Annotated in this window: 57 protein-coding genes and 1 pseudogene (2 of these 58 cut by a window edge); 27 read left to right on the top strand and 31 right to left on the bottom strand. The window is 71.0% G+C overall.

Annotated elements, in window-relative coordinates; genetic code table 11:
• On the top strand, positions 1–349 hold the final stretch of the coding sequence (locus ACFC1J_RS17190) for a LysR substrate-binding domain-containing protein (protein WP_375908824.1). It extends 425 nt beyond the left edge of the window; only the last 349 of its 774 coding nucleotides appear in the window; its start codon lies off the left edge, out of view; it ends in the stop codon at positions 347–349.
• Positions 350–567: 218 nt separating this feature from the next.
• Here the strand turns inward: ACFC1J_RS17190 and ACFC1J_RS17185 are convergent, their stop codons facing one another.
• Positions 568–3,123, bottom strand: a complete 2,556-nt coding sequence (locus ACFC1J_RS17185; protein ID WP_375908821.1) for an ATP-dependent Clp protease ATP-binding subunit — start codon at positions 3,121–3,123, stop codon at positions 568–570.
• A gap of 119 nt (positions 3,124–3,242) precedes the next feature.
• Here ACFC1J_RS17185 and ACFC1J_RS17180 point away from each other — a divergent pair, with 119 nt between their 5' ends.
• The gene (locus tag ACFC1J_RS17180) at positions 3,243–3,971 is read left to right on the top strand and encodes a GMP synthase (protein WP_375908818.1); all 729 of its coding nucleotides are present in this window, start codon (positions 3,243–3,245) and stop codon (positions 3,969–3,971) included.
• A 144-nt stretch (positions 3,972–4,115) separates the two neighbouring features.
• Here the strand turns inward: ACFC1J_RS17180 and ACFC1J_RS17175 are convergent, their stop codons facing one another.
• On the bottom strand, positions 4,116–4,601 hold the full coding sequence (locus tag ACFC1J_RS17175) for a glutaminase (RefSeq protein WP_375908815.1): 486 nt from the start codon (positions 4,599–4,601) through the stop codon (positions 4,116–4,118).
• Positions 4,602–4,691: 90 nt separating this feature from the next.
• Positions 4,692–5,168, bottom strand: coding sequence for a DoxX family protein (locus ACFC1J_RS17170; RefSeq protein ID WP_375908812.1), 477 nt, complete (start codon positions 5,166–5,168; stop codon positions 4,692–4,694).
• Positions 5,169–5,475: 307 nt separating this feature from the next.
• Between ACFC1J_RS17170 and purU the strand changes: the two genes are divergently transcribed.
• Entirely contained in the window at positions 5,476–6,327 is an 852-nt protein-coding gene (gene purU, locus ACFC1J_RS17165) for a formyltetrahydrofolate deformylase (protein ID WP_375908809.1), read from the top strand.
• A 57-nt stretch (positions 6,328–6,384) separates the two neighbouring features.
• On the opposite strand, the gene ACFC1J_RS17160 is transcribed toward purU, so the two are convergent.
• The 8 genes from ACFC1J_RS17160 to ACFC1J_RS17125 form a co-directional block, all read right to left on the bottom strand.
• The gene (locus ACFC1J_RS17160) at positions 6,385–7,425 is read right to left on the bottom strand and encodes an NAD(P)H-dependent flavin oxidoreductase (RefSeq protein ID WP_375908806.1); all 1,041 of its coding nucleotides are present in this window, start codon (positions 7,423–7,425) and stop codon (positions 6,385–6,387) included.
• Positions 7,426–7,466: 41 nt separating this feature from the next.
• Positions 7,467–8,399: a DMT family transporter gene (locus ACFC1J_RS17155; RefSeq protein ID WP_375908803.1), complete on the bottom strand. Its 933-nt coding sequence runs from the start codon at positions 8,397–8,399 to the stop codon at positions 7,467–7,469.
• Between the two features lie 154 nt (positions 8,400–8,553).
• Entirely contained in the window at positions 8,554–9,711 is a 1,158-nt protein-coding gene (locus ACFC1J_RS17150) for an alcohol dehydrogenase catalytic domain-containing protein (protein ID WP_375908800.1), read from the bottom strand.
• 1 nt (position 9,712) lies between these two features.
• Positions 9,713–10,435 (bottom strand): phosphonatase-like hydrolase, encoded by a 723-nt coding sequence (locus tag ACFC1J_RS17145; protein WP_375908797.1) that lies wholly within the window; start codon positions 10,433–10,435, stop codon positions 9,713–9,715.
• Positions 10,432–11,685, bottom strand: coding sequence for a TIGR03364 family FAD-dependent oxidoreductase (locus ACFC1J_RS17140; RefSeq protein WP_375908794.1), 1,254 nt, complete (start codon positions 11,683–11,685; stop codon positions 10,432–10,434). The genes ACFC1J_RS17145 and ACFC1J_RS17140 overlap by 4 nt, the downstream gene beginning before the upstream one ends.
• Positions 11,682–13,430 carry a phosphonate ABC transporter, permease protein PhnE gene (phnE, locus tag ACFC1J_RS17135; protein WP_375908791.1) on the bottom strand — a complete coding sequence of 583 codons (1,749 nt, stop codon included), beginning with the start codon at positions 13,428–13,430 and terminating at the stop codon, positions 11,682–11,684. Before phnE ends, ACFC1J_RS17140 begins: the two co-directional genes overlap by 4 nt.
• Positions 13,427–14,287 carry a phosphonate ABC transporter ATP-binding protein gene (gene phnC, locus ACFC1J_RS17130; RefSeq protein WP_375908788.1) on the bottom strand — a complete coding sequence of 287 codons (861 nt, stop codon included), beginning with the start codon at positions 14,285–14,287 and terminating at the stop codon, positions 13,427–13,429. The genes phnE and phnC overlap by 4 nt, the downstream gene beginning before the upstream one ends.
• Before the next feature lie 176 nt (positions 14,288–14,463).
• Positions 14,464–15,390 (bottom strand): phosphate/phosphite/phosphonate ABC transporter substrate-binding protein, encoded by a 927-nt coding sequence (locus ACFC1J_RS17125; protein ID WP_375908785.1) that lies wholly within the window; start codon positions 15,388–15,390, stop codon positions 14,464–14,466.
• 174 nt (positions 15,391–15,564) lie between these two features.
• On the opposite strand from ACFC1J_RS17125, the gene ACFC1J_RS17120 reads away from it, so the two are divergent.
• Positions 15,565–16,311 carry a GntR family transcriptional regulator gene (locus ACFC1J_RS17120; RefSeq protein WP_375908782.1) on the top strand — a complete coding sequence of 249 codons (747 nt, stop codon included), beginning with the start codon at positions 15,565–15,567 and terminating at the stop codon, positions 16,309–16,311.
• A gap of 21 nt (positions 16,312–16,332) precedes the next feature.
• On the opposite strand, the gene ACFC1J_RS17115 is transcribed toward ACFC1J_RS17120, so the two are convergent.
• Positions 16,333–17,217 carry an EamA family transporter gene (locus ACFC1J_RS17115; RefSeq protein WP_375908779.1) on the bottom strand — a complete coding sequence of 295 codons (885 nt, stop codon included), beginning with the start codon at positions 17,215–17,217 and terminating at the stop codon, positions 16,333–16,335.
• Between the two features lie 348 nt (positions 17,218–17,565).
• On the opposite strand from ACFC1J_RS17115, the gene ACFC1J_RS17110 reads away from it, so the two are divergent.
• The 5 genes from ACFC1J_RS17110 to ACFC1J_RS17090 all read left to right on the top strand — a co-directional run bounded on the left by ACFC1J_RS17110 (position 17,566) and on the right by ACFC1J_RS17090 (position 22,530).
• A complete protein-coding gene (locus ACFC1J_RS17110) occupies positions 17,566–18,384 on the top strand; it encodes a carbon-nitrogen hydrolase family protein (protein WP_375908776.1) in 819 nt (272 codons plus the stop codon).
• Complete coding sequence (locus ACFC1J_RS17105; protein ID WP_375908773.1) at positions 18,381–19,844, top strand: APC family permease; 1,464 nt, start codon at positions 18,381–18,383, stop codon at positions 19,842–19,844. The genes ACFC1J_RS17110 and ACFC1J_RS17105 overlap by 4 nt, the downstream gene beginning before the upstream one ends.
• A 67-nt stretch (positions 19,845–19,911) precedes the next feature.
• Positions 19,912–20,727 (top strand): FadR/GntR family transcriptional regulator, encoded by an 816-nt coding sequence (locus tag ACFC1J_RS17100; RefSeq protein ID WP_375908770.1) that lies wholly within the window; start codon positions 19,912–19,914, stop codon positions 20,725–20,727.
• Positions 20,728–20,828: 101 nt separating this feature from the next.
• Positions 20,829–21,689 (top strand): tryptophan 2,3-dioxygenase, encoded by an 861-nt coding sequence (gene kynA, locus ACFC1J_RS17095; RefSeq protein WP_375908767.1) that lies wholly within the window; start codon positions 20,829–20,831, stop codon positions 21,687–21,689.
• Positions 21,690–21,693: 4 nt separating this feature from the next.
• Positions 21,694–22,530, top strand: a complete 837-nt coding sequence (locus ACFC1J_RS17090; protein WP_375908764.1) for a hydrolase — start codon at positions 21,694–21,696, stop codon at positions 22,528–22,530.
• 9 nt (positions 22,531–22,539) lie between these two features.
• Here ACFC1J_RS17090 and ACFC1J_RS17085 read toward each other — a convergent pair whose 3' ends face one another.
• Together ACFC1J_RS17085 and ACFC1J_RS17080 are read right to left on the bottom strand one after the other, a co-directional pair.
• The gene (locus tag ACFC1J_RS17085; protein WP_375908762.1) at positions 22,540–23,163 is read right to left on the bottom strand and encodes a histidine phosphatase family protein; all 624 of its coding nucleotides are present in this window, start codon (positions 23,161–23,163) and stop codon (positions 22,540–22,542) included.
• Between the two features lie 4 nt (positions 23,164–23,167).
• A complete protein-coding gene (locus tag ACFC1J_RS17080; RefSeq protein ID WP_375908759.1) occupies positions 23,168–23,563 on the bottom strand; it encodes a DUF5684 domain-containing protein in 396 nt (131 codons plus the stop codon).
• Between the two features lie 137 nt (positions 23,564–23,700).
• Here ACFC1J_RS17080 and aspS point away from each other — a divergent pair, with 137 nt between their 5' ends.
• Together aspS and ACFC1J_RS17070 are read left to right on the top strand one after the other, a co-directional pair.
• Positions 23,701–25,500, top strand: a complete 1,800-nt coding sequence (gene aspS, locus ACFC1J_RS17075; RefSeq protein WP_375908756.1) for an aspartate--tRNA ligase — start codon at positions 23,701–23,703, stop codon at positions 25,498–25,500.
• Between the two features lie 111 nt (positions 25,501–25,611).
• Positions 25,612–26,142, top strand: a complete 531-nt coding sequence (locus ACFC1J_RS17070) for a GNAT family N-acetyltransferase (RefSeq protein WP_375908753.1) — start codon at positions 25,612–25,614, stop codon at positions 26,140–26,142.
• 51 nt (positions 26,143–26,193) lie between these two features.
• On the opposite strand, the gene ACFC1J_RS17065 is transcribed toward ACFC1J_RS17070, so the two are convergent.
• The gene (locus ACFC1J_RS17065) at positions 26,194–26,655 is read right to left on the bottom strand and encodes a hypothetical protein (RefSeq protein ID WP_375908750.1); all 462 of its coding nucleotides are present in this window, start codon (positions 26,653–26,655) and stop codon (positions 26,194–26,196) included.
• Positions 26,656–26,831: 176 nt separating this feature from the next.
• Between ACFC1J_RS17065 and ACFC1J_RS17060 the strand changes: the two genes are divergently transcribed.
• From ACFC1J_RS17060 to ACFC1J_RS17040, 5 genes are read left to right on the top strand one after another with little or no spacing between them, the layout of a single operon-like run.
• The gene (locus ACFC1J_RS17060; protein WP_375908748.1) at positions 26,832–27,977 is read left to right on the top strand and encodes an ABC transporter substrate-binding protein; all 1,146 of its coding nucleotides are present in this window, start codon (positions 26,832–26,834) and stop codon (positions 27,975–27,977) included.
• The gene (locus ACFC1J_RS17055; protein WP_375908745.1) at positions 27,974–28,921 is read left to right on the top strand and encodes an ABC transporter permease; all 948 of its coding nucleotides are present in this window, start codon (positions 27,974–27,976) and stop codon (positions 28,919–28,921) included. The genes ACFC1J_RS17060 and ACFC1J_RS17055 overlap by 4 nt, the downstream gene beginning before the upstream one ends.
• The gene (locus ACFC1J_RS17050; protein ID WP_375908743.1) at positions 28,918–29,715 is read left to right on the top strand and encodes an ABC transporter permease; all 798 of its coding nucleotides are present in this window, start codon (positions 28,918–28,920) and stop codon (positions 29,713–29,715) included. Before ACFC1J_RS17055 ends, ACFC1J_RS17050 begins: the two co-directional genes overlap by 4 nt.
• Complete coding sequence (locus ACFC1J_RS17045) at positions 29,712–30,815, top strand: ABC transporter ATP-binding protein (RefSeq protein WP_375908739.1); 1,104 nt, start codon at positions 29,712–29,714, stop codon at positions 30,813–30,815. Before ACFC1J_RS17050 ends, ACFC1J_RS17045 begins: the two co-directional genes overlap by 4 nt.
• Positions 30,816–30,850: 35 nt before the next feature.
• The gene (locus ACFC1J_RS17040) at positions 30,851–32,380 is read left to right on the top strand and encodes a LuxR C-terminal-related transcriptional regulator (RefSeq protein ID WP_375908737.1); all 1,530 of its coding nucleotides are present in this window, start codon (positions 30,851–30,853) and stop codon (positions 32,378–32,380) included.
• 34 nt (positions 32,381–32,414) lie between these two features.
• Here the strand turns inward: ACFC1J_RS17040 and ACFC1J_RS17035 are convergent, their stop codons facing one another.
• The 11 genes and pseudogenes from ACFC1J_RS17035 to ACFC1J_RS16985 form a co-directional block, all read right to left on the bottom strand.
• Positions 32,415–34,883, bottom strand: a complete 2,469-nt coding sequence (locus ACFC1J_RS17035; protein ID WP_375908734.1) for a bifunctional lysylphosphatidylglycerol flippase/synthetase MprF — start codon at positions 34,881–34,883, stop codon at positions 32,415–32,417.
• On the bottom strand, positions 34,880–36,181 hold the full coding sequence (locus ACFC1J_RS17030) for an alpha/beta hydrolase (RefSeq protein WP_375908731.1): 1,302 nt from the start codon (positions 36,179–36,181) through the stop codon (positions 34,880–34,882). Before ACFC1J_RS17030 ends, ACFC1J_RS17035 begins: the two co-directional genes overlap by 4 nt.
• Positions 36,182–36,391: 210 nt before the next feature.
• Complete coding sequence (locus ACFC1J_RS17025; protein WP_375908728.1) at positions 36,392–37,147, bottom strand: amino acid ABC transporter ATP-binding protein; 756 nt, start codon at positions 37,145–37,147, stop codon at positions 36,392–36,394.
• On the bottom strand, positions 37,144–37,941 hold the full coding sequence (locus ACFC1J_RS17020; RefSeq protein WP_375908725.1) for an amino acid ABC transporter permease: 798 nt from the start codon (positions 37,939–37,941) through the stop codon (positions 37,144–37,146). The genes ACFC1J_RS17025 and ACFC1J_RS17020 overlap by 4 nt, the downstream gene beginning before the upstream one ends.
• Before the next feature lie 34 nt (positions 37,942–37,975).
• On the bottom strand, positions 37,976–38,794 hold the full coding sequence (locus ACFC1J_RS17015) for a basic amino acid ABC transporter substrate-binding protein (protein ID WP_375908722.1): 819 nt from the start codon (positions 38,792–38,794) through the stop codon (positions 37,976–37,978).
• A 264-nt stretch (positions 38,795–39,058) separates the two neighbouring features.
• Positions 39,059–39,361 (bottom strand): Dabb family protein, encoded by a 303-nt coding sequence (locus ACFC1J_RS17010; protein WP_375908719.1) that lies wholly within the window; start codon positions 39,359–39,361, stop codon positions 39,059–39,061.
• 140 nt (positions 39,362–39,501) lie between these two features.
• Positions 39,502–39,753 (bottom strand): annotated as a pseudogene (locus ACFC1J_RS17005) (glutaredoxin family protein); the annotation flags it as partial.
• Positions 39,750–40,052, bottom strand: a complete 303-nt coding sequence (locus ACFC1J_RS17000; RefSeq protein WP_375908716.1) for a rhodanese-like domain-containing protein — start codon at positions 40,050–40,052, stop codon at positions 39,750–39,752. The gene ACFC1J_RS17000 and the pseudogene ACFC1J_RS17005, both read right to left, overlap by 4 nt.
• 156 nt (positions 40,053–40,208) lie before the next feature.
• Positions 40,209–40,307 (bottom strand): 30S ribosomal protein bS22, encoded by a 99-nt coding sequence (locus ACFC1J_RS16995; RefSeq protein ID WP_003792170.1) that lies wholly within the window; start codon positions 40,305–40,307, stop codon positions 40,209–40,211.
• A 150-nt stretch (positions 40,308–40,457) separates the two neighbouring features.
• A complete protein-coding gene (locus tag ACFC1J_RS16990; protein WP_045272966.1) occupies positions 40,458–40,652 on the bottom strand; it encodes a helix-turn-helix domain-containing protein in 195 nt (64 codons plus the stop codon).
• Between the two features lie 107 nt (positions 40,653–40,759).
• Entirely contained in the window at positions 40,760–41,710 is a 951-nt protein-coding gene (locus ACFC1J_RS16985; RefSeq protein WP_375908714.1) for a TetR/AcrR family transcriptional regulator, read from the bottom strand.
• Positions 41,711–41,792: 82 nt separating this feature from the next.
• On the opposite strand from ACFC1J_RS16985, the gene ACFC1J_RS16980 reads away from it, so the two are divergent.
• Complete coding sequence (locus tag ACFC1J_RS16980) at positions 41,793–42,689, top strand: ATP-binding cassette domain-containing protein (protein WP_375908711.1); 897 nt, start codon at positions 41,793–41,795, stop codon at positions 42,687–42,689.
• The gene (locus tag ACFC1J_RS16975) at positions 42,686–43,513 is read left to right on the top strand and encodes an ABC transporter permease (RefSeq protein ID WP_375908708.1); all 828 of its coding nucleotides are present in this window, start codon (positions 42,686–42,688) and stop codon (positions 43,511–43,513) included. Before ACFC1J_RS16980 ends, ACFC1J_RS16975 begins: the two co-directional genes overlap by 4 nt.
• 57 nt (positions 43,514–43,570) lie before the next feature.
• Here the strand turns inward: ACFC1J_RS16975 and ACFC1J_RS16970 are convergent, their stop codons facing one another.
• A complete protein-coding gene (locus ACFC1J_RS16970) occupies positions 43,571–43,993 on the bottom strand; it encodes an ArsR/SmtB family transcription factor (protein WP_375908706.1) in 423 nt (140 codons plus the stop codon).
• Positions 43,994–44,069: 76 nt separating this feature from the next.
• On the opposite strand from ACFC1J_RS16970, the gene ACFC1J_RS16965 reads away from it, so the two are divergent.
• The 4 genes from ACFC1J_RS16965 (at position 44,070) to ACFC1J_RS16950 (ending at position 48,804) form a co-directional block, all read left to right on the top strand.
• Complete coding sequence (locus ACFC1J_RS16965) at positions 44,070–45,500, top strand: TrkH family potassium uptake protein (protein ID WP_375908703.1); 1,431 nt, start codon at positions 44,070–44,072, stop codon at positions 45,498–45,500.
• Between the two features lie 97 nt (positions 45,501–45,597).
• Positions 45,598–46,269, top strand: coding sequence for a TrkA family potassium uptake protein (locus ACFC1J_RS16960; protein WP_045272962.1), 672 nt, complete (start codon positions 45,598–45,600; stop codon positions 46,267–46,269).
• A 172-nt stretch (positions 46,270–46,441) separates the two neighbouring features.
• Entirely contained in the window at positions 46,442–47,230 is a 789-nt protein-coding gene (locus ACFC1J_RS16955; RefSeq protein WP_375908700.1) for an ABC transporter ATP-binding protein, read from the top strand.
• The gene (locus ACFC1J_RS16950; protein WP_375908697.1) at positions 47,212–48,804 is read left to right on the top strand and encodes a hypothetical protein; all 1,593 of its coding nucleotides are present in this window, start codon (positions 47,212–47,214) and stop codon (positions 48,802–48,804) included. Before ACFC1J_RS16955 ends, ACFC1J_RS16950 begins: the two co-directional genes overlap by 19 nt.
• Positions 48,805–48,848: 44 nt before the next feature.
• Here the strand turns inward: ACFC1J_RS16950 and proC are convergent, their stop codons facing one another.
• Positions 48,849–49,685, bottom strand: a complete 837-nt coding sequence (gene proC / locus ACFC1J_RS16945) for a pyrroline-5-carboxylate reductase (RefSeq protein WP_375908694.1) — start codon at positions 49,683–49,685, stop codon at positions 48,849–48,851.
• A 197-nt stretch (positions 49,686–49,882) separates the two neighbouring features.
• Here proC and ACFC1J_RS16940 point away from each other — a divergent pair, with 197 nt between their 5' ends.
• Positions 49,883–50,854: a cation diffusion facilitator family transporter gene (locus tag ACFC1J_RS16940; protein WP_375908691.1), complete on the top strand. Its 972-nt coding sequence runs from the start codon at positions 49,883–49,885 to the stop codon at positions 50,852–50,854.
• Positions 50,855–50,870: 16 nt separating this feature from the next.
• A complete protein-coding gene (locus ACFC1J_RS16935) occupies positions 50,871–51,761 on the top strand; it encodes an alpha/beta hydrolase (RefSeq protein ID WP_375908688.1) in 891 nt (296 codons plus the stop codon).
• A gap of 30 nt (positions 51,762–51,791) precedes the next feature.
• Here the strand turns inward: ACFC1J_RS16935 and ACFC1J_RS16930 are convergent, their stop codons facing one another.
• Positions 51,792–52,259 (bottom strand): nucleoside deaminase, encoded by a 468-nt coding sequence (locus tag ACFC1J_RS16930; RefSeq protein ID WP_375908685.1) that lies wholly within the window; start codon positions 52,257–52,259, stop codon positions 51,792–51,794.
• A gap of 113 nt (positions 52,260–52,372) precedes the next feature.
• On the opposite strand from ACFC1J_RS16930, the gene ACFC1J_RS16925 reads away from it, so the two are divergent.
• From ACFC1J_RS16925 to upp, 3 genes are all read left to right on the top strand, one after another.
• Positions 52,373–52,966 (top strand): hypothetical protein, encoded by a 594-nt coding sequence (locus ACFC1J_RS16925; RefSeq protein WP_375908682.1) that lies wholly within the window; start codon positions 52,373–52,375, stop codon positions 52,964–52,966.
• The gene (locus ACFC1J_RS16920; protein WP_375908679.1) at positions 52,963–53,163 is read left to right on the top strand and encodes a DUF6186 family protein; all 201 of its coding nucleotides are present in this window, start codon (positions 52,963–52,965) and stop codon (positions 53,161–53,163) included. Before ACFC1J_RS16925 ends, ACFC1J_RS16920 begins: the two co-directional genes overlap by 4 nt.
• A 79-nt stretch (positions 53,164–53,242) precedes the next feature.
• Complete coding sequence (upp, locus tag ACFC1J_RS16915) at positions 53,243–53,875, top strand: uracil phosphoribosyltransferase (RefSeq protein WP_233310171.1); 633 nt, start codon at positions 53,243–53,245, stop codon at positions 53,873–53,875.
• 90 nt (positions 53,876–53,965) lie between these two features.
• On the opposite strand, the gene ACFC1J_RS16910 is transcribed toward upp, so the two are convergent.
• Both ACFC1J_RS16910 and ACFC1J_RS16905 read right to left on the bottom strand, forming a co-directional pair.
• Positions 53,966–54,733 carry a GNAT family N-acetyltransferase gene (locus tag ACFC1J_RS16910; RefSeq protein ID WP_375908675.1) on the bottom strand — a complete coding sequence of 256 codons (768 nt, stop codon included), beginning with the start codon at positions 54,731–54,733 and terminating at the stop codon, positions 53,966–53,968.
• Positions 54,723–54,815 carry the end of a TM0106 family RecB-like putative nuclease gene (locus ACFC1J_RS16905; protein ID WP_375908672.1) on the bottom strand. Its footprint extends 3,621 nt past the window's final position, so only the last 93 of its 3,714 coding nucleotides appear in the window; the start codon falls outside the window, past its right edge — the gene reads right to left on this strand; the stop codon is at positions 54,723–54,725. The genes ACFC1J_RS16910 and ACFC1J_RS16905 overlap by 11 nt, the downstream gene beginning before the upstream one ends.

Genomic DNA, 54,815 nt, shown 5'->3' with positions numbered 1-54,815 from the left:
GCATCTGCTCGCCGCCGAGGAGCTCTCCCCCGCAGACCTGGAGGGAGAGACGCTGCTCACCACGCGCGAGGACGTGCTGGGCGACCTCGACCTTCCGACCGTCCCGTCTCGGATCCCTCCGCTCGAAACGCTCCAGGATGCCGTCGAGACCGTCGCCTCGGGCGTCGGAATACTCGTCGCGCCGATGTCGCTGGCGCGCCTGCATCACCGCAAGGACGTCGACTACCGGATCCTCCGCGAAGCACCGGTCTCCCCGGTGCTGCTGGCCTGGCCGGCCGCTGCCACGACGTCCGACATCGAGGCCTTCGTCGGCGTCGTGCGAGGCCGCCGCGCCACGTCGTCCCGCTGAGTCGGCGCGCACCGGGTCATCCCGGGGTCGTCGAGCGAGCAGGCGAGATCCGGTCGTTGAGCGAGAAGGGCCGCAGGCCCAGCGAGCACCCGGTCGTTGAGCGAGCAGGGCCGCAGGCCCAGCGAGACGAAACGCGGCGCCCTCTCGAGAGCACCGCGTTTCGTCTCCGTCGCCTGCGGCGTCTTCGCTCACCGACCGGGTGAGGACGGCCGGTGGGGTCAGGCCGCCTGCGCCATCTCCGCGGTCGCGGTGACGCGCAGCACGTCGCCGGACGCGTCCACGACCACGCGCCCGCCGTCGCCCAGCTCGCCCGAGACGAACAGATCCGCGATGCGGTCGTCCACCTCGCGCTGGATCAGGCGGCGCAGCGGTCGCGCCCCGTACTCCGGCTCGTAGCCGTGCTCGCCGAGCCACGCCACGGCCGCGTCGGTGACGTCCAGCGTCACGTCGCGGCCCGCAAGGCGCCGAGACGTGGCCTGCAGCAGGAGCCGCACGATGCGGCCCAGCTCGTCGCGGCTGAGCTTCTGGAACAGCACGATCTCGTCGATGCGGTTCAGGAACTCCGGCCGCATGGCCTCACGGAGCTTGCCCATCACCCGCGCCCGCAGGTCCTCCTGCGAGGCGAACCCGTTGGCGGACCCGTCCTGCGAGGCGACGAAACCGAGCGCACCGGAGCGCGATGCGAGGAACTCGGACCCGATGTTCGACGTCATCACGATCACCGTGTTGCGGAAGTCGACCGTGCGCCCCTGACCGTCGGTGAGGCGGCCGTCGTCGAGCACCTGCAGCAGCAGGTTGAACACGTCGGGGTGCGCCTTCTCGATCTCGTCGAACAGCACGATCGCGTAGGGGTTGCGCCGTACGCGCTCGGTCAGCTGCCCCGCCTCGTCGTAGCCGACGTATCCCGGAGGGGCGCCGACGAGCCGCGACACCGTGTGCCGCTCACCGAACTCGCTCATGTCGAAGCGGATGACGGCCGTCTCGTCGTCGGACAGGCGGTCGGCGAGCGCCTTCGCCAGCTCGGTCTTGCCGACGCCGGTCGGACCGAGGAACAGGAAGGATCCGACGGGCCGACGGGCGTCGCCCATGCCGGTGCGGCTGCGGCGCACGGCCCGCGCCACGGCGGCGACCGCGTCGTCCTGCCCGATCACGCGGGCGTGCAGGTCGGACTCGAGGTCCGCCAGGCGCTCGCGCTCGCTCTCGGAGACGCGGCTGACCGGGATCCCGGTCGCGCGCGCGATCACCGCGGCGATCTCCGACTCCCCGACGACCGCGGGCTCGGCGTCCGCCCGGCTCGCGGTGGCGCCGGCGTCGTCGATCCGGGCCTGCACCGCGGCGATCTCGTCGCGGATCCGCGAGGCCTCCTCATAATGCTCGGCGCCGACCGCGGCGTTCTTGCGCGCCTCGAGGTCGGCGAGCTCCGCGAACAGCGCCGCCACGTCGGTCACGATGCCGAGACGCAGCCGCAGCCGCGCACCGGCCTGGTCGATGAGGTCGATCGCCTTGTCCGGCAGCACCCGGTCGGGCAGGTACCGCGCGCTCAGCTCGACGGCGGCACGGATCGCGTCGTCGGTGTAGGCGACCACGTGGTGCTGCTCGTACGCGGGCTTGAGCCCTTCGAGGATGCGCACCGCGTCCTCGATCGAGGGCTCGGCGACCTTCACGGGCTGGAAGCGGCGCTCGAGGGCCGGATCCTTCTCGATCCGGCGGTACTCGGCGAGCGTGGTCGCGCCGACCAGGTGCAGGTCGCCCCGCGCGAGGCGCGGCTTCAGGATGTTGCCGGCGTCCATGCCGCCGCCCTCCCCGGATCCGCCCGCGCCGACGACCGTGTGCACCTCGTCGATGAAGACGATGATCTCGCCCTTGTGCGCGGCGATCTCGTCCATGGTCTTGGTCAGACGCTCCTCGAAGTCGCCACGGTAGCGGGTGCCCGCGAGCATCGCCGGCAGGTCGAGGGCCACGACACGGCGGTCCTTGAGCTGCGCGGGCACGGCGCCGTCGACGATCGCGCGGGCCAGGCCCTCGACGATCGCGGTCTTGCCGACGCCGGCCTCGCCGATCAGCACCGGGTTGTTCTTGGTGCGGCGGCTGAGGATCTCGATGGTCTGCTCGATCTCGGAGGCGCGGCCGATCACGGGGTCGAGCGCGCCCTCGCGCGCACGCGCCGTGAGGTCGAGACCGAACTGGTCGAGCATCGGCGTCTCGGATCCGGACGATGCCACCGCGTCCTGGTCCTGGGCCGTGCCCGTGGGCATGGGCTCGCGCAGACCCTGGGTCAGGGCCTCGGCGGTGACGCCGGCGCGGGCGAGGATCTGCCCCGCGGGGGCGTCCTGCCCGAGCACGAGCGCGAAGAACACGTGCTCCGGCTCGATGTAGGTCGCACCCGACGAGCGCGCCACCTGGTAGGCGTGGAACAGCGCGCGGCTGGCGCTCGGTGTGATGGTCGCGGCATCGACGTCGGAGGGCTCGCCCGGAGCGGGCAGACGGGTGTCGACGGCGTCGACGATCGCCCGCGGGGTCACCCCGATGTTGCGGATCGCCTGGTCGACCGCGTCGTCCTCGACGATCGTGCGGAGGACGTGGAGCGCGTCGAGCTCGGTCTGGCCGCGCTCGAGCGCGAAGCGGCCGGCGCGTTGCAGGATGCGCTGGGTGCGCACGGTGAGGAACCGGCTGAGGTCGATCGACCGGGTCTGCCGGGCCTGCTCACCGGCGAGGTAGCGGGCGAGGAACTCGTCGAACGAGCCCGAACCCGCATCGGTGAAGTCGTTGGGCATTTCGCTTCCTCTCAAACTTGAGCGTTGTGCTGTCAACTTCAACGCGTGCGGGTTCGACGGATATTCCCGACCATTGCATCGGACTTCGACCGCCGCCGCCGCTCGCCTAGAATCCAGGGATGGCCTCGCTTCTGTATGTCGGCGTGCGCCCTGAGCTGGATGCGGCGACGGCGGAGCGCGCATCCTTCCGTGTCGCCCTCGGCGTCGACGCCGACGCACTCGACCGCATCGACCTCACCACCAGGGCGCTGCCCGAGGATGTCTTCGACCGCTACGCCGGCCTCGTGATCGGCGGCTCCCCGTTCAACGTCACCGATGTCCGCAAGTCCGAGACGCAGCGCCGCGTCGAGGCGGATCTGGAGCGGATCGCCGAGCGCGCGATCGACGGCGCCACGACCGCGTTCTTCACCTGCTTCGGGATCGGCGTGGTCACGCGCCTCCTCGGCGGCGAGGTCGGCATGGACACCCCGGAGGAGGCGACCGCGGCCGAGATCCGCTGCACGACGGACGCCGCGGCGGATCCGCTGTTCGGTCCCGCAGGAACCGTGTTCCACGCCTTCACGGCGCACAAGGAGGGCTCGGCCGAGGTGCCGCCCGGGGCCGTGCTGCTCGCCGGCAACGACACCTGCCCCGTGCAGGCGTACCGCGTGGGCGCCGATCTGTACGCGACGCAGTTCCACCCCGAGCCGTCCCCGCGCGACTTCGCCGACCGGATGGTGTTCTACCGCACCACCGGATACTTCGACCCGGACGCGTTCCACACGGTGCAGGAGGCCGTGCTCGGATCCGTCGTGACCGAGCCGGCCCGCATCCTGCACCGCTTCGGCGAGCGCGCCCTGACCCGCTGACCCCGCTGCCCCCGCAGGATCCACTGACCGCGAGACTCCCACTGGGCGACGAGACTGCGCGTCTGGCGTGCAGTCTCGTCGCGGAGATGGAGTCTCGCGGACAAGGGGGGCGGATCAGGGACGGGCGCGTCAGGGGTGGGCGCGTCAGGGGTGGGCGGCGCGCAGGAGGGCGATCCGGTCGTCGAGGTAGGAGGAGAGGGGCATCGGGGCGCCGGATGCGGACCAGCGCACCGACGGGATGCCGTCCACGAGGGTGAGCGGACCGGACGAGCCGCCGGCCGACACGGCGGCGACGTCGATCGGGGTCCACCCGACGTGCACCGTCTCGCCGTCGGCGAAGCCGCCGCGCGAGGCCTCCGCCCGGCGCTCGGCCCTGGCACGCGCCGATTCCGCCGCGTAACCCCGGCGCACCGGCGCGGCGGCGCGCAGCACCTCGGCCGTGGCGAACACGGCGTCATCCGCGATCAGGAGCGCGCCGACATGCCAGGCGGATCCGGCGCGCACGATGCGCGGCGCCCGCCATCGCGAGGTCTTCTCGCGCCCGAGCGCCTCCTGCGGCAGCCCGGCGAGGGCATCGCGCGCCCCGTCCAGGAGCACCGCTAGGGGGGCATGCGGTTCGGAGGAGGTCACGGATCCAGGCTATGCCCGCGCGACGCCGACCCCGCCCTCCCGCGCAACGGAAGCAAGGCCAGAACCGGCCCGAGAGGCTTGGTCGGAGGCTCAGCTCGGCTGTGCGTTCGTCGGCCGAACGGCACGCCTTCTCTGCCAGCCCTGGAACAGCACGGCATCGAGGGAGAGCCTTCCCGCGCCGGCGAGCACGAGCGCGAGGCACATCGCGATGATGAGCATGTTGATCTCCCATCCCCCGGTGGCCGTCTCGGCGAAGAAGCCGTGCGGCCCGTTGTACAGCGCGATCGCACCGGCCATGTCGATTGCGATGGCCGCGGCGGCCCAGCGAGTGAAGAGGCCGAGGCCGAGGCCGATCGCACCCCCGAATTCCGCCAACCCGACAAACAGCGCCCACATCGGACCGGGGTTCGCTCCGAGCGACGCCAAGAACGCGCCTGTCCCGGCCACACCTCCTCCGCCGAATGCTCCGAAGAGCTTCTGCGCGCCATGGACGAAGAAATCGATGAGCAGACCGAGCCGCAGGAGCAGGAGCGCGACATCAGTCCAGGCGGAAGTTCTGGCGTTCATGGTCGAGACGACCTCTCTCATCATCGTTGATGGACGGAGTCCGCATATCGGAGGTGACCACAGCATCGACGGAGGAACACCTGCCGATCAATGAGCGGTCCGTCCCTCTGCGCGCAGGCGCAAATCTCCTGCACGCCTGGGCAACTCCGCGCGCGCTCCCCGTCTGATCTGCCGGACATCGCGGTGGTGGCGGCCGAGCCGCGCCCGGCGCGCCTTCGGATCGGTTCGGTTCCGACTGTCGACGATTCGCCTCGCGCGCCGGGGCGCGGCAGAATCGACGGACACCCCGCTTGCAAGGAGACCTGTCATGGCGCAGCCCGACACCGCACGACTGCTCATCGCCTGCGACGATCAGCCAGGGATCGTCGCCGCCGTGGCCGGAGTGCTCGCCGCGCACGGGGCGAACATCATCTCGCTCGACCAGCACTCCACCGACGCCGCCGGCGGGCGCTTCTTCCAGCGCACGGTGCTCCACCGCGACGGGCTTTCCGCCGCGCGTCCCGCGCTCGAGGCGGACCTGGCCGCGGTCGCGGAGCGCTTCGGCATGGAGTGGTCGCTGCACGACGCGTCCAAGCGCAAGCGCGTGGCGATCTTCGTGTCCAAGTACGACCACTGCCTCATGGAGCTGCTCTGGCGCACGCAGCGGGGTCAGCTCGACATCGACGTCACCATGGTGGTCTCGAACCACCCGGATCTGGCGGAGTCGGTGCGCTCGTTCGGGGTGCCGTTCGTGCACATCCCGTCCGGAGACAAGGCCGAGATGGAGCGGCGCCAGCTCGAGCTGCTGCAGGGCAACGTGGATCTGGTCGTCCTCGCGCGCTACATGCAGATCCTCACCGATGACTTCATCGAGGGCCTCGGCGCTCCGGTGATCAACATCCACCACTCGTTCCTGCCGGCCTTCATCGGCGCGAATCCGTACGCGAGGGCCAAGGACCGCGGCGTGAAGCTCATCGGCGCCACGGCGCACTACGCGACGGCGGACCTCGACGAGGGCCCGATCATCGAGCAGGATGTCACGCGCGTCACGCACGCCGAGTCGGCCTCGGAGCTGCAGAGCCGTGGCGCCGACGTAGAGCGCCTGGTGCTCGCGCGGGCCGTGCAGTGGCACGCCGACGACCGCGTCATCGTGCACGGCCGCTCGACCGTCATCCTCTGATCAGACCGTCGTCCTCTGACGGGACCGTTTCCGAGCGGCTCTCGGCAGAGGGGGAGCTCAGGCGGGCACTCCCGCCGCCAGCTCGGCGAACGCCTCCGCCGCGGTCTCGTAGTGGGCCAGCGGCGCCGACTGACCGAGCCACAGCGACTGCAGCTCGCCCTTGTTCTGCTGTCCTGCGGGGGCGCGGAAGCGTCCGGTGATCCAGTTCTGCGCCGGGAACGGCGCGATGGATCCGGCTGCTTCGATCTCGGCGACCACGCGGTTGCGGGCGCCGCGCGCGAGCCGGCCGCTCATGGCCCGCGTGAGCACGGCGCCCTCGGCGGGCGTCGCGCGGATCGCCGCCCTGTGCGCCTCGGTGGCCGCCGACTCCGCCGTGCCGAGGAAGGCCGTGCCCACCTGCACGCCCTGCGCGCCGAGCGCGAACGCGGCGGCGACCCCGCGCCGGTCCGAGATCCCGCCCGCGGCGATCACCGGCACGTCGACCGCGTCGACGACCTGCGGCAGCAGCGAGAACAGGCCGACGACCGAGTCCTCCGCCGGCCGCAGGAACGACACCCGGTGGCCCGCGGCCTCGGCACCGGTCGCGACGATCGCATCCACCCCGCCCTCCGCGAGGGCCTGCGCCTCGGCCACCGTCGTCGCGGTGCCGATCACGTTGATCCCCCTGCGGTGCGCGTCGTCGACGAGCGAGGCCGACGGCACCCCGAAGACGACGCTCAGCACGGCCGGCGCGGCCTCGATGACCGCAGCGAGCTGCTCGTCGAGCGGGGGCAGATATGCCTCGGGGCGGGCCGGAACCTCGGCGCCCACCTCGGCGAAGAACGGGGCGAGGGCCGCCGCGTATTCGTCGTGCTCGGCGCCGGGCTCGACCTCGTCGCCCCGGGGCAGCCAGATGTTGAGTCCGAACGGACGGCGCGTCGCGGCTCTGATCCCGGCAACGGTCGCGCGGATCCGCTCCGCGTCGTAGCCGTAGAGCCCGTAGGACCCGAGCCCTCCGGCCGCGCTCACCGCGGCGACGAGCGGAATCGAGCTGAGCCCGCCGAAGGGCCCGAGGACGACGGGGGTGCGGATGTCGAGGAGATCGGTCAGCGAGCTCATGATCCCGAGGCTACGCCCCGACGGTCATTCGGGGATGACGCTCAGTCGGGGACGACGGAGATGGATCCGGTCAGCGGCGAAGGCGGCTCCTCATCGGGGCGGGCGCCGCGACGACGACGCGCGCCCGCCGTGACGCCGATGCTCGCGATCACGACCAGCGCGATCGCGGCGAGCCGCACCGGCGAGGCGTGCTGCCCGAGCACGAGCAGCCCCGCGATCGTCGCGAAGACCGGCTCGAGGCTGAGGAGGATCCCGAACACCCGCTGCGGCAGGCGGCGGAGCGCCGCGAGCTCGAGGATGTACGGGATCACCGAGGCGAGCAGGGCCGTGAGCGCGGCGAGCCCCAGGACGCGCGGGTCCGCGACCGCGGTGACCGCGGCGGGCACGCCGAAGGGCAGCAGCAGCACCGCGGCCACGGCGAGCGCGACCGCCAGGCCCTCGGTTCCCGTCGTGAGCGCGCCGACGCGGGTGCTCATCCGGATGTACATGATCCAGAACCCTGCAGCGATGAGCGCGAACAGCACGCCCCAGGGATCCAGCGCCTCCGCGCCCGTGAGCCCATCGACCCCGAGCAGCGCCATGCCGAGCAAGGCGATCCCCACCCAGACGGCATCGGCGAGGCGCCGGGTGAGCACCGCGGCCAGCACGAGCGGTCCGAGGAACTCGATCGCGACCGCGGGCCCCAGGGGGATCCGGTCGATCGCGGCGTAGTAGGTGCCGTTCATCGCGGCGATCGAGACGCCGAAGAGGATCGCAGCGGTCCACTGCGCACGGTTCCACCGCCCGAGGCGCGGGCGCGCGATGAGGAGCACCACGATCGCGGCGATGAGCACGCGCAGTCCGGTGACGCCCCAGGACCCGAGCTCCGGGAAGATCGTCGTCGCAACGGCCGCGCCGAACGGCAGCGACAGGCAGGATCCGACAACCAGCAGCACGCCGAGAGCCGGCTGCTGCCGCGGTTCCTGAGAGTTCACCCCTCCAGCCTGGCATGGCTCGGGTGAACGTGTGGCCACCGGCCATGTCCCGATTCTGGCTGACTTCGAGGCGGATTGCCCGCCGGAATCGGGACATGGTGGGGCGCAAAGTGGGACATGGCGGGCATGAAGTGGGACACGGTTACCCGCGCCCTCAGCGCGGGGTGAGCCCGACCCGCAGAGGCGCCCCGGGAGCGGCCGCCTGCACGAGGGCGGCGTCCACCGCGGCGAGCGGATGCACGGCGCCCACGGCGTCGGCGAACGGATGCGCGCGTCCGCGGCCCGCCATGAAGGCGGCCGCGGCATGCAGCTCTGCCCCGGTGTAGTTGTGCACACCCGCCACGCTCACGAGTCCCCGGACGATGCGCTCGGCATCGAGCGGCACCGGATCCGCGGGGAACACGCTGCCCAGCAGCACCACGGCGCCACCCACGTCGACGGCGTCCAGCGCCGCGCGCACGGCGTGTCCCGAGGCCTCGATCACCAGGTCGAACCCCTCCTCCGCGACGTCGTCCGGGCTGATCGCGGTGAGCGCGAACCGCTCGGCGAACGCACGCCGGGCCGGGTCGGGATCCGCGATCTGCACGCGCCCGCCCAGCTCCGCCGCGATCACCGCAGCGGTCAGCCCGACGAGCCCCGCGCCGAGCACGAGCACGCGCTCGCAGGCGAGCACCTCCGCGTCCTCCCCCGCGGACGGAGACGGATCCGGCACCGCACGGCCCCGCAGCGCGGCCCCGCGCGCGATGCCGGCCCAGGCCGTCGCCGTGGCGCACGAGACCGGCGCGAGCGCGGCGGCCGGAAGCGCCTCCGGCACGCGCACGATCCCGGTGCCGGCGCGCAGATGCACGTGTCCGGCGAAGCCGCCGGTGAGCTCCCACCGCGGTTCGATGCGCGCGTGCCCGTACTTCGCGAGCTGCCGGCACTTCTGCGTGCGTCCCGCGAGGCAGCGGTCGCAGTGCCCGCACGAGACCGTCACCGACCAGACCACCCGGTCGCCGATGTGCAGTGCCGCGCCGTCGACGGCGCGTGCGCCCCCGTCCCCGATCGCGATGATCCGACCCACGCTCTCGTGCCCGAGCACGAGCGGCGTCGGCGCATGCCTGCGGCCCTGCACCGTGTGGATGTCGGATCCGCAGATCGTCGACATCTCCACGGCGACCAACACGTCGTGCGGGGCGAGGGCGACGCCGGGCACGGCGAGCACCTCGTGCGGGAGCCCGACGCCGAGCCACGCCATCGCGACGGCGGCCGGCCGCAGCGGCACATCGTGCCGGTGCACCTCTTCTGCGGGGCGGACCAGCGCCGCGCGCATCTCAGTCGGCCGCGATCGGTGCGAGAGCCGGGACGAGTCCGCGATCGGCGAGCGCGCCGAGGAGGGCGGTGACGTCGGGCAGCACGGCATCGGGACCGGCGGTCTCGAGCGCGACGGCATCATGCGCGCCGCTCAGCACCCCGGCCACGAAACCGGCTCCGGCGCGACGGCCGGACTGCACGTCGCTGACCGTGTCCCCGGCGACCGCGACCGCCTGCACCGACGAGGCACCGGCGCGCAGCAGCGCGGTGAGCACGAGGTCGGGGGCGGGGCGTCCGCGGCCCGCGTCCATCGGCGAGAGCACGCCGTCGACGAGATCGTGCCAGTCCAGCGCGTCCAGGAGCGCATCGCGGGTGACCGGGGCGAACCCGGTGGTCAGCCAGACCTTCAGGCCCGCGTCCCGCAACGCGCGGATGGCGTCGGCCGCGCCAGGGATCTCGGTCGCGCCCTGCTCGGCCACGATCGCGGCGTAGGCGGCCTCGAACTGCGCCGTGGCGCGCTCCGCGGCCTCGACGTCGCCGTCGGCGAGGTGCGTGAAGACGTCGATCTTGGACTGCCCCATGGTGTCGCGCACGTACTGCAGTGCCTCGTCCCCGCCGATCCGCGCGGCCACGCCGGTGCGCTCCGCCGCACGCTGGAACGCCTGTTCCACGATGCCGTCGTCGAGCACGGTGGTCCCTGCCATGTCGAGCACGACCAGTTCGATCGGGGTGTGCGGGTTCATGCGTTCTCCTCCTGTGCGATGCCGCCGACGGTGGCGGTCGTTCCTGCGCCGCCGACGATGGCGGTTGTCTCTGTCCCGTCCCCGGCTGAGGATTCGGCGTCCGGGGATCCGGATCCACCCCAGCCGAAGACGCGGGCGGTCTCGATCTCGGCGAGGCCGAGCCCCGTGGTCATGCCGATGCCGGTGGTCGCGGCGAGCGCGAGCACACGCGGGGCGACCTCCTCGATGAGGAACTCCTCGCCGGCGGCCGCGTACACGCCCTGCCAGCGCTCGAGCACACGCAGGCCGCCCACCTCGAAGAGCTCGCGGGCCTCGGCGAGGAACGCGTCGAACGCGGCCTCGGGCTGGAACGGATCCGGCTGCATGGCCTTGTGGTGCGAGTCGCCGAGCAGCAGCGTCCCGTCGGGCAGCTGCGTGTACATCTGGTTCAGGTCGAGCGCGGCCAGCTCCGGGCGTTCGGCGTGCAGCCGCTCCCGGAGCGCCGTCGCGGTGCCGAGACCGGCGAACCGGCGGTAGCGCACGAGCGACCAGCCGGTGAGCAGGGGCGCCCGCAGCGGAGAAGGCAGATCGGCCGAGACGCGCATCATGTCCAGCGCGCAGCGGATCACGCCCGCCCGCTCGGCGGCTTCGGGCAGCAGCTGGTCGACGTCGTGGTTCACGGCCACGACCACGTCGCTCGCCGCGATATCGCCACGGGTGGTGCGCACAAACCCCGTCCCCACCTCTGTGGCCGCGGTGCGGAAGCGGAACTCGACGCCGAGCGCGGCCAGATGCCGCACGATCGCGCCGGCGGCCTCCCGCGGATTCACCTGCAGGTCGCCGGGAACGAGCGCTCCGCCGTGCACGACCTCCGGGCGCACCGGGGCGAGATCCGTGACCTCGGCGGGCGAGAGCAGGCGGATCCCGCCGTCCTCATCGCTCTCGGCCCGGGCGGCCTCCTCCAGGAGCGTCCGCTCGTCCTCCGCCCTCGCCACGACGAGCGTGCCGCTCTCGCGCGCCCAGAACCCGGCGTCCGCCGCGAGGCGGAGCCAGATCCCACGCGACGCCTCGCCGTAGGCGCGGGCGGGACCGTCCTGCGCACCGATGCAGAGGTGGCCGAAGTTGCGGATCGTCGCACCCACCGGCCGGTCGGTGCGGTCCACGACCACGACGCGCAGCCCGCGGCGCACGGCCGCATACGCCGCGCCGAGGCCGACGATGCCGGATCCGACGACCGCGACGTCGAACCGGTCCGGGGAGGAGAGCGTCATCGGAAGACCCTCCGCATCCACATCGCGAGCCCCTCGACCACGAGCACCGTGGCGAGGATCATCAGCACGATCGCCGTGACCACCTCGTAGCGCGAGCCCTGTCCGGCGTTCAGCAGGTAGTAGCCCACGCCGCCGCCGCCGACGATGCCGAGGATCGTCGCCGCCCGGATGTTCGTGTCGAGCATGTAGAAGCTGTGCCCGATGAGCGCGCGCGTGCCCTGCGGCACGGTCGCCGACGCGTAGGTCTGGGCCCGCGTCGCGCCGACCGCGCGGAGCGCGCGCTCCGGCCCGCGGTCGACCTCCTCGAACGAGTCGGCGACGAGCTTGCCGAGCAGCCCGATGCCGCCGATCGCGAGGGCCACGATGCCCGCGGTCGGACCGAGGCCGGTGACCACGATGAGCACGATCGCGAGGATGAGCTCCGGGATGCCGCGGATCCCGACGAGCAGGAACCGGGCGATGCCGCGCACCGTGCCGTTCGGGGCGACGTTGCGGGCGGCGAAGGACCCGAGCAGCAGCGAGGGCAGCAGGGTCAGCACGGTGGCAGCGAGCGCGATCGCGATCGTGTCCCGCATGGCGCCGAACATGACGGAGGCGTCGTAGTTGCCGAAGCTCGGCGGCCAGAACTTCGCCGCGGTCTCGGGGATCTTCGCCCACACCGTGATCAGATCGCTCCACTGGATCTGGCACACGATGAGGCTGCCGATCACGATCGCGACGGCGGCCCAGCCGGCGATCGTGTTGCGACGGCGTTCGCGCGTCCACGGGCGGCGCACGGCCGCGGCGGGGGACGCCGCCCAGGCCGGCTTCGCGGCAGCGGCGACGGTCGCGGCGCCGCTCTCCGCCTCGCCGCCGCGGCGGAGACGCGGATGCAGGATCCGGTCCATCCACGACCGCGTCTGCGCGGTCTCACCGAGCATCGCGCCGCGCACGGCGCTCGAGACGATCTCCATCACGACGCAGAGCACGAAGATCACCAGGGCGATCCCGAGGCCTCGTCCGTAGTTGAGCGCCTTGAACGCGTAGGACATCTCGAGGCCCAGCCCCGCGACGCCGACGTAGCCGAGCACGACGCTCCCGCGCAGGTTGATGTCGTTGCGGTGCAGCACGGTCGCGACCCAGCTGGGCAGCACCTGGGGCAGCACGCCCGCGGTGAACTGCTGCAGCTTCGTGCCGCCTGCGGCGCGGATCGCGAGACGCGGGCCCTCGTCGATCTGCTCGATCGCGTCGGCGAACATCTTGGAGATCATGCCGATCGAGTGGATCCCGATCGCGAGGATGCCGGGCAGCGTGCCGAGCGAGAACATGAGCACGAACGCCATGGCCAGCACGACGTCGGGGATCGAGCGGGTGAGCACGCCGATGAACCGGGCGATCCCACGCCAGACGGGACCCGGCGTGGTGTTCGCGGCGGCGAGGTAGGCGATCGGCACCGAGAGCGCGGCGGCGACGAGCGTGCCGACCAGCACCAGGCCCACGGTGAGCGCGATCAGCCAGAGCAGGTCGAGCGGCGCGGGGAAGGTGAGCGCGCCCACGCGGGTCATGAAGCGCTGCGCGTTGCCCCAGCTCTGGAAGACGCCGGCGAGCGAGAAGCCGCTCTGCACGAGCGAGGCGATGCCGAGCCCGACCAGCACGATGAGCGTGAGCGAGGCCGCGATGCGCTCCGGCGACACCCGGCGCTTCGGCGCGCGCGACAGGAGGCCGCCGACGTAGCCCTCGCGACGGGGAGCTGCGACGACGGTCACGAGCGCGCCCCCGAGGGCGCGGCGGGCGTCGCGATCCCCTGCTCGATGAGCTCTGTGGTCACCGCGGTGAGGTCGGCGGTGGTCGTGGCGACCCGGCCGTAGATCTCCATGACCTCGGCCTTGCTGAGGCCGGTCGTGGAGGTGTTCAGCACGACCTCGCCGTGACGGAGGCCCACGATGCGATCGGCCCAGCTGATCGCGAGGTCGACCTGATGCAGGCTGCACACCACCGTCAGGCCCTGGTCGGCCGCGATCTCGCGGATGAGCGCCATGACCTGGTCGCTCGACTCGGGGTCGAGCGAAGCGACGGGCTCGTCGGCGAGCAGGATCTCGGGGCGCTGCATGAGCGCGCGGGCGATGGCCACGCGCTGCTGCTGGCCGCCGGAGAGGGTGTCGCTGCGCTGGTAGGCGCGGTCGAGCAGACCCACGCGCTCGAGGTGGCCGAGGGCGCGCAGCTTCGCATCCTTCGAATAGCCCCAGAGGCCGAGACGCGGGCCGCGCACAGACGAGAGCGATCCGGTCAGCACGTTCTCCAGCACGGTGAGCGACGGCACCAGCTCGAACTGCTGGAAGATGAAGCCGACCCGGCTGCGGAGACTGCGGAGCGCTTTGCCCTTGAGCGCCGGGACGGAGGATCCGAGCACCTCGATGCTGCCCGAGGTCGGCGTCTCCAGTCCGTCGAGGTGCCGAAGCAGGGTCGACTTGCCGGATCCGGAGAGCCCGAGCAGCACGACGATCTCGCCGCGCGCGACCTCGAGGTCCGCACCCCTGAGGGCGGTGGTCGCGCCGAACTGCTTCGTGACGCCGGCGAGGCGGATGACCGGCTCGGCCACGGCGGGGGTGGTGGCGGTGCTCATGATGGCGTGCTCCTGGCTCTGGGGTCGTTGAGTGAGGACGCCGGAACGGCGATCGTCCTTCGTCTCGCTGCGCTCGCTCAGGAACCGACGTGTGTGCCGGTCCCTGAGCGAGGAGCGCAGCGACGAGACGAAGGGCGCTCGCTCAACGACCCCGTTCGGGAACGTGATCGGTCAGATCACTTCTTGCACTGATCGGCCTTGGTCTTGTCGCAGATGTCGCGGATGATGTCGTAGTACTTGTCGTCGACCGGCTTGGTCGCGTAGAAGGTCGCCTTGAACGCATCGCTGTCCGCGTTCTTGACGCCCGACTTCACGATGTCGTCGATCGTGATCTCCTTGAGCGCGGTCACGACCTTGTCGGCGGTCTCCTTCGGCAGGGCCGAGTTGTAGACCAGCGGGGCGCCGGGGACCATCGTCTTGTCGACGACGGTGACCTTGTCGCTCTTGGCGACCTCGCTGTCCTCGGCGAAGCCCGCCTCGCACTCCTTGCCCTCGCCGACCTTCTGCACGCTCACGTCGTGCTTGCCCGCGAAGACCGGCGAGACGCCCGTCTTCGGGTCGATGTCGTCCTTGAGCAGGTTGTAGCTCGGGAACAGGTAGCCCGAGGTCGAGGACGGGTCGACGAAGCAGACCTTCTTGCCCTTGAAGTCCTTGATGGAGGTGATCGAGGATCCCTTCGGCACGATCGCCTCGGAGTAGTAGCCCGGCTCCTGGCCCTGCTTGGTGACGATCGAGGAGATCGGGGTCAGCTTGGCGCCGGCGTTGGTGGCGGTGATGTACGTGAAGCCGGAGAACGAGGCGACGTCGACCTTGCCGGCGACCGCGGCCTCGATGAGCGCGGCGTAGTCGGTCGACTCGTGGTACTCGACCTTCTTGCCGGTCTGGCTGGCGAGGTAGTCCATGAGCGGCTGGTAGTTGGTCTGGGTGTCGACCGAGTCGGGCACGACACCGAAGACGAGGGTGTTCGCGTCGACGGCGTAGCCGCCGTTCGCGGCAGCGGGCGCGTCGGTGCCGGTGGCGGCGCCGGCGGTGCCGGAACACGCGGCCAGGCCGAGGGCGAGCACGGCGGCGCCGGCCGCGACGGTGAGAGCGCGAAGCTTCATGAGGACCTTTCGGGTTTCAGGTGCGGAGGGAATCCTCGAAGACTCTCTCAAGCCCGCGGTCGAGATGTATACCTAACTCGGCACTGTTCCCCGACTGTTCACCCGCGATTCTCTTGAATGAACACCATAGGAACGGGGGTGCGCCCGACCGGCGCAACGAAGTAGTATGCCTATGTGCCCGAGGTTGTCTACACCCAGATCGCCGACGATCTGCGCGCCCTGATCACCGCGGGACGGTTGCGTCCAGGAGACGCGGTGCCGACCGAGGCCGAGCTCGCGGAACGCTGGAGCACCTCGCGCGGCCCGATCCGCAACGCGCTCGCCGCCCTCCGCGCCGAGGGCCTCATCGAAACCGCCCGAGGGCGCCCCGCGCGCGTCGTCGAGCGCAAGGCCACCCAGGCCGTCGACGTGTCCGTGCCGTTCACGCGCTGGGCCCGCGAGCTGGGCGCCCGCCCCGGCGCGCGCACCCAGGAGCTGAGCCTGCGACGCGCGGGAACCGAGAAGGCGCAGGCGCTCGGCGTGGATCCCGGCGACACGATCGTGAGCGTCGTCCGGCTGCGCTTCCTCGACGACCGTCCCACGATGCTCGAGCGGCTGTTCTACACCGAGGAGGTGGGCCGCCTGCTGTTCGCGGTCGACACCGATGCGATCTCGATCACCGAGTTCCTGGGCTCGCAGGGCCATCCGATCGTGGGCCTGCAGCACGAGATCGACGCGGTCGCCGCCGATGAGCAGGACGCGACGCTGCTGCAGGTGCCGCAGGGCACCCCGATCCTGCGCCTCAGCCGCACCTCGCGCGGCGCCGACGGCCGCGTGTTCGAGGCGAGCGAGGACCGCTACCTCTCCAGCATCGTGCGCTTCACGGTGTCCGGTTCCGGCATCTCCCCCGACGGCCAGTACCTCCGCGCGGTGGGCGGCTGAGGGCGGTTGCGGACCCGTTCGTCACACCGCGAGAAGCGCGATCCCGGCGACGACGACGGCCGCGGCGCCGACCCGCCAGACCGGGCGGCCCTCGCGCAGCACGAGCGCGCCGAACAGGCTGACCAGCACCACGCTCACCTCGCGCAGCGGCGCGACGAGCGCGACGGGGGCGATCGTGATCGCCTGCAGCACGAGGATGTACGACAACGGCGAGAGGACCCCGAAGGCCACGATCCGGCGCCACTCGGCGCGCCACAGCGCTGCGGCGGCGGGCCACCGGCGACGCATCGCGGCCGTGTAGTAGACCGCTTGCATACCGGCGGTGCCGACCATGAACGCGACAGGGGAGATCGAGAACGAGCGCACGACGAACGCGTCCCAGATCGTGTAGAGCGCGATCGCGACGCCGGTGAGCACGCCGAACAGCAGCCCAGGATCGATCCGCCGCCGACCGCCGGCGCCGGTGTCGAGGCGCACGGCCCCCACCCGATCCACGAAGCCGATCGCGACGATCCCGAGGATGACCACCGCCACCCCGACCAGCGCGAGGAGTGAGGGACGCTCGCCGAACAGCAGCATCGCGATGATGACCGACAGGAACGGGCCGGTACCGCGTGCGGTCGCGTAGACCGTGGACAGGTTGCCGACGCGATAGCCGTGCTGCAGGACGGCCATGTAGGCCACGTGGAGCACGCTCGAGACGAGCACGCCGAGCACGAAGCCGCCGATATCGCCCGATCCGAGGCCGCCGGTGAACGGCACCGCGCCGATCCAGATCACGGTACTGGCGACCGCGCCCCACCAGAGGAACGGGAGCCCCGCACGGCTGATGCCGTGCGCGAGCACGTTCCAGCCCGCGTGCGCGACGGCGGCGGAGAAGACGAGGACGAATGCGAGAAACGACACGGGGAACCTTCGGTCCGCCGCGGGCGCGACGGACGTGGTTCCTCCAGGCTTTTGTCCGTTCAGATGACGCCAGGCCCACGAAGGCCCGACGTGGCGCCGCTCGGACCAGTCGGGCGGACCCCGGAACCCTAGGCGCTGTCGAACCTCAGCCTAACCGCACGCACCGCCCACGTCCCCGCGACGAGACCACGGATACTCCGGAGCCCGCGCGCTCTTCGGCAGGACGGCTCTCCGGCAGGACAGGGCCGGACAGGAAATGGCTCTGGCGCACACGAAGCAGCATCGGTATCGTAAACACATTAATGTGATCAATCTGACCCTTTTTGTTGGCCTCCGGAAGGAATCGCAGTGCCCTTGACCCTCGCAGTCCTTCAGCACGGCGGCCATGGAGATGACGTGGACGCCAACCTCCGCACCCTGGACGAGTACGCGGAGCGGGCGGCGACCGCCGGCGCGGACCTCCTCCTGACGCCCGAGATGTTCGTCACCGGATACAACATCGGGGATCGCGCCGGCGTACACGCGCGACTGCCGCTGGCCGAGCGCGTCGGCGACATCGCGGCGCGCCGCCGGATCCGCATCGCAGCAGGCCTGCCCCTTCCGCTCCACAGCGGCACGACCAACTCGGTGGTCCTGCTCGACGAGGACGGCCGCGTCCGCGCGCGGTACGACAAGACGCATCTGTTCGGCAGTCTCGACCGTTGCATGTTCGCGCCGGGGGCGGCCCTCCCGGATGCGCCCGTCGAGATCTGCGGAGTGATGGTGTCGTTCCTGATCTGCTACGACGTCGAGTTCCCGGAGGCCGTCCGCGCCGCCGCCCGCGCCGGCACGGAGCTGCTCCTCGTCCCCACCGCGCAGATGGAGCCGTTCGCGTTCGTCCCCGAGCATCTGATCCGGGTGCGGGCCTGGGAGAACCAGATCTACCTCGCCTACGCAGATCGGATCGGCCAGGAGGGCGAGCTGCGATATGTCGGGCGGAGCAGCATCGTCGCCCCGTCCGGAGACGTGCTCGCGGCGGGGAACGCCTCGGATCCCGCCCTGCTCCTCGCACGGATCGACCCCGCGGAGGTCACCGCCGCGCAGGAGCGGAATCCCTACCTCGCGGACGCCCGCGCGGAGCTCTACTCCCCCTCTCCGACGTCCCCCCTTACGAAAGCGTCCTCATGACTGAAACCCGCACCGCCCCGCATCCGGATCGCCTCAGCGGCCAGCTCGGGACCGGATCCATCGTCTTCATGGTGATCGCGGCCGCCGCTCCGCTCACCGTCATCGGCGGCAACGTCCCGCTCGCCGTCGGCGTCGGCAACGGGGTCGGCGCGCCCGTCGGCTTCCTCATCGCCGCGCTGGTGCTGCTGATCTTCTCGGTGGGCTTCGTCACGATGACGCCGCACGTCCGCGAGGCCGGCGCGTTCTTCTCCTATGTGGCCACGGGGCTCGGCTCCCGCGCCGGTCTCGGCACCGCGTTCACGGCCCTCGTGGCCTACACCGCGATCCAGGTGGGCGTGTACGGATACCTCGGCTGGGCCGCCAACGACCTCGTCACCACGTTCGGCGGCCCCGCCCTATGGTGGCCGCTCTACTCGTTCGCGGCCCTCACGATCGTGGCGTTCCTGGGGTATCGCCATATCGAGCTCAGCGCGCGCGTGCTCGGCGTCGCTCTCGTCCTGGAGATCGCCGTGGTCGTCGTGCTGGACGTGGTCGTCTTCGGACAGGGCGGCCGGCACGGGCTCGTCCTGGAGACCTTCGCGCCGGAGAACGTCTTCACCCCCGGCATCGGGGTCGCCGTCCTGTTCGCGCTGACGGGCTTCATCGGGTTCGAGGCCACCGCCGTGTTCCGCGACGAGGCGCGCGACCCCGAGCGCACGATCCCTCGAGCCACCTACCTCGCGGTGATCATCATCGGCTCCTTCTACGCGATCTCGTGCTGGGCCCTCATCACGGGCGTCGGTGCGGGAGACGCCGTGGCCGTCGCGCAGAAGACTCTTGCCGGCGAGGGCAACTTCCTCCTCGACACCGCCGGGACCTATCTGGGTCCGGTCCTGCGCGACGTCATGCAGGTACTGCTCATCACCAGCCTCTTCGCGTGCGTGCTGTCGTTCCACAACGTGATCGCGCGATACCAGTTCACGCTCGCGAACAAAGGGGTCCTCCCGGCAGCTCTCGGTCGTCGCCACGCCCGCCATTCCGCGCCGTCGAGGTCATCCGTACTCCAGAGCATCACCGCGTTCCTCGTGCTCGCGCTCCTGGTGATCGTGGGCCTCGATCCGCTCGTCGGGGTCTTCGGATCCATGGCCGGCGTCGCCACCGTCGGAATGGTGCTCCTGATGCTGGCCACCTCGATCGCCGTCGTCGTCTTCTTCGCGCGCAGACCGGAAGCCGCCCGCGGTCGCACGTTCACCACGCGAGTCGCCCCGGTGGCCGCGACCGTCGGGCTGCTCCTCAGCCTCTGGCTGGTCCTGTCCAACTTCACCCTCGTGACCGGGGGAACCCCGGGGGTGAGCATCGCCCTGGCCGTCGTGCCTGCCGTCGCGTTCCTCCTCGGCGTGGCTCTCGGCGGGCGGTTCACCCTGGGCAGCGGCGACACGCCGCCGACGCCGCCGGCGGATGCCCCTGCGCCGGGCGTGTAGTGCGTGGCCCGCCGGTCGGGGATCTTCCGACCGGCGGCACGCCCTCCGGTCGGAATAGACTCGGCGGATGGGACGGCAACAGTCCGCGGGAGGCGATCCCGCCCTGGTCAACCTTGACGCGCTCCCGCTGTCGGCGATCCGGAGGATCAGCGCGGTGGACGCGGTCGAGGCGCGGATCGTCCTCGCCGTGCAGCTCGGCCTCCTCATGCCCGGGGACCGGCTGCCGCCACCCGCGGTCGCGTCCACCGCGCTGGGGGTGAGCGACGCGAGCGTGCGGCGCGCCTACCGCTCCCTCAACGCCAAGGGCGTGCTGCGCAGCGCACGCGGGCGGGCCGGCGGAACATTCGTCGCCGCAGAACCGGGCGGAAGCGCCCCCGCCGCGCTGGCCGCTTACCAGGCCGACCGCGCGCGGGTGCATGCCCTCATCGACGAGCGGGCCGCGCTCGAGGCGGGGCTCGCGGCCGTCGCGGCGCACGCGCCCGACGGCGCCTCGCTCACGGCGATGCACGACGAGATCCGGCGCATGCACGCGGCGCAGGACTGGGCGACGTTCCGTGAGGCGGACGCCGGCTTCCACGACCTCCTCGCCTCCGCTGCGGGGATGCCTGCTGCCGCCCGACTCCATCGCCGCATCTCGCGCGAGCTGTACGCCTATTTCCTCCCGTACCCGATCGCCTACCTGCACGCCTCGAACGAAGAGCATGTGCACCTGCTGGACGCGCTGGAGCGGCGAGACTCCGGCCGTGCCGCGCTGCTCGCGCGCGCCCACGTCGCCGAGCTCCACCGGTCGATGTACGTCGGCCAGGAACAGCGCGCGTCTGATGAGCGATCGGGTCCGGAGCCCGGCGCCATGCCGCGATCTCCGTCGTCGAATGTCCGCTGAGCGACGATCATGCCTTCGCGGAACCCGTCGAGCTCCGATCACAGACGCTTCCGATGCACCGGTGAAATACTGGACATGTTCAACGACAAGGAGGTCGCCCTGTGCCGGACAACAGGACCTCGAACGAGCGTGAGCTCGAAGAGGGCATCGTCACCGATCTGAAGGATCGGATGACCTACGGGTCGTACCTCGACCTGGATCGGCTCCTCGGCGCCCAGCACCCGGTCAGCGTGCCGGAGCATCACGACGAGATGCTGTTCATCATCCAGCACCAGACGACAGAGCTGTGGCTCAAGCTCGTGCTGCACGAGCTCGGCACCGCGCGCGACCGGCTCGCCGAAGACGATCTGCGTTCCGCCCTCAAGCACATGGCGCGCGTCAAGCACATCCAGGAGGTGCTCACGCAGCAGTGGTCGGTGCTGGCGACGCTCACGCCCACCGAGTACGCGCAGTTCCGTGGCGACCTCGGCAACTCCTCGGGCTTCCAGTCGGTGCAGTACCGCGCCGTCGAGTTCGCGCTCGGCAACAAGAACGAGCGCATGCTGAGCGTGTTCCGCTCCCACCCCGAGAACCTGGCGATGCTCACGGCGGAGCTCGAGCGCCCGACGCTGTACGACGAGTTCCTGCGGTTCGCCGCACGCCGCGGCCTGCCGATCCCCGCGGAGGTCCTCGACCGGGACGTGCGCGAGCCCTACCGGATGCACGATTCGCTCGTGCCCGTGCTCACCGAGATCTACGAGAACCCCCACGACCACTGGGACCTGTACGAGGCGTGCGAGGAGCTCGTCGACGTCGAGGACAACTTCCAGTTCTGGCGCTTCCGGCACCTGCGCACGGTGACCAGGACGATCGGGCGCAAGATCGGCACGGGCGGATCCAGTGGCGTCGATTTCCTGCAGCGCGCTCTCGATCTGACGTTCTTCCCCGAGCTGTACGCGGTACGCACCGAGATCGGACAGTGACGGCGTGAGCGTGGCCGACGGCACGGTGATCGGCGGGTTCACGGACCACCACGTGCATCTGCAGCTCGTGGATCCGGAACGGCTTTCGAGAGGGCTTCTGGGCCGCGTGCTGGATCTCGGATCCGCTCCCGCGGCGATCGCAGCACTCGCCGCGGACCCGCCCGGGGGCATCGCGATCTCCTTCGCGGGCGCGTTCCTGACCCCGGTCGGCGGGTACCCCTCCGACCGGAGCTGGGCGCCCGAGGGATCCTTCCGCGAGGTCTCCGACGCCGAGGCGGCGGAGGCCGCCGTCGCCGAGATGAAGGCCGCAGGCGCCTCCGTCATCAAGGTCGCCAGCAACAGCGCAGCGGGGCCCGTGTTCAGCGACGACCTGCTGCAGACGATCGTGCGGATCGCCGACCGTCACGGCCTGCCCGTGGTCGCGCACGCGGAGGGTCCCGGTGAGGCGCAGCGCATGCCGCGACTCGGAGTCAGAGCGCTCGCGCACACCCCGTTCACCGAGCGGCTGAGCGATTCCGAGGTCTCCGCCCAGGCCGGCCGGATCGCGTGGATCTCGACGCTCGCGATCCACGAGGGCGAGGCCCGTGCGATCGCCGTGGACAACCTGCGCCGCTTCCACGCGCACGGCGGGACGGTCCGCTACGGAACCGATCTCGGCAACGGCGATCAGCCGGCCGACCTGAACCCCGCCGAGGTCGAGGCCCTGCGCGAGGCCGGCGTGCGCGGGGCCGCACTGATCCGCGCACTCGTCCCGGTCGCCGCGACCGCCGAGCGCCGGTTCCTGCTGCCCGCGCGCGACGCGGATCCGTTCGGCCTGGAACCCGTGGTGCCGGTGCCCTGACGGGCAGGCTCAGACAGCGCCCAGATCGATCCCGGCCGCGGCCGGCTCCGCGTAGGCCACCTCCCGCCACACGTCGCCGACGCGCTCGAACGAGGTGACGCTGGACAGCGCGCACCGGCGCGTCCGCGGGTCGTGCCGCAACGGCAGACCCGCGACCGACAGGTGCGTGATCCAGATCGGCGCCTGGTGCGACACGAACACCACGTCGCCGCCGGCGGCCTCGTGCCACGCCTCGTCCATGGCGTCGCGCATGCGCGCGGCGACCGAGGAGTACGGCTCGCCCCAGCTCGGGACGGAGGGCCGGCGCAGGTGCCGCCAGTTCCACGGGTTCAGCAGGGCGCGGCGCATCTGCGTGCCTTCGAACACGTTCCACGGCTCGATGATGCGCTCGTCGAGCACCGCGTCGAGCGCGAAGGCGGAGGTGAACGGCTCTGCCGATTCCTGCGTGCGCTCGAGCGGCGAGCACCGCAGCGCGGTCACAGGACGGCCCATCGCGGCGACGTGGTCGGCGGCGGCCTGCGCCATCCGCCGACCGGCGTCGCTCAGGTGATAGCCGGGCAGGCGTCCGTAGAGGATCCGCCCAGGGTTGAAGACCTCGCCGTGGCGGACGAGGTGCAGGCGCTCCGCCGCCATCCGATCAGACGCGGCGGTACTGGGCGGAACCGAAACCGATGATGAAGTACCCGATGAACGAGAACAGCCAGAGCAGGAAGAACGAGAACACCCCGCCCTTGCCGAAGTTCTTGCCGAGCTTCACCGCGACGATGATCGCGAAGATGATGTTGACGATCGGGATCAGGTAGAGCAGCACGAACCAGCCGCTCATGCCGGCGATCTTGATGAGGAAGATCAGGTTCACGATCGGGATGAGCGCGAGCCAGCCCGCGTGGCCCGCCTTCGTGAAGACCTTCCACAGCGCGATCACGACGATGACGTAGAAGATCAGCCCGACGACGCTCGTGGTGCCGTTGAACAGCGCGGAGTAGATGTTGCCTGCGGCGTCGGTCGGGTCTTCGGTGGGGAGGATGTGCATGTGTAGCGCCTTCCAGGGTCGGTTCGATGGGTGGTGCCTGCCGCGAGTCTAGTGATGCACTCGTCCTGCCCACGAGGGATTCCGCGCGTCCCCGTAGAATGGCGGAGTTCCCTTTTCCCTAGTTGGAGGCGTATTCCGTGCTTCGCACCCACACGGCAGGCTCACTGCGAGCCGAGCACATCGGTCAGACCGTCACCCTTGCGGGGTGGGTCGATCGCCGTCGTGATCACGGAGGAGTGGCCTTCATCGATCTTCGGGACGGATCAGGGATCGCCCAGGTCGTCATCCGCGACGAGGAGATCGCGCATCCGCTGCGCAGCGAATTCGTGCTGCAGGTGACGGGCGAGGTCTCCCGCCGTCCCGCCGGCAACGAGAACCCGAACCTGCCCTCGGGCGAGATCGAGATCGTGGCGCAGGACGTCGTGGTGCTGAACGAGTCGGCGCCGCTGCCGTTCCAGGTCTCCTCTGGCCTCGCCGAGACCGACCCGGTCGGCGAGGACGTGCGCTTCAAGCACCGCTACCTCGACCTGCGCCGCCCCGCCGCGATCGCCCCTCTGCAGCTGCGCTCGAAGGTCTACAAGGCCCTGCGCGACGTGCTGCACGAGCGCGAGTTCGTCGAGGTGGAGACCCCGACCCTGACCCGGTCCACCCCGGAGGGCGCCCGCGACTTCGTCGTGCCCGCGCGCCTGCACCCGGGCAGCTGGTACGCCCTGCCGCAGAGCCCGCAGCTGTTCAAGCAGCTGCTCATGGTCGGCGGTGTGGAGAAGTACTTCCAGATCGCGCGCTGCTACCGCGACGAGGACTTCCGCGCCGACCGTCAGCCCGAGTTCACCCAGCTCGACATCGAGATGTCCTTCGTCGACCAGGAGGACGTCATCGAGATGATGGAGGCCGTCATCCGCGCGATGTGGGCCACCATCGGGGTCGAGGTGCAGACCCCGCTGCCGCGGATGACCTATGCCGACGCGATGGCGAAGTACGGCTCCGACAAGCCCGACCTGCGCTTCGGGCTCGAGCTCGTCGAGGCGAGCGAGTACTTCTCCGAGACCACGTTCCGCGTCTTCCAGGCGGACTACGTCGGCGCGGTCGTCATGCCCGGCGGTGCTTCGCAGCCCCGCAAGGTGCTGGACGCCTGGCAGGACTGGGCCAAGCAGCGCGGCGCCCGCGGTCTCGCCTACGTCCTGTTCAACGAGGACGGCACGCTCGGCGGTCCCGTCGCGAAGAACCTCAGCGAGGCAGAGCAGGCGGGCCTTGCGGAGCTCGTGGGAGCGGCGCCCGGCGACTGCGCGTTCTTCGCCGCGGGATCCGCGAAGGACTCCCGCGCCCTCCTCGGCGCCGCCCGCGTCGAGGTCGGTCGTCGGCTGGGCCTGCTCGACCCCGACGTGTTCGCCTTCACCTGGGTCGTCGACGCCCCCATGTTCGAGCCGGCCGCGGATGCCGTCGCCTCGGGCGACATCGCCGTCGGCGCCGGCGCCTGGACCGCCGTGCACCACGCCTTCACCGGCCCGAAGCCGGAGTTCGAGGCCACGTTCGACACCGACCCCGGATCCGCTCTCGCCTACGCGTACGACATCGTCTGCAACGGCTCCGAGCTCGGCGGCGGATCCATCCGCATCCACCGCGAGGACGTCCAGAAGCGCGTCTTCGAGGTCATGGGCCTCTCCGACGACATCGCACAGGAGCAGTTCGGCTTCCTGCTCGACGCGTTCAAGTTCGGCGCCCCGCCGCACGGCGGCATCGCGCTCGGCATGGACCGCGTGCTGCAGCACCTGTCCAAGACCGAGTCGATCCGCGAGGTCATCGCGTTCCCGAAGACCGGCAACGGCTTCGACCCGCTCACCGCCGCGCCCGCCCCGATCACCGCGGAGCAGCGCAAGGAGGCCGGCGTCGACGCGGTCGCCGAGCCGGCCGAGGCGCTCGAGGCCGTCGAGGCCTGATCGCTTCGCTCGGAGATGAGCGCTTCGCTCGGACGGATCCCCGGATTCCTTCCGAGCGAAGCGCTTTTCTCCGCGCCAGGCGCACCGCCGATCGCGTGAAAGGATCGGATCATGCTCGCCGCTCTCACGCTCCCGGTCCCGCTCGACACCCGGATCGGCGAGGTGACGCTGCGCCGCGCGTACACGGAGGACACCGCGGCGATCGTCGCGCTGCTCGCCGATGACGCGATCAGCGCGGCGCGCGGCGACACCGCCTCCGACGACGACCTGCCGGCATACGCCGCGGGCCTGGAGTCGGTGCTCGCCGACGGATCCAACGACCTCCTCGTCGCCGAGCACGACGGCCGGATCATCGGCACGTTCCAGCTCACCCGCATTCCGGGGATGTCTCGTCGCGGCTCGACCCGACTGCTCGTCGAGGCGGTCCGGGTGCGCTCGGATCTGCGCTCGAGCGGCGTCGGTTCCGCGCTCATGCGCTGGATCATGGACGTCGCGACCGCCGACCTCGCCAGCCCGCTGGTGCAGCTCACCTCAGATGCGCAGCGCGTCGAGGCGCACCGCTTCTACGAGCGCCTCGGCTTCGCCGGATCGCACAAGGGCTTCAAGTACAACGCAGAGACCGCCACCACCGCCGGTCGTTGAGCGAAGACGCCGCAGGCGACGGAGACGAAACGCCGCCGGAGACGATCGCCCTCAGACGTCGTCCGGATCCGACAGGTCCTCGACCGCGACGGGGGTGCGGCCGGCGAACATGACTCCCACGCCGTATTCGTCGCCGATCTCCAGGCCGCACTCCGCGAAGCGCATCATCCAGGTGCCGTCCTGCCAGACCACGGCCTCGGGTGCGGCGAACGGCGGCTCCTCCTCCGCGAGCCGCGCGCGGTCGGCGTCGGAGAGGTCGCCGCGCGGGCCGGCCAGCTCCTCCACGAGGTAGCGGATCGCCGCCTCGCTGAGCGCCGCGAACTCCGTCACGACGCCCTGGGCCGCCTCCCGCGCCTCCGCGCCGGGCTCCTCCGCCGGCTCGGTGATGACGCTCACGGTCCACCCGCCGTCCCCGCCGTCGACGCCTCCGGTCCAGCAGGCGATGTCGTCCGGCGCGTCGATCCGGATCAGGGTGGCGCCGTCGAGCTCGATCGTCTCGGGAAGGGTGCTCATGCTCCGATCCAACCAGACCCCGGTCTGTTTCTCCCCAGAACCGGCCTGTCTCCGACCGCCCTGGACTCGAATCGTTCATCCCGCATTCACCCCGGTCCGCCTGACCGGTAACTCCGCCGCCGTACATTCCCTCTCGACCCGACCCCGGCGGCAGCGCCGGACACCGAGAGGAAATCATGCTCATCAGCAACCGCCGTGCGCGCATCGGCGCCGGCATCGCGCTCGCGGCCAGCGCCGCGCTCCTGCTCTCCGCCTGCTCCGGATCCGCCTCCGCCGACCCGACCGGTTCGTCCGGCACCGGCGCCAAGGCCGCGACCGCCACCTCGCTCAAGGACTTCGGCTCGCTGGCCGACCTCGAGAAGGCCGCGGAGGCCGAGGGCAAGCTCAACGTGATCGCCCTCCCCCACGACTGGGCCAACTACGGCGAGATCCTCGCCGCGTTCACGAAGAAGTACCCGAAGATCACCGTCAACGAAGCCTCCCCCGACGCCTCGAGCGCCGAGGAGATCCAGGCCGCCAAGACGAACGAGGGCCTGGACACGGCTCCCGACGTGTTCGACCTCGGCCTCACGGTGACCCTGCAGAACACGGACAAGTTCGCCGCCTACCAGGTGGAGAAGTGGGACGAGATCCCGGCCCAGCTCAAGGACAAGGACGGCCTGTTCACGGGCGACTACGGCGGGTACATGTCGATCGGCTACGACTCCTCGAAGTTCGCGGAGCCGAAGAGCCTGGACGACCTGAAGAAGTCCGAGTACAAGGGCGCGGTCGCGCTCAACGGCGACCCGACGCAGGCCGGGGCGGCGTTCGCCGCCGTGGGCCTCGCAACGGTGCAGTCCGGCGGGAAGCTCGACGACTACCAGAAGGGCATCGACTTCTTCGCCGACCTGCAGAAGGCCGGCAACCTGCTCAAGGTCGACGTCACCACGGCGACCGTCGCGAGCGGGGAGACCCCCGTCGTCTTCGACTGGGACTACCTGAACGCCGCGCACACCAAGGACAACAAGAACTGGAAGACCGTCGTCCTTCCCGGCACGGGCTACGCCGGTTACTACAACCAGGCGATCAACAAGGCGGCGCCGCACCCGGCCGCCGCGCGCCTGTGGCAGGAGTTCCTCTACAGCGACGAGGGCCAGAACCTCTGGCTCAAGGGCGGCGCGCGCCCCGTGCGCATGGACGCCATGACCAAGGCCGGAACGATCGACAAGACGCTCGCCGCCGCGCTCCCCGCCGCGCCGAAGGAGACCGTCGTGCCGACCGAGGCGCAGAGCACCGCCGCCGGCAAACTGCTCGGCGAGAAGTGGGCCTCGGCCGTCCAGTGACCTCCGACACCACCGCGGCTCCCGCCGCATCCCGTGCCGGGTCGGAGCCTCGCGCTTCGACCCGGCACGGGTCAGGTGGCGCCCCCCTCCCGGCCCGCCTGTCCCGAGGACTCGCCGCGATCGGACTCGTCCCGTTCGCGGCGTACCTGCTGCTGTTCCTCGTGCTGCCCACGATCCTCGCGGTCGCCACCGGCTTCTTCACCCGGGACGGCGCGTTCACCACGAACAACATCTCGGCCCTCTGGGATCCGACGGTGCTGCTCACCTTCGCCAATTCCGCGGGGCTGTCCCTGCTCACCGCGGCGATCGGCGCGATCGTCGGCGCCCTCGTCTGCTACGCCCTGCTCGGCATGAATCCCTCCGGCGGGGTGCGCACCGTGATCGACGCCGCCTCCGGAGTCCTCGCCCAGACCGGCGGGGTGATGCTCGCATTCATGTTCATCGCGACGCTGGGCCTTCGCGGCGTCCTGACCGAGCTGCTCAAGACCTTCGGCGTCGACCCGTTCGCCCAGGGCCCGTGGATCTACGAGCTGCCCGGACTGATCCTGCCCTACCTCTACTTCCAGATCCCCCTCATGGTCATCACGTTCATGCCCGCCCTCTCGGCGCTGAAGCCGCAGTGGGCCGAGGCCAACCTCACGCTCGGCGGCACGCGCGCGAGCTTCTGGCTGCGGATCGGGATCCCCGTGCTCGCCCCTGCCTTCCTCGCCAGCTTCCTGCTGCTGTTCGCGAACGCGTTCTCCTCGTACGCGACCGCGGCCGCCCTCGCGAGCCAGGGGTCGCAGATCGTGCCGCTGCAGATCCGCGCCGCGCTCACGAGCGAGACCGTGCTGGGCCGGGAGAACCTCGCCGGCGCGCTCGCGCTCGGCATGATCGTCGTGGTCGGGGTCGTCATGTGGCTCTACTCGCTGGTCCAGCGCCGCGCAGCGAGGTGGCAGTCATGAACCGGCTCGCCCCGTCGCCCCTCACCCGCTGGATCATCGGGATCCTGGTCGGGCTCTTCTTCGTCATCCCGCTGCTCGCGACGCTCGCCTACACGTTCCGCGGAGAGGGCGGTGGGTTCACCCTGTCGCACTGGGCCGCCCTGGGCGATCCCGCCAAGGGGGCGGTCTACCAGCCGATCTGGACCGGGCTCGGCAACTCGCTGATCCTCGCGGTCGTCACCGTGCTCATCGTGCTGCTCGTGCTCGCGCCGACCATGATCCTGGTGAACCTGCGCTATCCGCGACTGCGCCCGGTCTTCGAGTTCGTCGTACTGCTGCCGATCTCGATCCCCGCGATCGTGCTCGTGGTCGGCCTCACCCCGATCTACCTGCAGATCGGGCGTTCGTTCGGCACCGGCGCCTGGACCCTCGCATTCGCATACGGCATCACCGTGCTCCCCTTCGCCTACCGGTCCATCCAGGCCTCGATCGACGCGGTCGACATGACCACGCTCGCCGAGGCGGCCCGTTCCCTGGGCGCGGGCTGGGGCACGGTCGTGCTGCGCGTGCTCGCACCGAACCTGCGCCAGGGCCTGCTCGCCGCGTCCCTCCTGTCCATCGCGGTCGTGCTCGGCGAGTTCACGATCGCCTCGCTGCTGAACCGCGACGTGCTGCAGACCGCTCTCGTGGTCGTGCAGAAGCAGGACGGCTGGGCCCCGGCGATGTTCGCCCTGATGGCGCTGACGTTCAGCTTCCTCCTGCTCCTCATCATCGGACGGGCCGCCCGCGGCCGGTCCGGAAAGGCCGACTCATGAGCGACATCGCGCTCCCCCGCACGGCGGAGAACTCCCTCCTCGCCGACCGGTCGGACGGCACGGCGCCGTTCAGCAGCTCCGTGCAGTTCGACGGCATCGTCAAGAGCTACGGCCGGACGCAGGTCCTGCACGGGATCGATCTCGACATCGCACCCGGCGAGTTCGTCTCGCTGCTCGGCCCCTCCGGCTGCGGCAAGACCACCCTGCTGCGCGTGCTCGCCGGGCTCGAGGACGCCGACGGCGGCGCCGTGCTGCTGGGCGGCAGGGACGTGTCCGGCGTCCCGACGAACAAGCGCGACCTGGGCATGGTGTTCCAGTCGTACTCGCTGTTCCCGCACCTGCGCGTGGTGGACAACACCGCGTTCGGTCTGCGCCGTCGCAAGGTCGCCACGGCCGAGGCCCGGCGGCGCGCGCTGGACGCGCTCGCCCTGGTCGGGCTGGAGGCGCACGCCGACAAGTTCCCGCACCAGCTCTCCGGCGGCCAGCAGCAGCGCGTGGCGCTCGCCCGCGCGCTCGTGACCGAGCCCAGGGTGCTGCTGCTGGACGAGCCGCTCTCGGCCCTGGACGCCAAGGTGCGCGTGCAGCTGCGCGATGAGATCCGACGGCTGCAGCTGCGGCTCGGCATCACGACCGTCTTCGTCACGCACGACCAGGAGGAGGCGCTCAGCGTCTCCGACCGGATCGCCGTGATGAACGCGGGCCGCATCGATCAGATCGGTACGCCGGAGGAGCTCTACCTGCGCCCGGCGACGGCGCACGTCGCCGCATTCGTCGGCCTGTCCAGCGTCGTGCGCGGACTTGCCGACGGCGCCACGGTGCGCGTATGGGGTGCCGAGATCCCGCTGCAGCTCCCCGCGACGGGCGAGGTCGACGTGCTCCTGCGCCCTGAGAACGTGCGGCTGGTCGAGTCCGCCGGCGCGGCCGTGACGGGGACCGTCGAGGAGAGCATGTTCCTCGGGAGCATGCGGCGCACGCTCGTGCGCACCGAGGACGGCCTGCTCGTGCGCGTGCAGCACTCGGCGCGGATCCACCCGCAGTACGGCGACCTCGTGGGGCTCGCGGTCGACCCGGAGCCCGTGGCGGTGCGTCAGCCGCAGTGAGACGGCGGAGTTCACGTGTCTGACAAGATCGGATCATGCGTCCCCACGATGCTCTGAGCGCACTCGCCCTGGTCCAGGGCGCCGCGGGCGCGCCCGTGGCGCCCCAGGTCGCCGGTCGCCTGTCGGCGCTTCCGGGAATCACCGCGGAGCACCTTCAGGCGGTCGGCGGCCGCCTGTCCGCCGCTCAGTGCGCGGGCCTGGCGGTCCTGCCGGAGGTATGGCCGCTGGCGATGGCCGCAACACCGGAGGCCGAACCCGGGGTGCGGCGTCTCCTGCTCGCCGCCGCGCTCTCCGTGACCGACCGCGCCGACATCCTCCTCGCCGCGACGGCGACCGACACCAGCGTCGTGATCTCCGAGACGGTGCAGCGCACCGTGCGGTTCTCCGCGGGCCGGTTCCGGTTCCTCTCCGAAGCCGACCGGAGCGGAATACTCGCGGGCGCCGACACGGCGGAGTGCGAGACGATCCATCGCGCGCTCTGGCTCGCCCACCGCCAGCACGGCCTCGCCGACATCGGTCTCTGGCACGCCGTGCACGGCAGGGCCGAGACGGATCCGCGGGCGCTGCGCGCCCTCCTCGCGATCGGACAGCGGCTGCTGACCCGCGGAAACCCCGAGGCGGCGTTCCGGATCGCCTCCGCGCGCGCTCTCACCGCGGCTCCGACGATGCGCAGCGGCGCGGCGATGCTCGGCGCACGCAGCGCCCTCGTGCTCGGCTGCTTCGACGACGCCGTGCGACTGTTCCAGACCGCCGAGCTCGGCGAGGGAGACCTCAGGGCACAGGCGCAGAACGGCCGCCGGGTCGCGCAGAGCTTCCTCGACGGACCGGACGAGGGCGCGGATGCCCTCGCCCGCGTCGCGAGCCAGCTCCCGCTCCTGCGGTCCGCCGCGGCGACCGCGACCGATCATGCGGCGCTGAGCGGCATCGACTCGATCGCGGAGATCTGGTGGACATCGCCGGAGGATGCGGACGAGCGCCACGCCCGGCTCTACCTGAGCGTCATCCCCGCCGTCCAGGTGTGGCCGTGGAACTCCGCCCCCGGCCCGCTGAGTCCCTTGATCGAGGCGCACGTGCGCGGGCAGCAGGCGGGGTTCCTGCTGCATGCGGGACGCGCGGGGGAAGCCGCCACGGTCCTCGGCGACGCCCTCGTGCGCCTGCCCATGACGCACATCGGCGGCGGCGTGACCTCGAGTGCTCTCGTCGCCCTCCGGGACGAGGCTCCGGAACTCGTCCGGGGCTTCGGCCCTGCGCTGATCGGGCTGCGCCCGGGACGGACCGTCGGCTATGCCGTCGTCCCCGACGTCGACGGCGCGCACACGGTCGCGGTCAGCCGCACGCCCGCAGACGAGCGCGCGCCCCGATCCGGGCTCCCCGCGCTGGCCCTGCTCACCGGTCGCGAGAGCGGCGTGATCGATCTGCTCGCCCGAGGTCTGCGCAACCGGGAGATCGGGCTCGAGCTGGGGATCTCGGAGCGCACGGTCGAGGTGCATCTCACGAACGCCTTCCGCAAGCTCGGCGTGCGGAACCGCGCCGAAGTCCTCGCCCGCCTTCTCGAGCGTTCGTAGCGGGACCGGGCCCGCGCCTGGGTCACCCGGCGGGTCAGCCCGCGAGCGACCGCGCCAGGGCGACGTACTCGGCCGGCGAGGCGTTCGGCAGATACGCGCGTCCGATCGCGAGCCCGATCGCGGGAAGCTGCCCGTTGTCCGCATAGAACAGGTGCATCGGACGGTACTCGGGGTTGAACTTGCCCTTGTACCGCAGCAGCGAGGCGAAGCCGTACGCGGGCTCGAGCACCCGGCTCAGCCATCCCAGCAGCCGCGTGATGCCGGGGTCCGCATCGGCATCGCCGTCCACGGTCTGGGCGAGCGGGGCACCGGAGAGGCTCATGACCTCGAGTCCCTGCTCCTTCATGTGCAGCGCCGCCGACGCGATCGCGAACTCCATCACGCCGGGCATCGCGCCGTCGGCGCGGCGCATGAAGTCCAGCGTGCGTCCGACCAGCTCCCCCTCGCGCCACACCGGCATCCAGCTCGTCACCGCCTGCAGCTCACCCTCGGGGCCGATCGCGAGCAGGATCTCGACGTCCGGATCCCTGAGCTCCTCCATGCCGCCCAGAGTGAAGCGCATCTCCGGCAGCGCCTTCTCCGCGATCCACTGCTCGCTGAGGGCGTCCAGCTGTGCGACCAGGCCCGCGGGCAGCTGCTCCCACGTGGTCCACAGGGTCGTGAGCCCGTCGCGCTGTCCGCGGTTGTACGGCTGGCGCACCTTGGTCCACACCTTGCCGGTCAGCTCGAATCGCTCGAGCGGCACCACGGTCTCCTCCGCCACCGAGATGCTCTTCCAGCCGAGGTCCCTGAACGCGGGCGCGAACTCCTCGTGCGTGCTGTAGAACACCGCGGTCCAGGCGTTCGCGTCGCAGAAGTCCAGGAATCCGCGGATGGTCTTCGCCGTGTCCCCGGGCGTGCAGACCGGGTCCCCGACGGCGATCGCGATGTCGTTCACGACCCGGTAGGCGACCGCGCCGCGGCCGTCTGCCGTGAACCAGTGCTCGTTGCCCTCCCAGGTGCCCATGAATCCGAGCGTGCCGCCGTCGGTCGTGCGCAGCTGGGTGCGGAACCGCTCCGCATCGTCCGCCGCCTTGCGCGACCGTCCCAGCAGAAGCCCCACCATGGCGACCGCGAAGACGAGCCAGAACAGCGCCCCCACATCGCGGTGCAGCGCGAGCGCGATCCCGGTGAGCGGGGTGTGCCCGCCGGGGCGTCCGATGATCGTCGGGAGGAACCGGCGCAGCGTCGTCGCCAGGGACGACCAGAACGACGGCGAGCGCGAGACGGCCGAGACCAGGATCATGTTCGTGGCGGCCAGCACGACGAACGCGATCCCGATCGTGAGCGAGAACCGCCGCACCGCACGACGCGAGGCGCGCACCGCGAACCGGCGATGCGTGATCGCGAGCAGAATGCACATGCCAACCGGGACGAGGATCGCCAGCACGGAGAATCCGGGGAACTGCCGGTCGATCGCGATCACGTCGGTCGCCTGCCGGAGCGAGCGGGTCGCCACGCTGAGACCGGTGAGCAGCGCCATCACGGCGTTCACGCCGATCGCGAGGAACCACGCGGCGCGGCGCCCCGTGCGCAGGCCCCACGCCGCGACCAGGCTGAGCAGCAGCGGAACGAGGCTCATCAGCACCACGCCGGTCCCGGCGGCGACCGCGGTGGTCACCCCGGCGACGCAGTGCGCGGACGCGTTGTTCTGCGCGCACGCGTCGCTGATCCCGGAGATGTCGACGCCGCGCAGTCCGGCGACCACGGGGGCCAGCGGCCCGATGCCGACGCCGGTGAGGAGCACGATCAGCGGGCCGAGGCCGGTCACGGCGACCAGGGCCGCGGTGAGGGTCCTGGTCTCGTGATAGGAGCTGCGGTACCAGGCGGGCCGCGGCCGGCCACTCGTGAGGATCACGCCGAGGACGAGGCCGGCGAGCGCGGCGAGCAGGCGGTAGACGCTGTCCGCGTCGCCGCCGTACAGCGTGTAGGTGACGAGGAGCGAGAGGCCGAGCAGGCGGATCCGGCGGCGGTACAGGGCGGGTGCGAACGCGCTGCCCGCCATGATCGCCCCCAGGACTCCGATCGAGGGGTCCAGCACCGCACCGCGGGCGTCGATCCGCGCCCACACCTGCCCCCACGACCAGGCCAGCGACTGTATCCCGAGGCCGAGCAGGCCGCCGAGCACGCCCGTCACGAGGAAGGCGCTCACGACGCGCCAGGTGCCCATCAGCCGTTCCGCGTAGGCCAGCAGCGTGAGCGCGAGCGCGGCGGACAGCAACAGGCCGCCCCACGAGTCCGGCACCAGAAGGGCCGTCACCGGCGTCCACCACTCCCGCTCGCGTCCGAAGGCGAGCGGGCTGAGCCCGATGCCGGCGGGGCGGTGTCCCCGCAGAGGCCCGAGCGCCAGGCCGCTGACCAGGAGCAGGACGGCCAGCCCCACGGCGAACGGATGGCGGCGCGCGTAGCGCCCGGCACGGCGCGCCACCGCCAGCACCGCCGACATCGCCCGCGACGAGGTCATCGGGCCAGCCCCAGGCGCGGATAGAGCACCTCGAACGCCTTCTCCAGGCCGCCGCGCAGGCCCGGCCCGGTGTGGGTGGCGTTCGGTACGAGGTAGTACGTGGTGGTGAAGCCCGCCGCCTCCGCGAGGCCTGCGGAGACGCGGTTCGCGGGTCCGTACTTCTTGTCGAGCGCCCCGGCCGCGAAGATCGCGTAGTGCCCGTCGTATGCTCCGGGGTGCTCCGCGAGGATCGCCTCCGGCTTGTTGGCGTCGAACGCGGCGTGATCGCCCTGGAACGCCTTCTCGACCGACTTGGGGTCCCCGAAGCCCGACCACGGCTCACCGGATGCGGTGGCGATGTTGCCCCAGACGCCGGGATGCCTGGCGCCGTAGATGAACGCGCACGCCCCGCCGTTCGAGTATCCGGCGATGGTCCAGTACTTCGGATCCTGCTGCACCCGCAGATGCCCGCGGATCCAGTCCGGGATGTCCTTGTTGAAGTAGGTCTCCACCCCGCCGTAGGCCGCGGAGTCGATGCAGCCGGGGTTCTGATCCTGCGCGCCGAGCTGGTCGGCGATGATCACGATGGGCGCGAGGCCGTCGTGCGCGGCAGCGAACTCGTTCATGACGTCCACCATCGGATGCGGATTCGGGTAGCCGGGCAGTCCCATCATGAAGACCACGACCGGGAGGGCCGGCGGATCCTTCACGAGCGCGGCCGGAGGCAGGTAGATGGTCGCCTCGCGGGGCGTGAACCCGGCGGAGGAGGTCAGCGCGTTCGCGCCGGAGAGCGCGCCGAACCGTCCGCGGGACGGCATGTCGGCAGGGGGCGTCCATGTCTCGGCCAGCGGCTTCGCGGAAGGATCCGGGGTGGCCAGCGGCGGTGCGAAGTGGTCCAGCGGGCCGAGCGTGTTGATGCCGAGGAGGTCGCCGAGGGTGCGATCCAGCGCGAACGCCTGGTTGATCCCGATGCCCATCGAGAGCACGGAGGCGATCACGGTGAGGATCGCGACGGCCTTGCGCCACCAGCGCGAATCCCACAGGCTCACGATCGCCAGCCCGATCAGCGCGAAGCCGCCCGAGGTCCACCACTTCACGGTCTCGGGCATCGGAACACCGAACAGGTCGGCGACGTCCACGATCACCACGAGGAACCAGCCCACGAGCGCGCCCGCGACCACGGCGATCGATGCGCGCACGATCCAGCGCCGGCGGAGCGGCCGGATCAGCAGCGCGATGAGGCCCGCCGCCGCCAGTCCCCAGACGATCCACGGCACCGGTCCGTCGGCGAGGTCCAGCTCCAGCAACCAGCGCGGCATGAAGGGCGTGCTCCGTTCCCGCCTCCTGACGGGGCGACGACCCATCGTAATCCGGGCCGCCTCGGCGGAACCGGTGGGAGCGCCCCGATCAGGCTCGGAGAACGCTATGAGACGCGCCGGGGGCGCATAAGTCCCCGGCGCGTCTCATGGTTTCCGGTCGGCGGCTCAGGGAAATCCCTCAGTCAGGGCCGTCCCGCCGTCGCCGGCGTCTCACAGCACACGCGCGAGGAAATCCTTCGTGCGCTGATGCTGCGGGTTCGCGAGCACCTCGCGGGGGTCGCCCTCCTCGAGGATGTGCCCGCCGTCCATGAAGATCAGGCGGGAGCCGACCTCCCGGGCGAAGCCCATCTCGTGCGTGACCACCATCATGGTCATGCCCTCGTCGGCGAGCGTCCGCATCACCTGCAGCACCTCTCCCACGAGCTCGGGGTCGAGCGCCGAGGTCGGCTCGTCGAAGAGCATCATGTCGGGATTCATGCACAGCGCCCGCGCGATCGCGACGCGCTGCTGCTGCCCGCCGGAGAGCTGGGCCGGGTAGGCGTCGGCCTTGTGCGCCATGCCCACGCGCTCCAGCATCGCCTTCGCGACCTTCTCCGATTCGGCCTTGCCGCGCTTCTTCACCTGGCGCTGAGCGATCGTCAGGTTGCCGAGCACGCTCATGTGCGGGAACAGGTTGAAGCTCTGGAACACCATGCCGATGCGGGTGCGCACCCGGTCGATGTCGACATCCGGGTCGGTGATGTCGATCCCTTCGATCAGGATCTCCCCGCCCGTCGGCCGCTCCAGCAGATTCACCGAGCGCAGCAGCGTGGACTTGCCGGATCCGGAAGGGCCGATCACGCAGACCACCTCACCGGGATGCACGGACAGGTCGATGCCCTTGAGCACCTCGTTGTCGCCGTACGTCTTCACGAGCCCGCGGACGTCGATCGCGGGCGCGTTCAGGTTGATCAGGTCGGTGCTCATCGCTCCCTCGCCATCCGTCGCTCCAGCCACGCGGTGAAGCGCGTGAGGGGAATGGTCACGATCAGGTACAGGATCGCCGCCATGATGAGCGGCGTCGCATTGGAGTTCTGCGTGGTCGCATCGCGGGCGAAGGTCGTGAGCTCCTTCGACCAGATGAACGCGCCGGCGATGAACAGCAGCGACGTGTCCTTGAGCAGCAGCACGAACTCGTTCGTGAGCGGCGGGATGATGATCCTGAAGCCCTGCGGCACCACGATCCAGAAGGTCGTCTTCATGGGCGACATGCCGAGCGAGCGCGCGGCCTCGGTCTGCCCCTTCGGCACGGCCTGCAGACCCGCCCTGATCGTCTCCGCCATGTACGCCGAGGCGACGAGGATGAGGCCGATCAGGCCGAGCACCACGGGACCGCCGAGCTTCTGCCCGGGAACCCCCGAGGCGATCGGCACGATGAACGCGATCGCGAAGATCGTGAGCACCGCGGGCAGGCCGCGGAACAGCTCGATCCACGCCGTGGCGATCCAGCGGAACGGCCCGATGCTGCTCATCTTCAGCAGTGCCAGCAGCACGCCGAGCACCAGTCCGCCGGCGAACGCCACGGCCGTGAACCAGATCGTGTTGACCAGCCCCGTCGTGATGATCGCGGGGAGCATCTTCGCCGCGATCGCCGGGTTGAAGAACAGCGGTCCGATCTTCGCCCAGTTGGTGCTGACCACGATCCAGATCACGATCGCGATCAGCACCGCGTACACGGCGTAGCGGTACAGCCGCTGCTTCTGCGTGCGCCTCAACGCCATCGTCAAGGTCCTTCCGTCGCTTCCGCCCGGCCGGTCACTTGGCCGTGAAGTACGTGTCGTAGATCTTCTTCGACTCGCCGCTGTCCTTGAGGTCCTTCAGGGCTCCGTTGACGGCCTTCAGCAGCGCGTCCTTCTGGCCCTTCGCGAAGGCGAAGCCATAGGACTCGTTCGTCTTGTAGGTCTCGACGATCTTGTAGGACTTGTCGGCCTTCTCGTGCTCGAAGTTCACCGGCTGGTCCTGGAGGATCGCGTCGATCTGCCCGGCCTGCATGGCCGGCCACAGCTCGCCGTCGGAGGGGTACTGCACGAGGTTCGCGCCCTTGGCGTGCTCCTTCGCGTAGTTCTCGCCCGTGGTGCCCTGCTGGACGCCGACGTTCTTGCCGGACAGGCCGTTGATGTCCTTGATGCCGGAGTCGGTCTTCACCAGCAGCGACTGCAGCGAGTCGTAGTACGGGTCGGAGAAGTCGAGGTTCTTCTTGCGGTCCTCGGTGATCGTCATCGCCGAGGCGCCGACGTCGCAGGTGCCGGACTGCAGGGTCGTGCCGGACTGCAGGGCGTCGAAGCCCACGTCCTGCACCGAGAGCTTGAGGTCGAGCTTCTTGGCGACCGCGCCGAGCATGTCGATGTCGAAGCCCGTGTAGCCGGTGCCGTTGTCGCCGCCCTCGAACTCGAAGGGCGGGTAGGGGATGTCCGAGCACACGGTGAGCGTGCCGGCCTCCACCAGGCCGTAGTCGTTTCCGGCGGCCGTCGTGGCGCCGGCGTCGGGGGTTCCGCCGCCGGAGCAACCGGCGAGGGCGAGCGTGGCGGCCGCCACGAGGGCGAGTCCGTAAGCGATCTTCGAGCGACGTTCCATATGCGACTCCTGTGTCGAGGACGCGGGCGTCCTATGCGGGTTGCCGACCATCTTGACACGGAGCGGTTACCGCCATGTAACGGGAAGGCGCCTCAGGGTGTCTCGGTTCGGTATCGGCGTTCGCGTCACCGCGGAATCCCGCGGTTCTCGCCTGCCCCAGGACGACCAGAATGTCTGAGATCCGAGACGATGACTCACCCAACTGTGCCTGAGAGGCCCGATCAGCTGTTCCTCAGGGATCGATCCGCCGGCCCTGCGGGTCGTTCAGACCTCGAAGTCGACGGCCGAGCGTCCTCCCGAGACCGAGCGCACGTAGCCCACGACCTCCTGATGCGCGGGGTGCACCTGGTACGCGTCCAGACCTGCGGCGTCGTCGAAATCGGCGATCAGGGTCACATCCCAGTTGCCCTCGATCGCGAGCACGTTGACGCCCGTGGTGAGGGCGCGGATCGACGGCACGACGCCGACGAGGCCCTCCAGTCGCGAGGCGACCCCTCTGGCATGGTCCGTGCGCTCGGCCGGATCGGTCGCCGCCATCTTCCAGGTCACCACATGCCGCAGCGTCATCGCGGTTCTCCTTCTGCGGAGTCTTCTGCTTCTGCAAGATCCGCCGCCGCGGCGGCTGTTCCTGCTTCGCTCGAGCTCGCGGTGTCGTCCGTCGTCGCGGCGTCGTCCGACGTCGCGGCGTCGTTCGTTCCGGCGGCCTTCTCGGCGAGGGCGTCGCGCAGCCGGTCGGGCGAGATCCGCCAATGGCCGTGCAGCTCGCCGTCGATGAGGAGCACGGGGATCTTCTCCCAGTACTTCTCGTACAGGGCGGGGTCGTCGAGGATCGACAGCTCGGTGATCTCCATGTCTTCGGCGAGCGCATCCGGCAGCTCGGCGACGACGGCGTCGACCACATCGGAGGCGACGTCGCACAGATGGCAGTCGGGCTTGCCGATCAGGGTCAGCGTGATCACGGCGCCGGCGTCTCGATCGCGCGCCCCTCCGCGATCCACTCTGCGGTGCCGCCCTCGACGTTCGTGACGTCGTAGCCGCGCGCCTCGAGCGCCTCGACGACGCGCGCCGAGCGCCCGCCGAGCTGGCAGATCACATCGAACGCCCCGTCCGGGAGTTCGTGCAGCAGGTCTCCGATCTGGGACATCGGCAGGTTCACCGCTCCGGGCACGTGCCCGGAGGCGAACTCGTTCCTCTCGCGCACGTCGATGAGAGGCGTCTCGGTGCGCTCGGCCAGCTGGGCGACGGTGATCGTCTTCATGGATCCGATTCTTCCAGACGCCGGGCGCCCGGGCGCGCCGGGCCGATCCCACCCGGACACACGCAGCCCCGGAATGCACACCTCCGGAATGCACGAAGCGCCCCGGCGATCCGAAGATCGGGGGCGCTCAGTGGCTTGCGCGCTCGGCGCGGCCGCTTACTTCTTGTTGCGGCGCTGGTGGCGAGTCTTGCGAAGCAGCTTGCGGTGCTTCTTCTTCGCCATGCGCTTGCGGCGCTTCTTGATGACAGAACCCACGGAAACCTCACTAAGTCAGGGGCTGGGCGTCGCACACGGACGACGCCCGGGATCGGGGCACGAAAAAATGCCTCAGAGCAGTCTAGCGCACGGCGCCGCCGGCGCTGACGCGCGTGCGAATCGGGCGTCCCCACGCCCGGCGCACGGCGCTCAGCCGACGTCGGCGATCGGCTTCTGCAGCGCGGCCGTGACCGCGGATTCCGGCACGCGATAGCTGCGGCCGAACCGGATGGCGGGCAACTCCCCCGCGTGCACCAGCCGGTACACGGTCATCTTGGACACGCGCATGATCGCCGCCACTTCGGCGACGGTCAGGAACTTCACGTCCGGCAGCTGTTCGGGCATCCCCATCTACCCCCCTCTCCGTCGCGCGACCTGCGCGGCGGTTGCGACAACTGTAGGGGCTGCTGGTGACGCGTGTAAACCCATGTGAACGCTGTGGCAGGGGATGCTCAGACCGCGGCCGATCTCGCGATGCGCTCCGCCGCATCCTTGCGCGCCTGGCGCTCGTTCTTCTGCGCCGCCCGCAGCGCCTTCTCGGCGTCCCGCACGCTCTTCGCGGCCGCGCGCACCCGCTTGTCGGCGGCGAGAGCCGGATCCTCCGGGACGAACACGGGAGCAGTCCGAGGCGCGTCCGGCGAGGCCGCGGCGAGGCGGTCGATGTGTGCGGCGATCCCGTCCAGGACGCGCTCGATGCCGAACATCATCGGATCCCTGTCTCCGTCGATCGCGCCCTCGTCGAGCGCGGCGCGCGCATGGGGATAGGCGTCCGCGTCGATCAGCGCCCGGAACAGGGCCGCCTCCTGGGTACCGACCTCCTCGAGCGTCCGTCCGCTCGCCCGCGCAGCCTCGGCGTAGCCGGCCGCGACCGTTCCGTACCACCGGGACTGCCCCATGATCGCGAGCATCGCGCCCATCCGCTCGTCCTGATCGAGCAGCGTGTCGGCGAAGGCCGCGAGATAGGCATCCATCCAGGCGGCGGTCCCCGGCGTGACAGGAGTGCCGCTGATCGGCAGGCTGAGCAGCCAGGGATGCCGGAGGTAGACGTCGAGGTGCGCATGGTAGAGCCGCTCCGCCTCCTCCCGCCAGCTCCGCGCGGCCGCACCGACCTCGGGGAGCGGGGGCAGGCCTGAGGCCTCCTCCTGCATGAGCAGCAGCAGATCGTCCTTCGCCGTGACGTAGCGGTAGAGCGACATGGGCGTGAAGCCGAGCGTCTTCGCCACGGCCGCCATCGAGACGGCGCCGAGCCCTTCGCCGTCGGCGAGCGCGACGGCTGCCTCGACGATGCGCTCCACACTCATCTCGCGCTTCGGACCGCGCTGGGGGCTTGCGGCCATGCCCCACGCCAGCGCGATGCCGCGCGGCAGGTCCGGCAGGTCGGCGGGTTCGGACTCTTCGGTCATGACTCCAGGATAGGACTGTTTATGATGTAAACAGTGTGTTACTGTCATAAACAGTTTCATCCATACACAGAAAGGAACGGCGATGACCACGGCCATCGAAGTCGCAGGACTCACCAAGCAGTACCGCGGCGCCCCCGTCCTGCGCGGCGTCGACCTGACGGCCGAGCAGGGCGAGATCGTCGCGCTGCTCGGATCCAACGGCGCCGGCAAGACCACCACGATCTCGATCCTCACCACGCTGACCCGTGCCGATGCCGGCACCGCGATCGTCGCCGGATGCGATGTGCGCCGCGACCCGGACGGCGTGCGGCAGCGGATCTCGCTCACCGGGCAGTCGGCCGCGGTCGACGACGCGCTCACCGGCGTGGAGAACCTGGTGATGCTCAGCCGGCTGTCCGGCCTCTCCCCGCGAGCCGCCCGCCGTCGCGCGGACGAGCTGCTCGGGCAGTTCGCGCTTGCCGATGCGGCGGGGCGCAAGGTCAAGACCTACTCCGGCGGCATGCGCCGACGGCTCGACCTCGCCCTGAGCTTCGTCGTCACGCCGCAGGTGCTCTTCCTCGACGAGCCCACGACGGGCGTCGATCCGCGCAGCCGCCTGGATCTCTGGGAGGTCATCCGCGGTCTCGCCGACGCGGGCACCACGGTGTTCCTGACCACCCAGTACCTGGAGGAGGCCGATCAGCTCGCGGACCACATCGCCGTCCTGCACGAGGGCCGCATCGTCCGCACCGGGACCGCGGCCACGCTCAAGGCCCAGTTCGGCAGCGACGTGCTCGTCGCCGAGGCCGCCGACGGATCCTCCCTCGCCGAGATCGCGACGGACGGCTCCATTGACGGCATCCGCCGCGCGCTGGACGAGCTCGAGGGCGCGCATCCGACGGCACGCGTGCAGCTGCGCCGGCCCACGCTCGACGACGTCTTCCTCACCCTCACCGCGACCGGCGACGCCGATCGCACGACCATCCGGGAGTTCGCATGACCGCTCTGTCCGCCCCCGCCTCGCGCCCGCTCGCGCCGGTCCCGTCGCCGCTGTCGGGGATCCGCCCCCGCCTGCGCGGCTTCGCCGCCGAGCGCGTGTTCGTCCGCCGCAGCCTCATCCTGTCGCTGCGCGACGGCGAGACCCTGTCGATGTCGATCATGCTGCCGGTCACACTCATGCTGCTGTTCACCTTCGTGTTCGGCGGCGCGATCGAGAACGACGGCAGCTACGTCGACTACGTCGTGCCGGGGATCATCCTGCTCTGCGCCGGTTTCGGCGCCGCCTCGACCGCGACGTATGTCTCCCGCGACATGTCCACCGGGATCATCGACCGGATCCGCACGATGCCGCTGAGACCGGGGTCCGTGCTCACCGGGCATGTGATCGCGAGCCTGGTGCGCAACCTGGTCTCCACCGCCGTCGTGTTCGGCGTCGCGCTGCTGCTCGGATTCCGTCCGAGTGCGGGCCCGCTGCAATGGCTCGCCGCTTTCGGCGTGATCGCCGTCTACATCCTCGTGATCACGTACCTCTACGCCGCGATCGGCCTCGCCGCGGGCAGCCCGGAGGCGGCCGCGGGGTACGGATTCATCCTCATGTTCGTGCCCTACCTGTCCAGCGCGTTCGTCCCCGTGCATACGATGCCGACCTGGCTGCAGTGGGCGGCGGAGAACCAGCCCATCACGCCGATCATCGAGACGATCCGGGGCCTACTCATGGGCACTCCCCTGCACGCCCAGCCCGCCTGGGCGCTGGGCTGGTGCGCGGTCATCCTCGCGCTCTCCGTCCTGTGGGGCCGCTGGCTCTTCGGCCGGGCGCGGCGCTGAGCCGGATCCGGAGTTCCCGTGGCACGTTGGCTGCGGGCGGTGCTCAGGCCCCGAGGCTCAGGCCCCGAGGCGCTTGAGCGCCGTCTGCACCACGTGCTTCGCGCTCGCGGCGGCGCGGCCCACGACCTCGGCGGCGTGCGCGGCGCCGTCGGGAAGCGGCGGAACCCCGACGAGTCCCGAGATGTCGGGGGCCGAGTCTCCGTAGGCGTCGGCGAGGAACGGGACGAGCCAGTCGTCGACCTGTTCCAGGGGGCCCGCCTCGATGCTGTAGAAGCGGCGCTGGCCGTCCTCGCGGACCGTGACCAGTTCGGCCTCGCGCAGCACCTTGAGGTGCTTCGAGACGGTGGGCTGGCTGATCCCGAGTTCGCTCACGATCTGCGTGACGCTCGTGCCGGCATCCCCTTCCTCGGACCGCTGACGCAGGAGCTGAAGGATGTCCCGTCTCGTGCCGTCGGCGATCACGTCGAAGATGTCGGTCATGCCTTCACAGTAGCCGCGCCGGGGGCGGAGTACCATGACGAAGGCTTGGCGGACGGAGGATCGGAGGGGCTCGACCATGGCGCGCACCGCTGCCCCGCGATCCTTCTCGGATGTCGCACGGAGAGTCGTCCGTCTCGGCAAGACGCTGACGACCTCCTCGCCCTCGCGATTCGCGATCGTGGTCTTCTCGGCGCTCATCCTGATCACGACCGCGCTGCTGTCGCTGCCGATCGCGAGCGCCGACCGCACCGTGACCCCGCTCGCCGATGCGCTGTTCACCGCCGTCTCCACGATCTGCGTCACGGGCCTGTCGACCGTCGACATGGCGACGCACTGGTCGGGCTTCGGGCTCGGCGTGATCTTCGTCGGCGTCAACATCGGCGGACTCGGCGTGCTGACCCTCGCGAGCGTGATGGGCCTCGCGATCTCGAAGCGCCTGGGTCTTCGCGCCAAGCTCATCGCCGCGGGCGACACCAACCCGATGCGCGCGCACGGGGGTCCCGTGAACGAGAGCCAGACCGTGCGGCTCGGCGAGGTCGGATCCCTGCTGCGCACGGTGGCGATCTCGGCGTTCGCGATCGAGGCCGGTCTCATAGTGCTGCTCTACCCGGCGCTGCTGACGGCGGGCGTGGATCCCGTCGCCGCACTGTGGGAGGCGCCCTTCTACGCGGCGATGGCGTTCACGAACACGGGGTTCACCCCGAATCCCGGGGGGCTCGCGCCGTTCGCGCAGAACTACTACGTGCTCAGCGTGCTCATGCTCGGCGTGTTCCTGGGAAGCCTCGGCTTCCCCGTCATCTACACGCTCGCCCGACAGCGCTGGCACGTGCGCCGCTGGTCGCTGCACACCAAGCTGACGGTGCTCACCACGATCGTGCTGTTCGTGATCGGCGCCGCCGTCTTCCTCCTGCTCGAGTTCGACAACCCGAAGACCTTCGGATCCATGGACGCCGGCGACACGACGTTCCAGGCGTTCTTCCTGTCCGCCATGACGCGCTCCGGCGGCTTCAACGTCGTGAACATGGGCGATCTCAACGGATCCTCGATGCTCGCCGCGTCCATGCTCATGTTCGTGGGCGGCGGCTCCGCGTCCACGGCCGGCGGCATCAAGGTGACGACTCTCGCCGTGCTCGCCCTGGCCGTGATCAGCGAGGCCAAGGGACGCCCGTCCGTGCAGGCCTTCGGCCGGCGCATCCCCTCGGATGTGCAGCGCGTCGCGCTCAGCGTCGTCGCCTGGGGCGCCACCACCGTCGCGCTCTCCACGATCGCGATCAGCCAGATCACGAAGTTCTCCGTCGACGAGGTGCTCTTCGACGTGGTCTCGGCCTTCGGCACCGTGGGACTCTCGACCGGTGTCACCGAGAGGCTTCCCGACGCGGCGACCTACATCCTCGCCGCCACGATCTTCATGGGGCGCGTGGGCACGGTCACGCTCGCCGCCGCCGTGGCCGCGACCTCGCGCACCCAGCTGTACTCGCTGCCCGTCGAGCGGCCGATCGTCGGCTGACCGTCTGATCGTCGGCTGGCCGTCTGCTGACCGTCCGATCGTCGGCTGACCGTCGGCTGACCGGGTCGACGCGGCGGCGGACAGTAAAGTGGGCGGCATGGTTGAAGTGCTGCGCAACGACGCCCCGGTGCTCGTGATCGGGCTGGGCCGCTTCGGCGCCGCCTGCGCCGGTGAACTGGACCGCCTCGACCGCGAGGTGCTCGCGATCGACACCAACCTCGAGCTGGTGCAGAAGTGGTCGGAGCGGGTCACGCACGCCGCGCAGGCCGACACCCGCAACATCGACGCGCTGCGCCAGATCGGCGCCCAGGACTTCCAGGTCGCCGTCGTCGCCGTGGGCTCCTCGATCGAGGCCTCCGTGCTCATCACCGCGAACCTCGTCGACCTCAAGGTGCCGCAGATCTGGGCGAAGGCCGTGTCCCAGTCGCACGGCAAGATCCTCGCCAGAGTGGGCGCGAACCACGTGGTCTACCCCGAGCGCGAGGCCGGGGAGCGGGTGGCGCACCTCGTGAGCGGCCGCATGCTCGACTTCATCCGCTTCGACGACGACTTCGTGCTGGCCAAGATGTACCCGCCGAAGTTCATCCGCGGCGTGGGCCTGAACCAGTCCGGCGTGCGCAGCAAGTACAACGTGACGGTGGTGGGCGTGAAGAGCCCCGGCAAGCCGTTCCGCTACGCCGAGGCCGACACGGTCGTCACCAACCACGACCTCATCATCGTGTCGGGCACCAACAGCGACATCGAGCGCTTCTCCTCCCTGGATCGCTGACCCCGCACCCCGCACCCCGCACCCCGCACCCCGCGAGACTCCATCTGGGCGACGAGACTGCGGTTCGCACGTGCAGTCTCGTCGCCCAGATGGAGTCTCGCGGTCAGTCGGGATCCGGATGTCCGTCGCTAGGGGGATGCATGCGGGGAGCGGAGCGTGGTCGGATGGAGGCATGACCGACCCCACAGCGCCCTTCGCAGCCGCGCCGCCGGTGCTCTCCCTCCAAGGCCTTCGCAAGCAGTTCGGACAGAAGGTGGCCGTCGACGACCTCTGGCTCGACGTCCCCGCCGGATCCATGCTCGGCCTGCTCGGCCCCAACGGCGCGGGCAAGACCACGACCCTCGCGATGACCACGGGCCTGCTGCGCCCCGACGCCGGCACCGCCCGGGTGCTCGGCGCGGACGTATGGCAGGATCCGGCTGCCGCGAAGGGGCGCATGGGCGTGCTGCCCGACGGCGTGCGCATGCTCGACCGCCTCACCGGCGCCGAACTGCTGCGGTACACCGGGCTGCTGCGCGGCATGACCGAGGCCGAGGTGGTCGGCCGCTCCGGCGAGCTGCTCGAGGCGCTGGGGCTCGCCGACGCCGGCAGCACGCTGGTGGTGGACTACTCCGCGGGCATGCGCAAGAAGATCGGCCTCGCGTGCGCGCTCATCCACGCGCCGCGCCTGCTCATCCTGGACGAACCGCTCGAGGCGGTCGACCCCGTCTCGGGCGAGACGATCCGGCAGATCCTGCGGGCGTTCGTCGACGGCGGCGGCACGGTCGTGCTGTCCAGCCACGTCATGGAGCTCGTCGAGTCCCTGTGCGACCGGGTCGCGATCGTCGCCGAGGGGCGCCTCCTCGCGAACGGCACCCTCGACGAGGTCCGCGCGGGCGAGACGCTGCAGCAGCGCTTCCTCTCCCTGGTCGGCGCGCATGAGCTCGGATCGGAGACGCTCGCATGGTTGCGCTCCTCGTAAGCCTGCGCTGGCGCCAGCTCGGCCATCAGCTCGGACGCAACCCGTGGATGATCGTGTCCCTGATCATCTCGGGGATGATCGCCCTCGGCCTTCTCGCCGCCCTCGCGGCGGGCCTGGTGGCGCTGCGGATCGCGGCGCCGGATGCGGCTGTGCGCACGCTGGTCGTCGTCGGCGCCGGCATCGTGCTCGTGTGGTGGATCGGCTCGATCGTCGTGAGCGTCGACGACTCGCTCGCCCCCGAACGCTTCGCCCTGCTGCCGGTCACGGCACGATCGCTGCTGCCGGGGCTCGTGGTCGCAGGCGCCACCACGATCGGCGGCATCGGCACGACCGTGGCGCTGCTGCTCATGCTCGTCGGGTGGTCGGTGAGCCCGCTCGCGCTCGTCGCGGCCGTGGTCCTGATCCCGCTCGCTCTCGCGACGTGCGTGCTCGGCGCCCGGGTGGTCAGCGGTGTGCTCGCCGGCTGGCTGGCCGGACGGCGGACGCGCGACCTGGTGATCACGCTCGGCGTGCTGCTCGTCGCCTGCTCCGGCCTGCTGATCAACGTGCTCGTGCGCGCGTTCGCGCGGCTCTCGGATCCCACGGCGGTCCTTCCTGCGATCGCCGACGCCGCCGGATGGACGCCGCTCGGCGCCGTGTTCGGCGTCTCCGCGGCGCTCGCCCAGGGCGATCTGCTCGCGGCAGGCCTCCGGCTGCTCATCGCCCTCGCGACCGCCACGGCCCTGTGGTTCGCCGCGCGCGGACTGCTCGCCGCCCGTCTGGTCGCGCCGATCCAGAGCCGCGGCGGCGGCCGCGTGCGCTCGGGCGGACTGCTCGATCGCGTGCTCCCTGCCACCGCGGTCGGGGCGATCGCGGCCCGCACCCTGCGCTACGCCACGCGCGACCCGCGCCAGGTCATCAACACCGTGATGATGGTGCTGCTGCCCGCGCTGCTGATCGGGATCACCCTGATGAACGGACGCGGAGAGGGTTCGTTCACGCTGGGCCCCGCCGCGATCCTCATCCCGGCGATCAACGCGCTGCTGATCGGCACGATCCTGCAACTGGGCATCGCCTACGACAACGACGCGATCGCCCTGCACATCCACACCGGCGTGCCGGGACGGGCGGATCGCGCGGGCCGTCTGCTCGGATTCGGGATCATCGCCGTGCCCGTGACGATCGTGCTGTGCGTCGCGGCGAGCATGCTCGCGGGGCGGATGGACCTCCTCCCGGCCAGCCTCGGCGCGACCCTGGGCCTGGGCGCGGCGGCGGCCGGTCTCGGGGTGTGGGTCGGCGCATTCCTGCCCGGCCGCGCGCCCGCCCCCGAGGCGAATCCGTTCGGACGCGGATCCTCCGGCGGGGTGCAGTCGATGGTCGCGATGATGATCATCACGCCGCTGAGCCTGGCGATAGGTGCGCCCGCGTTCGGCCTCGCGATCGCCGCGATCTGGACGCCGTGGCTCGGCTGGCTGAGCCTCGCATTCGGCCTCGTGTGCGGCGGCCTCGCCGTGTGGGGCGGTGCGGTGCTGGGCGGACGGATCCTGGAGCGGCGCTGGCCAGAGGTGCTCGCCGAGGTCGCCAGCGAGGCCTGAGGACGGCGGGCGGACGGAGGGCCCGGTACCTCGTGCCCTCCGTGTCAGGCTCCGGCGGCGAGTTCACGCGCCCGGGTGAGCGCGGCGTCGGTGGCGCGGGCGAACAGGCCGTCGAGGTCCGCGTCCTGCAGCACCGCGATCGCGCGCTCGGTGGTGCCCTTGGGGCTCGTCACCCGGCGGCGCAGCTCGGCCGGGTCCTCGCCCGACGCCTCCAGCAGCGCGGTCGCGCCGATGAAGGTCTGCTCGGCCATGAGGCGCGCCTCGGGCTCGGCGAAGCCCTTGCCGATCGCGGCCTTGGTGAACTCCTCGATGAGCAGGAAGACGTAGGCGGGACCGGATCCGGAGATCGTGGAGAGCGGGTCGATCTGCTCCTCCGCGACCTCGATCACGGATCCGACCGTCTCGAACAGCCGGCGCACGAGCGCGCGCTCCTCGTCGGTGACGTCGGCGGCCGCGGCGAGCCCGGTGACCGCGCGGCCCACGGTCGCGGGGGTGTTCGGCATGGACCGGAGCACGCTCGTGCCCGCGGGCAGGTGCGCCGCGAAAGTGGCCAGGGTGACACCGGCCGCGATGCTCACGACGATCGCATCCTTGCGCAGATGCGGAGCGATCTCATCGAGCAGATCCGGCACCATGGCAGGCTTCACGCCGACGACGACGATGCGCGCCCCGGCCGCCACGTCATTGCCGTCCGGCTGCTGCTCGAGCGCGATCGAGCGCACGCCGGGCAGGCCCTCGAGCTCGACGGCGCGCGCCGATGTGCGGTTCGTGGCGGTGATGCCGCCGTCGACCGGGATCGCGCTGGCGACGAGGCCGCGCAGGATCGCGCCTCCCATCGAACCGGCACCGAGGAACGCGACAGAGGGGAGGGCATCGACCATGCGGCCATCCTACGAGCCGGGCTCGCGACGCGCCCGGATCCGGCGCTCCGACTTCGCGACGATCGGCCGCCCTGCACGGTCGGCGCTCCTGCACGGACGGCGCTCCTGGGCGGCCCGGCGCCGTCGCGAGCGCGTCAGCGCCGTCGTGCGCGGGTCGGCGCCGTGATTCGCGGCATCGCCCGTCATAGACTCGTGGCATGAGTGCATCCGGTGGCGGCAAGGCGATCCTGGCGGCGTTCCTCGCGAATCTGGGCATCGCGCTCGCGAAGCTCGTGGCCTGGCTGCTCTCCGGATCCGCCTCGATGCTCGCCGAGGCGATCCACTCGGTCGCCGACTCCGGCAACCAGCTGCTGCTCATGCTCGGCGGCCGCAAGGCGAAGCGCCGCGCCGACCGGGAGCACCCCTTCGGCTACGGCCGCGAGCGCTTCGTGTACGCGTTCGTCGTGTCGATCATCCTGTTCTCGGTCGGCGGTCTGTTCGCGATCTACGAGGGCGTGCAGAAGATCATCGAGCCGCATGAGCTCGACAGGACCTGGTGGTGGCTGCCGCTCGCGGTGCTTCTGGTCTCGATCGCGCTGGAGTCGTTCTCGTTGCGCACCGCGATCAAGGAGAGCAACGAGGTGCGCCCGAAGGGGCAGTCGTGGGTGTCCTTCATCCGTCGCGCCAAGGCTCCGGAGCTCCCCGTCGTGCTCCTCGAGGACACCGGGGCTCTCGCCGGCCTCCTCTTCGCGCTGCTCGGCGTCGGTCTCACCCTGATCACCCACAACCCGCTCTTCGACGCCCTCGGCACGCTCATGATCGGCCTGCTGCTCGTGCTCATCGCAGTGGTGCTGGGCATCGAGACCAAGAGCCTGCTGGTCGGCGAGGGCGCGAACGAGGCCGACTACGACCGCATCGTCGACGCGATCCTGGCGGGCGACGAGGTCGAGAAGCTCATCCACATCAAGACGCTGTACCTCGGCCCCGACGAGCTGCTCGTCGCCGCGAAGATCGCGCTCACCTCGGACAAGACCGTGCGCGCGGCGGCGGACGACATCGACGCGATCGAGATCCGGATCCGCGAGGCCGTGCCCGCGGCGCGGGTGATCTACCTCGAGCCCGACATCTACCGGCCCGCTCTGGATCCCACTCCGCCCACCGACACGTTCGTGCTGCGTTCGGCCGACTGACCGTCGCGGAGCCGTCGTGGTCGATCCGCTCGCCGAGGCGCTCGCCGACCCCACGCTGTCCGCGGACGCGCGGCAGAAGCTGCGGAACGTCCAGGATGTACTGCGCGCCGACTCACAGGCGCGCCTGATCTCGCTGTTCTTCGAGGGCGACGACCCCCGCGCCGCGGTGGCGTTCGGCGACGTCGACGCGGCCGAGCTCATCGCGGTGGTGCTGCACGGGATCGACACGGATCTCGCCGCGTTCCCGGGCTGGGCGGGCATCGCCCAGCGGCTGTGCGCCGACACGATCCGCGCCACCGCGCTGCGCGGCGGATCCGTCCGCATCGCGACGGTGGCGTGGTTCGGCTACGACTCCGGGACCCACCTGTCGGCGCTCGCGACCAAGCACGCGACCGTGGGGGCCGCGCGGCTGGCGGGCGATCTGGTGCGCATGCGCCACAGCCACCCTCGGGCGCGCATCGCGGTGCTCGCCTACTCGTACTCCTCGACGCTCTTCGGCGAACTCGTACTCATGGACGGCGCAGGCCCGATCTCGATGGCGTTCTCGATCGCCTCGGCCGGGATGACCCACATGGCCGCCGACGCCGTGGCGGAAGCGATCTCGAAGCGCGCGTTCTCGTTCTACGCCACGGAGGCGTCGAACGACGTCACCGCTCCCCTGGGGCGTCTGGGCGCGCACCCGGTCGACCCCCGAGACATCGAGGGCACGATCGTCTACTCCTCCGACGGAGGGCCCATCCCCGGCTCGGGCGGCGAGCAGGGCGAGGCCACCGACGGCCACGCATCGCAGACCGAGGTGGACGAGCACGGCACGCGGCACCCCGGGTACTTCGATCCGCGGGCGCAGGCGTACCTGTTCGCGGTGCAGCGCCTGGCCCGGCTCGCGTCGCGACGTCCGAAGGCCTGACCGTCAGCGACCGGGATCCGGGATCCCGGATCAGCGTCGCTCGGCGAAGAACGCGCGCAGCTGCTCCACGGCTTCGCCCTCGCGGACGCCGCCGACCACCTCGGCGCGGTAGGGCAGCCGGCGGTCGCGGAGCACGTCATAGCGGGATCCGGCGGCCCCGGCCTTGTCGTCCCAGGCGCCGAACACGACGCGCGCCACGCGGGACTGCAGGATCGCCCCTGCGCACATCACGCACGGCTCCATCGTGACGACGAGCGTGCAACCGGTGAGGTTCCAGGATCCCTGCGCCGCGGCGGCGGCGCGCAGCGCGACGATCTCGGCATGGCCGGTCGGATCCGCCGTCTCCTCGCGGTTGTTGCGCCCCTCCGCGAGGATCCGCCCCTCGGCGTCGAGCACGACGGCGCCGACCGGGATCTCACCCGCCGCAGCAGCCTCGGCGGCCAGGACGAGCGCGCGATCCATCGCCGTGTCGTCCGTGACGGGTCGTGCTGCGTTCACCGGTCCTCCCGACCGTCGAGCCTAGCCGGAGGGTCGCCCCGCGTCGCGTCGGACCGCGGCCGGATCTCGCCGCTCCCCCGCACCGTGTGAGTAGCATGCGGATCAGGGGTGTCATGGGCGCTCAGACCGATGCGGACGCGGGTGTGACGGACCGCCGGCCGCGCGCGCTGCGCTGGCCCGTCCTGTGCTGGGTCACGGTGCTGCTCCTGATCGGGATCGTCCAGATCGTCCGCGCGCAGTGGTTCGACACCGTCGTGTTCTTCGGCGCGGCGCCACTCGTCGCCGCCGCCCGGTGGACGCCGGCCGTCACCGCGCGCCTCGTGCCGTTGCGGGTGATCGTGGCAGCAGCGGTGCTCGCGGGGATCGTCGTGTGCGTGCTCCCCCGCCACGGCGGCGGCATGGTCTCGGTCGTGGCCGCGATCGGGATCGCCGCCCTCGCGCTGGCCTGGCCCGGCAGGGCCACAGGACCGCGACCCTGGACGCCCGGCCTGCGGCGACTGGCCTGGGTGTGGAGCGGGCTCGTGGTGGCCGGCTGCCTGTGGGAGCTCGCGCAGTTCATCCTCGGGAAGATCCACCCCGATGCATCCTCGTACGCGCTCAGCGACCTGCTCGACCCGCTGCTCGACGGCGCGCCCGGCAGGATCCTGTTCACCGCGGCCTGGCTGGCCGGCGGCGTCTTCCTGCTGCGGAGAGGACCCCGGCGATGACGCTCCTCAGCATCGCCTCCTTCGGGCTCTGCGCCGCGCTGCTCGTCCTGGCGACGTGGCGGATCCGGCGCGCGGATCCGGACGCGACCGTGGCGGCGCTGTTCGACCGGCTGCTCGATGATCGCGACGTGCGCATCGCCGTGATCGTGGTCTGGTGGTGGCTGGGCTGGCACTTCCTCGCCGGCGCCACGCTGTGACAGGCGCATCCCCGGCGTCCCGCCCCGCGCTCGAGAATCCGCGCATCGCACAGCGGCCCGGGCGAAGTAGCCTGTACCTATGCGTGTGCACGTCGCCGACCACCCCCTCATCACCCACAAGCTGTCGGTGCTGCGCGATGCGCGCACCCCGTCGCCGGTGTTCCGCCAGCTCACCGAGGAGCTCGTGACGCTGCTCGCCTACGAGGCGACGCGCAACGTGCGGGTCAGCCCGATCGAGATCACCACCCCGGTCACCACGACCATGGGGGTGAAGATCTCCGAGCCGCGGCCCATCGTCGTCCCGATCCTGCGCGCCGGTCTCGGCATGCTCGAGGGCCTCGTCAAGCTGCTGCCGACGGCCGAGGTCGGCTTCCTCGGCATGGTTCGCGACGAGGAGACCTTCGAGCCGACGACCTACGCCGAGCGGCTGCCGGACGACCTCAGCGGACGTCAGTGCTTCGCGATCGACCCGATGCTCGCGACCGGTGGATCCCTCGCGGCCGCGATCCAGTTCCTCTTCGATCGCGGCGCGGACGATGTGACCGCGATCTGCCTGCTCGGCACGCCCGAGGGCGTCGCGGCGATCGAGAGCCTCGTGGGCGACCGCAACGTCACCCTCGTCCTCGGCGCACTCGACGAGCGCCTGAACGAGAAGGGCTACATCGTGCCAGGCCTCGGCGACGCCGGGGACCGCCTGTACGGCACGGTCTGAGGCAGTGCTGGTCTAGCGCTGGTCTGAAGGCAGTGCTGGTCTCGCGGCCAGCACGGTTTCAGACCTCGAGCGCGTCAGACCACGAGCACGTCAGACCTCGAGCACGTAGGAGCGGTCCTCGCCGTACGCGGCGAATCCGCAGCGGGCGAGGATCGGGGCGGAGGTCTCGACCCGGCCTTTGACGAGTGCCGTCGTCGCGCCGCGCTCTCGCCCGATGCGCAACCGCTCGGCGAGCACAGCGCGGTAGGCGCCCCGGCCTCGGAACTCGGGAAGCGTCGCCGCGCCCCACAGCCTCAGGAAGCCGTCCACGAGCGTGCATCCGCCCGTGCTCACCGCGCGTCCGTCGATGCGGGCGAGCGCGCGGAACCCGGTGCCGGACTCGGCGTCCGCGGCGACCTCCTCGAGCTGCGCCACCAGCCCGTCTTCGTCGAGCGGCTGCTGCGCCCACACCGGCACGCTGACCGCGTCCACGTCGCGCACCTGCTCCAGCGTGCCCACGGTCTCGGCCGTGACGCCCTCCGGCACAGGGATCGGATCCCCGGGGATCGCCCGCGCGAAGACCGTCACGGTGTCGTCGTGCACGGCGCCGCGGCGGCGCAGCTCCTCCTCGACGTGCGGCGAATCAGCCGCGCCGACCCAGAACACCAGCTTCCGTTCGCCCCAGTCCCTGGTGCGGCCGACCGCATGATCGACGACTCCGGCCGCGTCGAGCGACGAGTCGATCACCGACGCGCGCACTCCGCCGCCGAAGCGCGCGGGATACCGCACGAGCTGCAGGTGCTCCCCCAGGCTCTCGCTGTCGCGCGGGAACCAGACCCACGTCGCGGACGCCTTCAGGATCTCCGCCTCAGAGTGCACCGGCGCGCTCCTGCTCGGCACGCTCCCGCTCGGCACGCTCCTGTTCGGCGCGTTCCCGCTCGTCACTCAGCCATTCGATTCC

It is taken from the genome of Microbacterium sp. NPDC056052 (assembly GCF_042266785.1).
In the GTDB taxonomy this organism is placed as follows: Bacteria; Actinomycetota; Actinomycetes; order Actinomycetales; family Microbacteriaceae; genus Microbacterium.
This window is presented reverse-complemented; position numbering and strand designations above follow the sequence as displayed.

Bases quoted from the DNA above. Each gene is read 5' to 3' on its own strand.
- ACFC1J_RS17185 (WP_375908821.1), bottom strand. From the start codon at position 3,123: ATGCCCAACGACTTCACCGATGCGGGTTCGGGCTCGTTCGACGAGTTC.
- ACFC1J_RS17180 (WP_375908818.1), top strand. From the start codon at position 3,243: ATGGCCTCGCTTCTGTATGTCGGCGTGCGCCCTGAGCTGGATGCGGCG.
- ACFC1J_RS17170 (WP_375908812.1), bottom strand. From the start codon at position 5,168: ATGAACGCCAGAACTTCCGCCTGGACTGATGTCGCGCTCCTGCTCCTG.
- purU (WP_375908809.1), top strand. From the start codon at position 5,476: ATGGCGCAGCCCGACACCGCACGACTGCTCATCGCCTGCGACGATCAG.
- ACFC1J_RS17160 (WP_375908806.1), bottom strand. From the start codon at position 7,425: ATGAGCTCGCTGACCGATCTCCTCGACATCCGCACCCCCGTCGTCCTC.
- ACFC1J_RS17150 (WP_375908800.1), bottom strand. From the start codon at position 9,711: ATGCGCGCGGCGCTGGTCCGCCCCGCAGAAGAGGTGCACCGGCACGAT.
- ACFC1J_RS17145 (WP_375908797.1), bottom strand. From the start codon at position 10,435: ATGAACCCGCACACCCCGATCGAACTGGTCGTGCTCGACATGGCAGGG.
- ACFC1J_RS17140 (WP_375908794.1), bottom strand. From the start codon at position 11,685: ATGACGCTCTCCTCCCCGGACCGGTTCGACGTCGCGGTCGTCGGATCC.
- phnC (WP_375908788.1), bottom strand. From the start codon at position 14,287: ATGAGCACCGCCACCACCCCCGCCGTGGCCGAGCCGGTCATCCGCCTC.
- ACFC1J_RS17125 (WP_375908785.1), bottom strand. From the start codon at position 15,390: ATGAAGCTTCGCGCTCTCACCGTCGCGGCCGGCGCCGCCGTGCTCGCC.
- ACFC1J_RS17105 (WP_375908773.1), top strand. From the start codon at position 18,381: ATGACTGAAACCCGCACCGCCCCGCATCCGGATCGCCTCAGCGGCCAG.
- ACFC1J_RS17100 (WP_375908770.1), top strand. From the start codon at position 19,912: ATGGGACGGCAACAGTCCGCGGGAGGCGATCCCGCCCTGGTCAACCTT.
- ACFC1J_RS17085 (WP_375908762.1), bottom strand. From the start codon at position 23,163: ATGGCGGCGGAGCGCCTGCACCTCGTCCGCCACGGCGAGGTCTTCAAC.
- ACFC1J_RS17080 (WP_375908759.1), bottom strand. From the start codon at position 23,563: ATGCACATCCTCCCCACCGAAGACCCGACCGACGCCGCAGGCAACATC.
- ACFC1J_RS17070 (WP_375908753.1), top strand. From the start codon at position 25,612: ATGCTCGCCGCTCTCACGCTCCCGGTCCCGCTCGACACCCGGATCGGC.
- ACFC1J_RS17065 (WP_375908750.1), bottom strand. From the start codon at position 26,655: ATGAGCACCCTTCCCGAGACGATCGAGCTCGACGGCGCCACCCTGATC.
- ACFC1J_RS17060 (WP_375908748.1), top strand. From the start codon at position 26,832: ATGCTCATCAGCAACCGCCGTGCGCGCATCGGCGCCGGCATCGCGCTC.
- ACFC1J_RS17050 (WP_375908743.1), top strand. From the start codon at position 28,918: ATGAACCGGCTCGCCCCGTCGCCCCTCACCCGCTGGATCATCGGGATC.
- ACFC1J_RS17045 (WP_375908739.1), top strand. From the start codon at position 29,712: ATGAGCGACATCGCGCTCCCCCGCACGGCGGAGAACTCCCTCCTCGCC.
- ACFC1J_RS17040 (WP_375908737.1), top strand. From the start codon at position 30,851: ATGCGTCCCCACGATGCTCTGAGCGCACTCGCCCTGGTCCAGGGCGCC.
- ACFC1J_RS17035 (WP_375908734.1), bottom strand. From the start codon at position 34,883: ATGACCTCGTCGCGGGCGATGTCGGCGGTGCTGGCGGTGGCGCGCCGT.
- ACFC1J_RS17030 (WP_375908731.1), bottom strand. From the start codon at position 36,181: ATGCCGCGCTGGTTGCTGGAGCTGGACCTCGCCGACGGACCGGTGCCG.
- ACFC1J_RS17025 (WP_375908728.1), bottom strand. From the start codon at position 37,147: ATGAGCACCGACCTGATCAACCTGAACGCGCCCGCGATCGACGTCCGC.
- ACFC1J_RS17020 (WP_375908725.1), bottom strand. From the start codon at position 37,941: ATGGCGTTGAGGCGCACGCAGAAGCAGCGGCTGTACCGCTACGCCGTG.
- ACFC1J_RS17015 (WP_375908722.1), bottom strand. From the start codon at position 38,794: ATGGAACGTCGCTCGAAGATCGCTTACGGACTCGCCCTCGTGGCGGCC.
- ACFC1J_RS17010 (WP_375908719.1), bottom strand. From the start codon at position 39,361: ATGACGCTGCGGCATGTGGTGACCTGGAAGATGGCGGCGACCGATCCG.
- ACFC1J_RS17000 (WP_375908716.1), bottom strand. From the start codon at position 40,052: ATGAAGACGATCACCGTCGCCCAGCTGGCCGAGCGCACCGAGACGCCT.
- ACFC1J_RS16990 (WP_045272966.1), bottom strand. From the start codon at position 40,652: ATGCCCGAACAGCTGCCGGACGTGAAGTTCCTGACCGTCGCCGAAGTG.
- ACFC1J_RS16985 (WP_375908714.1), bottom strand. From the start codon at position 41,710: ATGACCGAAGAGTCCGAACCCGCCGACCTGCCGGACCTGCCGCGCGGC.
- ACFC1J_RS16980 (WP_375908711.1), top strand. From the start codon at position 41,793: ATGACCACGGCCATCGAAGTCGCAGGACTCACCAAGCAGTACCGCGGC.
- ACFC1J_RS16975 (WP_375908708.1), top strand. From the start codon at position 42,686: ATGACCGCTCTGTCCGCCCCCGCCTCGCGCCCGCTCGCGCCGGTCCCG.
- ACFC1J_RS16970 (WP_375908706.1), bottom strand. From the start codon at position 43,993: ATGACCGACATCTTCGACGTGATCGCCGACGGCACGAGACGGGACATC.
- ACFC1J_RS16965 (WP_375908703.1), top strand. From the start codon at position 44,070: ATGGCGCGCACCGCTGCCCCGCGATCCTTCTCGGATGTCGCACGGAGA.
- ACFC1J_RS16960 (WP_045272962.1), top strand. From the start codon at position 45,598: ATGGTTGAAGTGCTGCGCAACGACGCCCCGGTGCTCGTGATCGGGCTG.
- ACFC1J_RS16955 (WP_375908700.1), top strand. From the start codon at position 46,442: ATGACCGACCCCACAGCGCCCTTCGCAGCCGCGCCGCCGGTGCTCTCC.
- ACFC1J_RS16950 (WP_375908697.1), top strand. From the start codon at position 47,212: ATGGTTGCGCTCCTCGTAAGCCTGCGCTGGCGCCAGCTCGGCCATCAG.
- proC (WP_375908694.1), bottom strand. From the start codon at position 49,685: ATGGTCGATGCCCTCCCCTCTGTCGCGTTCCTCGGTGCCGGTTCGATG.
- ACFC1J_RS16940 (WP_375908691.1), top strand. From the start codon at position 49,883: ATGAGTGCATCCGGTGGCGGCAAGGCGATCCTGGCGGCGTTCCTCGCG.
- ACFC1J_RS16925 (WP_375908682.1), top strand. From the start codon at position 52,373: ATGGGCGCTCAGACCGATGCGGACGCGGGTGTGACGGACCGCCGGCCG.
- ACFC1J_RS16920 (WP_375908679.1), top strand. From the start codon at position 52,963: ATGACGCTCCTCAGCATCGCCTCCTTCGGGCTCTGCGCCGCGCTGCTC.
- upp (WP_233310171.1), top strand. From the start codon at position 53,243: ATGCGTGTGCACGTCGCCGACCACCCCCTCATCACCCACAAGCTGTCG.